We start from the raw sequence: 57,671 nt of genomic DNA on the forward strand, positions 1-57,671 counted from the left end.
GATACATTTGATATTTGACCCCGGTTTCAAAACTATGGTGTTGTTCAGGAGTCAGTCTCTTTTTAAGTGCATGCGCGCCAAAAGCTCCAAAAATTACGGCAAGTAATCCATAAACGGCTCCAAAAATTTGTACAAGGGTTGTCGTTTCCAAGATGTAGTGATTCTTTCTTTTAGAAGTAAACGTCCACTTTGGTGTCCTTTTCCACTAGAAAGGCACACTCTTTATATTTCGGCGGACCAAAGGTCTTCATTTTAGATTTGGAAAAAGCCACCTTCTCTTTGGGTATGCCCAACCAATTGGTATCCAACTCATTGTTTCCATTTTCATCATGAAAAATGGCCAATGCGTATTCTCCTTCAGGAATTTCCTCAATTTCAAGGGTGACCACGCCCTTTTTCGCCTTAGTGCTTCCTGATTTCACGACCCCTTCGAATTTAAGGAAGGTCTCATCAGAATTGTAAACCGCGACATTCACAGCTCCTTCGGAGGAAGCAACATTATGTATTTTGACAGACAAGGTTGTTTGCGCTAACAAGCCCATTGGGAAAAGCAATAAAACAAAGATGAATTTTTTCATAGATCAAGCAGGAATTGAAGCCAACACTACATATACGGTGCCAAAGTTACTTTAGCTTTTCTTGATTTGCCAACAGTGCTTCATTCAATTCTTCAAACAAGTGTTGTGTTTTTAAACTATCGGTAAAATTGATGAATAATTTGAGTGAATCATCATGAACCAACCGGATTTTTTGTTGCCTCAAATCATCAACAAAAACATATACTTTGGTATCGGTGAGTGAATCTTTGAAAACTCCTTTTTCCCTAGCCAACCATGAAAACCCATGGGCACGCTCCATTTCTGGGATCTTTTTGACCATCATCACACTGTCAATATTATCCAGAGGCAATCGTTGATAGTATGCACCTGACAAAATCTTGAGTTCACCATTCTCGATTTCATCCCAATTTTTATAATGAAGCACAAATGCGGAAATACAAAAAGACACCGTCAGGAAAATCAGGAAATTCCAAAACCAGTGTCTTTTTTTTCTACTCATTCTCTTTGTCTGTTCTGAATTTATCAAACCATGCCACGGTATGTGCTATTTTGGTAATCAAATTACTCGGCTTGCTGGCAATGCCATGACTCGCCCCGGGAATTTCGACCAACACCGTTTCAATTTTTCGCAACTTAAGTGCATGATACAGTTGTTTGGCCTCGCTGGGAGGCGTTCTTAAATCGTTCATGCCCACCATAACCATAGTCGGGGTCTCTACATTACCAACGAGTGAAATGGGTGAAAATTTCCAATATCCTTCAAAATTTTCCCAAGGTTGTCCGGGATATCGGTGCTCCGCATAGTAAAAGTAGTTGTCGGCCACCAAGGTTTTACTGATCCAATTCATCACGGGCTTGGCCACAACTGCAGCTTCAAAACGCTTGTTCTTTCCTATCATCCAAGCAGACATGATTCCACCTGCACTTCCCCCGGTAACAAAAAGTTGGTCTTCATGGGCAATTCCCATTTGTATGCAATGGTCCACACCGTCCATTACATCATTATAATCCTCCCCGGGATAATTGTTGTAAAGCAGGTTTCCAAATTCCTCTCCATAGCTTGTACTGCCCCTAGGATTGGGATAAAAAACGACATATCCTGCTGAGGCGTACAACTGCATTTCCGTAGAAAATCGGTCGCCATAGTTCAAAATGGGACCCCCGTGATTTTCAACCATAAAGGGATATTTTTTGCTTTCGTCATAGTTCGGGGGGTAGACCACCCAGCCTTGAATATCTCGACCATCAACGGAAGATTTGTACCAAACTTCCTCAACCCTGCCCAAGTTTCTGTAGTCCAAAAGGGCCTTGTTCAGAGAGGTGATCTTGAGCGGATTTTTGTCCTTTGCTCCTTGGATGGCCAGTTCTGCCGGATAATCTGGCCGGGAATGTGTAAAAGCGATAGTGCCGTTTTTTGATATGGAATATGAACCGCTGGCGTAGGGCCTGCCCAAAGTAGTGCCCCCTACATTATCGGCCAGCTTGGTTACCTTTCCAGACAAAGAAATATGTCCAATCTTCCCATTGCCTTTGTCGTCATAAGAAACATAAAGTCCCGCACCTTTGGCATCCCATTGGATATTGGAAAGCGTGCGGTCCAAGGTTTCTGATACGACCTTTTTGTTACTGCCGTCCAAATTCATCACGTGCAGCTTCCGGATTTGATAGGCTTGAACTTGGTCTTCAAATCCAAGGTAAGCAATCTTGGTGCCATCGGGCGAGACTTTTGGGCTATAGTCAGGTCCGTTTCTATCGGTCAACTGACTAAACGCACCAGTTTGCACATCCACCGAATAGATTTCGCTGTTTCTGAAATCGTATTCCCAATTATCATTTCGATTTGCAGAAAAGTATATTTTAGAACCGTTCTTGCTCCATGACAATGTGCCTCGATGGTGGTAGTCTCCAGAGCTTATTTGTCGTGGAGCCCCTCCTTCTGATGGAATGACAAAAATGTGATTGAACCCAGGTTTTATGTATCCCCTTCCGTCTGCTTCATGATATACACGATTTGTAATCCTTGGAGCTTCTGCCCATTTAGCGCCTTTGGGTTTTTTAGGAATTTTGGCAATAACCGGAGGAGCCTTGGGCACATTCATGGAGAATGCAATGTTTTTGCCATTAGGCGACCAGGTCAAAGAACTTGGGCTAAAAGGTAATTGGGTGAGCTTGGCCAACTTCCCGGTGGAAACCCAGTACATATAAATCTCAGAACCTTCATCCGTACTGCTCGAAAACACAATTCTATCTCCACTCGGCGACCATTTAGGGCTGCTCTCGGAGGTTTCCCGGGCCGTTAATTTTTGATGGCCGGTACCATCCGCTTTAATCAGCCAAAGGTTTCCCATCGAACGGTCCTTCATAATGTCAAAACCCATTCTTCGATATACTACCGAGGTCCCATTTGGAGAAATCTGCGGGTCAGAGACATACTGCAAATCGAAAACATCCAAATATGAAAAATCTTGTTTTTGGGCGTTTGATACTTGAAGTGCCGATAGGGCTAAAAAGAAATATAAAAATTTACGCATAACTTGAATTTTTGAAGTTTTTAAAGGTAGCGGAAACTCGGGATTTCGGCAACTCCTTGACAAAGTGTTCAGCCTTGGTTTTTAAGTTGTTATATTTATGGAAATAACCAACTTTCAATGATCAAATTCTTCCGTCGCATTCGCCAACAACTGCTTGCTGAAGGGAAGTTCAGTAATTATTTGTTGTATGCCGTTGGCGAAATCATCCTGGTGGTGATAGGAATTCTAATTGCGCTACAAATCAACGACTACAGTGAGGTCCAGAAAGAGCGCAAAAAAGAGATGATTCTCCTTTCAAATCTTTCCAAAGAAGTTGAGTTGGATATCCTTCAGATTGAAAACAACACTAAAATATCCATGGAAAGACTGGGCAGACTTGATAGTCTAGTCGGACTTTTAAGTGCCCCGAATAGTATTGATAAATCGAGTTTCGTACTGCAATCCTTTGAATTTGTTATGGACCAGTATTTCAAAAGCAATAGCGGCATTTTTGATGAGGCAGTCTCCTCCGGAAAAATGAGTTATGTGCAAAATGATTCCCTAAGGCAAAAAATCTTCAACTATTACCGCAACGCCAAGGAGACCTATACCGATGGCACAACACGACAAATTACCGATGAGTTTATCACTCCCCTCCTGGTAGAAAACATCTATCTCAATCTTGAAGGGTTTTCCATGCTTGGAATCAACCTAGACAAAATTTCGAATCTTAGGGCACTGGATCTAGGGCAACTTTCACAAAACCGGGATTTTTGGAAAATGGTATTGCTGAAATTCGGGGGCAATCGGGAACAAATCCTACGATGGGAAGCCATTAAAAAAAGAGCCGAAGGGCTAAAAAATCAAATAGATCAAGAATTGGAAAAGTTGCATACCTATTAGATTCTTCCAAAAAATTTCTTGAAGTAATTGATACTAAACCTGTATCTTATTGAACTAAAAAAACCGGAACACCATGAATGCAATCTCCTTCCAAAGAGCCCTACTGGCTTCATCCATTTTTCTATTTCAAGTCGCTGTGGTTTTCGCCCAAATGGAAACCAAACTCATGCAACAACCTGCACTGAGTGATACGCACATTGTCTTTGTATATGCCGAAGATCTGTGGATTGCCAACAAGGATGGTTCCAATCCAAAACGTTTGACCATTGATGAAGGCATTGAATCCGGTCCCATATTTTCACCCGATGGTAGCATGATTGCCTTTAATGCAGAATACGACGGTAATACCGACGTATATGTTGTGCCTGCTAAAGGTGGAATTCCAAAAAGATTGACCTGGCATCCCTACAACGATTGGGTACGCGACTTTTCACCCGATGGCCAGAGTGTGCTGTTTGCCTCACGAAGGAACTCCCATACCAATCGATACTTCCAACTCTACACAGTTTCCATAAATGGTGGTGCAATAACACAATTGGATATTCCCAATGCCTTTTGGGCTACTTATTCCGATGATGGCAAATACATTGCCTATACCCCTATTTTTGATGCCTTTCGACAATGGAAACACTACCGCGGGGGACGTGTTTCGAGAATCTGGGTTTATAGTACCGAAGACCATAAGGTTGTGGAAATTCCAAAACCCGCAGGGGGAAGCAATGACACCCAGCCCCAATGGATTGGGAATGATGTTTTCTTCAGAAGTGACCGGGATGGCGAGTTCAATCTCTTTAGTTATAACATCAATAGTAAGGAGATAGAAAAGCATACGGACTATAAAAATTTTCCGGTCACCAACGCCAAAGCCCACAACAACTCGATAATCTACGAACATGCGGGAACGCTTCATCTTTATGATGCAACCTCAGGAGATGAAAAAAAACTGACGCTTAATATCACTACGGATTTATTGGAGTTTCGCGAGCGCTATGTCTCTGGTCAACAATATGTTCGCTCAGGCAACATTTCACCTTCTGGAGCTCGGGTGGTCTTGGATTTTAGAGGGGATATTGTCACCCTTCCGGCCAACAAAGGAGATGTAAAAAACTTGACTCAAACTACCGGAGTTCATGAAAAATTTCCTGCATGGTCCCCTGATGGGAAGTCGATAGCCTATTTTTCTGATGCCTCGGGGGAATATGCCATGCATGTTCAAAATACTGCCAACAGCAATGTTAAGAAAATTGAATTGGCAGGTACGGGTTTTTATGGTAACATTCATTGGTCTCCAGATAGCAAAAAAGTGAGTTACGTGGATAATGGACGTAATCTTTACATAACCAATGTCACTACATCAAAAACAACGAAAATTGACCAGGATGAAATGTTCTTTCCTGGGGATTTAAGGGAATTGTTCAGCGATTGGTCATTTGATTCCAATTGGATAGCCTACACCAAAATTATCGACACCAATTTTGAAAAAGCATTTTTGTACTCCCTTGCCGAAAACAAGTCCTATGAACTCACTGATGGACTGTCGAACGTCACAAGTCCCGTTTTTGATCCCAGTGGAAAATACCTCTATTTACTCGCATCCACCGACGCTGGTCCATTGGTAAACTGGTTTGATCAATCCAGTATTGATAAAGAACTGACAACTTCAATCTATCTGATAACCCTACAAAGTGATGTGGACTCCCCATTAAAAAAAGAGAATGATGAAGAAAAAGGGGATGCCAATCAAGAAGAGAATGAAGACGAGACTTCCTCCAAAAAAGGAAAAAAGGAAGAATCGCCCACCAAGCGTTTAAGAATAGATTGGAATGGCATTCAAAATAGAATGTTGACCTTACCAGTGGAGGCAGGGCTTTATAGTGATTTGAACGCTGTAAAAGAGGGAGAACTCTACTATCTGTCTTCGGCCTTTCACGGTTCAGATTCACATTTATACAAATTTACCTTTAAGGAAAGGGAAGCAGAAGAACTTGTTCCCCTCAACTACTTTGAAGTAGCCAGTGGCGGCAAAAAAATGTTCTACAACAGCAATGGGGCCTGGTTTATTTCCGATTTGGGTAAAAAATCTGAAAATGGTCCACTTAAGCTCGGTAGTATTTCCATCAAAATTGATCCAAAAAAAGAGTGGAAAAACATATTCAACGAAGCATGGCGTGTAAACCGCGATTATTTTTATGACCCAGGTATGCACGGAGCAGATTGGAATGCCATGAAGGCCAAATACGAACCCTTCATTGAACATGCTTCCTGCAAATCTGATCTATATCGCGTGATGCGTTGGATGTTCAGTGAATTGGCTGTAGGGCATCACCGTTTTGGAAGCAATGGTGACGACCTAAACGACCCCGATGAGGTCCCGGGTGGGCTTTTGGGAGCAGATTATACAGTAAAGAACAATCGCTATCAAATTGCAAAGATTTATGGTGGTCTTAATTGGACGCCTGATTTAAGATCTCCGCTCACGGAACCCGGAGTGCAGGTATCCGAAGGAGATTATATCATCGCGGTAAATGGCAAAGCTGTTACGGGTGCTGATAATTTGTACAGCTTTTTTGAGAACACGGCAAACACCTTGGTTGACCTTACGGTGAGTTCAAATGCTGATGGAAGCGGTTCCAAAACCTTTCAGGTTACCCCCCTGCCCACCGAATGGGCCATACGAAATAGGGACTGGGTGGAAGGCAACATGAAAAAGGTGCATGAAGCCACCAAGGGCGATGTGGCCTATGTGTATGTACCTAACACCGCGGTTGCTGGCTTTGATTATTTCAAAAGGTACTTTTTTCCGCAAGCCAATAAAAAAGCCATCATTATAGATGAGCGCTATAACGGCGGAGGTTATTTGGCGGACTACTATATCGATATCCTAAAAAGGCCTGTGCAAGCCTATTGGAATTTTCGATACGGGAAGGACCTAAAAACCCCTAGTGCCTCTATTCAAGGGCCGAAAGTGATGATTATTGATGAAACTGCCGGCTCCGGCGGGGATTACCTGCCATGGATGTTCCGAAAGTTCGAGATGGGTACCTTAGTGGGTAAACGTACTTGGGGTGGATTGGTAGGAGTTTTGGGCTATCCCGAATTTATAGATGGCGGGGTAGTAACAGCACCCAATGTAGCCTTTTATTCGGAAAGAGGTTTTAGAGTGGAGAACGAAGGGATTGCCCCTGATGTTGAGGTTGAGCAACTGCCAGAATTAGTGGTCAAAGGTCACGACCCTCAATTGGAAAAGGCCATTGAAATTGTGTTAAAGCAATTGAATGAAAATCCACCCAAAAAAATGGTGAGACCATCCTATCCGGTTAGAACAAAATCATAACAACAAACTATTTATATCATTTCTTCTTTTGGATTTTAGCAACAAGAATGTATTGATCACTGGCGCCTCCCGAGGCATTGGAAAAGCCACGGCCCTAGCCTTTGCAGAAAAAGGGGCAATGGTGGGCCTTAATTTTCGCTCCAATGTAACAGATGCTGAAAAAACGCTTGCCGAACTGACCGGGGAAGGCCACCAACTCTTTCAAAAAGACATCAGTAAAAAAGAAAACACAAAGCAACTCGTTGATGATTTTATCACCGCTTATGGTCGCCTGGATATATTGGTCAACAATGCGGGTATTTCCATTTTCCATGAAGTGGACAAGGTTGATTTCGACCATTGGACGCACGCATGGGAAGATACCTTCAAAACCAACCTATTTGCGGCTGCCAATTTAAGCTATTGGGCAGCGAAGGCCATGATGAAAACAGGAGGTGGACGCATTGTGAATGTCTCTTCCAGAGGTTCCTTCCGAGGAGAGCCTACCAAGCCTGCCTATGGTGCAAGTAAAGCCGCTTTGAACGCCATGAGTCAATCTTTGGCCAAAAAACTGGCACCCCATAATATCTATATCGGTGTTGTCGCCCCAGGGTTTACAGAGACTGAAATGGCTGCTGAAACCCTTACCCCCGTGGAACGTGAAAATTTATTGCGGGAGTCTCCATTTAAGCGTATGGCCCAACCTAAAGAGGTCGCCCATGCCGTTCTCTTTTTGGCTTCGGAAGGTGCGGAATACTGTTCGGGAACCATTATAGATGTCAACGGAGCCTCCTATTTAAGAAGTTAATTTTCCAATGAGAGCAGCCACGATAGCACAATTAAAAAAAGAACTTCAACACCGTTCTGGGGATGAAATTCTTGGGTTATGCCTCAGATTGGCCCGATTCAAAAAGGAAAACAAGGAATTACTCACCTATTTGCTTTTTGAAGCTGGCCATGAGGAAGGTTACATTGAAGCGGTAAAACAGGAAATGGACCAACAATTTAATGAAATCAATACAGACAGTTTTTATTACATCAAAAAAAGTGTTCGAAAAATCCTCCGCGCCGTAAAAAAGTACATTCGATATTCTGGAAACAAGGAAACTGAAATACAATTGCTGCTTTATTTCTGTGAGAAGCTCAAGGCCTTTAAACCTTCCATCAAGAATAATACGGCTTTGATCAACCTTTATCAAAGGCAAGTTGATTTCATTAAAAAAAGAATTCCCCTTCTTCATGAAGATTTACAATATGATTATGGCGTAATTTTGGAAGAACTCACGCCGTAGCCCAACAAATCCATGGACCATTATGCTACCCTGAAAGACTATTGCGAGGCCATTAACATCCCCTCTTCGAAGTGGGAGGATTTTGATATACGGACCTTTGAGGAAAACATGAAAACCGTTCATCAAAAAATGCCTCCTTTTAAGCATGAGTTTTATGCAATAGCTTTAAAGTTAGATGGTAGTGGTTACGCGAAAACCGGAAACTACTCCACCGAAGACCTAAAAGCGACCCTCTTTTTCAATTCCCCTTATCAAATTTTGCGGTGGGACATTGCTCCCGATTGGGATGGATTTTACATCATTTTCTCTGAAGAATTTTATCGTAGGGAGGAATCCAAAAAGCAAATAAGTGCTGATTTTCCTTTCCTCTTGGTCGATAACACCATTCCTTTAACCTTAAACAGCGAAGAAGCCGTCACCTTTATCAAAATCTTTGAGGACATGCTGATGGAACATAAAAAGAATGATGCCCTATCCAAAACCATCTGCCACCTGAACACCTTGGTATTATTGCACAAGGTGGGACGCCTTTTTGATAAAAAAGTACCAGCTTCAGAAAGATCGTTCGACCATCGCAACCAAGACTTGAATCTAGTAAGCCGGTTCAAAACAATGCTGGAGACCAGTTTTTATCCTAATCAAACTTTTGAAAATGGAGAGCCACATAAGGTTCGGTATTATGCTGATCAATTGAACATCCATCCAAATCATTTGAATGCCGTCATCAAGAGAATTACCAATAGCCCTGCCTCCGAACATATTCAGAACCATATTCTTACCCTCGCCAAATCCAAATTGAGCAATACCTCCCTTTCCATTAAGGAAATTGCCTTTGACCTCTATTACAACTACCCCAATCATTTTGCGAACTTCTTCAAAAAGCAAATGGGTGTAACGCCAAATACCTTTCGAAAAGGCATAAAATAAAAAGAGGAACATCCTTTTGTTTTAACTCAGTTCTTTGTTATAGTGCATAATGGTTAAATTTAATGCTAGGTGAGAGCCAGGTGCATACCTAGGGATTAGACTTTCCATTATTTTACTTTCAGCTCACTTGGCAACAGATAGTATCATTGAAGATACTTAACTTATACAACACTCCTGTATGGATCAAACAGCGACATTAGCTAAATCGATTACCAAAAAAGCCAGTAAACAAACTTACTACACGGCTCGTTATATGGTGGATAGAAATCTTGTAGATGATTTTTTCAGAGCGTATGCCTATTTCCGTTGGGTGGATGATATGATTGACGAAACCCTTGAATCTCAGAAGGAACGAATTTCATTTATAAAGAGACAAAAAGAATTAATTGATACACTTTATCAAAAGAAAACTCCAAATTCACTCAATAACTACGAAGAAATCATAGCGGTCCTTATTAAACACGACCAAAAAAATAACAGCAAACTTCAGTCTTTTATAAGAAATATGTTCGCTATTGTCGAATTCGATGCTTATCGTAAATGGCAAATCATTACTGTAAAACAGTTGGAATGGTATACACATTGTGTGGCAAAGTCTACCACTGACGGTCTTCAATATTTTATTGGAAACAAGCACCAATATCCGGTTGCTAAAAACCAATATTCTGCTGCTAAAGCTGCTCACATTGTTCATTTGTTGAGGGATACGGTTGAAGATTTACAAAATGGATTTATCAATATACCGAAAGAATATATTGAACTTTATGGCATTAACATATCCCAACTAGAAAGCCCTGCTTTCAGGGCCTGGGTACGCGAACGCACCGCCAAAGCACGAGAATATTTTATAGAGGGAAAGCATTATCTGGAAACTTTGAACATATTTCGATGTAAAACCGTCGGACTTTGGTATTGTGCGCGATTTGAGCCAATCTTGGATAAAATAGAAAACGAGAATTACTTGCTTAAAAGAACCTACGAGGAAAACGGTACAAGCTCTAGATTATTCAAAATTGCCCGACTTACCTTGGTTGCCCCATTTAAGTATCTGAATAGTTTTTAAACACTTTTTGGACTGGATATTATCCTCTATTTGAATTCTGTACTTTCTTCTTTGAACTGCGTAGTATCCATATAGGTGTGTGCCAATACCTTTGTGATGTAATTAAAATTAGCATCATGAAAAAAATTATGTCAACGATAGTATCAGCAATAATCAGCCTGACTTTACAGGGACAAAAATTAAGTCAAAAACAAAAAATAGCAGCTATGGAAAAAGTAACATTTCAAAGAGAAAATCTAAAATTAGTAGGGAACTTATACTTCCCGAAAAACTTTAATCCCGAAGAAAAATATCCTGCAGTCATCGTTGGAGGGTCTTTGACTTCCGTAAAGGAGCAAATGGCAGCAACCTATGCGGCTAAAATGGCACTAAAAGGTATCGTAGCTCTAGCTTTTGACTATAGCCATTATGGAGAAAGTGAAGGGCTTCCACGGCAATTTGAAGATCCTCAAAATAAGTTAAGGGATATGAAGGCTGCAGTGAGCTTTTTAGAATCACTTCCGTACGTGGAAGGAATTGGAGCTCTTGGTATCTGCACTTCAGGTGGAAATGTTGCCTATTTGGCCGAAAATGATTCTAGGGTAAAAGCTATTGCCACCGTTGCCGCATGGTTGCCCAATGAAGCCACATTGCCATTGCTATATGGGGGAGAAGATAATCTAGAGGAACTGAGAGAGACAGGGAAAAAGGCCAAGGAAGTATATCTCGAGATGGGAGACAACCAAATGGTTTTGGCATACAGTAATACAGATAAAACGGCTTCCCATTTTGGTCCAATGGAATATTATATGGATAATAACCGCGGAGGTGGGATTTCAGCATGGAAAAATAGTTTTTCCCTAATGAGCTGGGAACCTTGGTTGGGTTTTGATCCCACGTCCAAAGCCAAAAATATTAAAGCACCTACCATGATAATTCATTCTGATGGGAGTGCACTACCGGATAATGCAAAGCAGTTTTATGCCGATTTGGGCGGGGAAAAAGAATTGGTTTGGCTAGAAGGATATCACTTTGACTTCTATGACCAAGAAAAAAAGGTTAACGAAGCAGCCAATAATGCTGGAAGGTTCTTTAAAGCGCACATAAATTAATTGCAAAAAAAACATTCATGGGAAAAATAATTCCAATCACAATAGTACTACTGGGCATACTTGCCTGTAAAAAGGAAAAAAAGTCGGAACCTATAAATGAAACCGTTATGACCAAAGAAATCACAATTGCAATAGAAAACGGCAAAAAGGAAATCCAGTCCCTTATGGAAACTTTGTTTAGTGAAACGGACAATAGAAACTGGGAAGCTGTAATGAACACTATGGCCGATTCTGTCTACACGGACTATACCGCTCTTGGTGGTGATTCGGGATTCAAAACCCCAAAGATTATAGTCGACGGATGGCAACAACTTCTACCAGGTTTTGAAAGAACAGTGCACAACCCTCATAACTTCGCCATTTGGGTTGCTGGAGACAGGGCAACCGCTACCTTGGATGCCATTGCAACACATTATCTCGAGGGGGAACATTGGACGGTATTCGTAGGTTATGATACAGAGTATGTCAAAGAAAATGGTCAATGGAAGTTGGCGCGCATCGATTTGAGCCTCTATGACCAAAGCGGGAACCAAAGCCTCCCCTTGAAGGCCTTGGAAAATGTAAAAAATGGGAATATTCCCAGTTTAATTGAAGCAAAAAATACAGAGGCCGTTGAGCAATTCTATACGGCTCTCGAAAATCGAGACTTAAGTCAAATTCTAAATTCTTTTACAGAAGATGTGATTCAGGAAATGCCTTTCGCCCCGTCCAATTTTCCAAAATCCTTGAACGGTATTGAAGCCATGAGAAATCAATATACAGAAGTTATGGATTATGTCCAGCAATACGAAAGAACTTATTTCGGCTCGGAAGACCCGAATGTGGTCATTGTAAAATTTTCTGGTACAATCACCACTGGTGAGGGCAAACCCTATAACAATTCGTATGTTGGAATCTATACTCTCACCGAAGAAGGGAAAATTAAAAATTTCGTTGAGCACTTTAATCCAAATATTCTTTTGAGCAGCTGGCCAGGGCTGCAGCCCGAAACCTATTCCATGCATGGGGCCGGAGCCAAACGGAACAGTGGCGTGAAGATGGAGGAAGTTACGTTTAATAACAATGGAATTTTGTTGAAGGGACATCTGTTCCTACCTCCTAATTTTGATGCTTCCCATCAATACACCGCAGCAATCGTTACTGGAAGCTGGACCAGTATCAAGGAACAAATGCCTGATGAATATGCAAGCCTTTTGGCCCAAGAGGGATTCATCACTATGACTTTCGACTTTACTGGATTTGGGGAAAGTGAAGGGCAACCTCGACAGGTGGAAGATTACAATTTGAAAATCGCAGATATCAAAGCAGCGGTCGACTTTCTTTCCTCCCATACCAATGTAGACACGGAGAACCTCTCAGGTTTGGGCGTTTGTGCCAGCTCAGGGTATATGGCCCATGCCACTGCCCGAGATTCACGAATCAAAAATCTGATTTTAGTGGCACCTTGGCTGCACAATGCTGAGATTGCCAAGGGGATTTATGCTTTGAGACCAGGGGGAACTGAAGGACTTTTAGAGGCCGCCCGAATAGCAAAACAACAATACGCGGAAACTGGTCAAATGGAATATGTGCTTGCCGCAAGCGAACTTGACCCATTGAGTGCAATGTATGTGCCCGAAAATGCGTTCGATTATTACTTGAATCCTTCAAAGGCCGCTGGTCCAAAATACGACAATCGGTTTGCGGTAAGTAGCTGGGAGCCTTGGCTGACCTTTGATGGTATTTCCGTAGGAAAGGACATTTCGCAACCTGTTTTTATCTTACATAGCGAAAGCGGTGCTGTACCCCAAGGAGCACAACAGTTTTACGAACTATTGCCAGGAGATAAGGAAATTAAGTGGCTCAACGATTACAATCAACAACAGCTTTATTTCGAGAAAGAGGCTGTTACCGCTGCCATGGCGGAAGTCGTGGGTTTTCTAAAACGCTAATTCCCATATGTGAATGTTCAAAGGGGTAGTTTGCACTGCCTTTTTTGTGTTCATCATCAAAAAATTTCGTATCCCATCAGTAAAATCTTTAGCTTGCATAAACCCTAAATAACCCAATGATGTCACAAAAACACCAAGAAGATGTTCTTCACGGCAAAAGCGGATTTTTCAAACGTTTTGAAAATTACCTGGGTGAATTTGTGTATGGCGGTATCGATGGCTGCGTGACCACCTTTGCGGTTGTTGCAGGCTCGGTGGGAGCAGGCTTGGAAAGTGCTGTCATCATCATCCTAGGTTTTGCCAATCTATTGGCGGATGGCTTCGCTATGTCAGTAGGGGCTTATTTGTCCACCAAATCAGAAAAAGACAATTACCAAAAACACAAGCAGGTTGAATATTGGGAAGTGGACAACCTCCCCGATATGGAACGGGAAGAAATCGTAGAGATTTATCAAGCCAAAGGATTTGAAGGTGAACTTCTTGAAAAGGTTGTAGATGTAATAACGAGCAATAAAGAGGTTTGGGTGAATACCATGATGAAGGAAGAACTCGAAATGCAGGATGAGGAACGTTCGCCTTTCTGGATAGGAGCCGTGACCTATATATCATTTTTATCCATCGGGATTATTCCGCTTTTGATATATGTTCTGGACTACATTTCCCCTTTGGGCTATAACTTATTTCTTATTGCCTCTATTTTAACAGCGCTAGGTTTCATTGTTATTGGATGGCTGAAAACCTATGTCAATCAAACTTCGGTTATTAAGGGCATTTTTGAAACACTTGCTTTAGGCGGTATCGCAGCAGTGGTTGCCTACTTCGTTGGGGACTTCTTGGAACGACTTATCATGGGTTGAGAAATCAGCCTAATCCCACATCCAAGGTCATCATAATAATGAAACCACCGATAAAGCCCAAAGTAGCAATATCTGTATACTTGTCACGCTGTGTTTCCGGAATCACCTCCTCCACTACAACAAAGATCATGGCTCCAGCGGCAAAGGAGAGCGCATAAGGTAAAATAGGTTCAAAGGTAAGGACGGCCCATGCGCCTAACACCCCAGCTATGGGTTCAACAATGGCAGATGCTTGTCCGTAGGACCAACTTTTAAATCGACTTAACCCATGTCTTTTCATGGGTACTGCCACGGCAAAGCCTTCTGGAAAATTCTGTAGTCCAATACCCAAAGCCAGAGCAACTGCACCACCAATGGTCGCTCCTTCAAAACCAGAAGCTACCCCACCAAACAAAACTCCAACAGCCAATCCTTCCGGAATGTTGTGCAAGGTTATGGCCAGAACCAACAAGGTTGTTCGGTGCCATGGGGTTTTGACCCCTTCTGCCTCACTCGCTTTAAAATTGATATGGATATGGGGAAGTACCTTGTCCAAGCCAAAAATGAAAAAAGCACCCAGTAGAAATCCCACAGCCGCGGGAATTACCTTAACAAATCCTTCACCTTGACTCATTTCGATTCCCGGCGCAAGAAGGCTCCAAAAACTAGCCGCTACCATGACCCCTCCTGTAAAGCCTAGCATGCCATCCAACCAAGCCCTGCTCGGATTTTTAAACAAAAAAACCAATCCAGCGCCTGCAGCGGTCAGGCCCCATGTAAACAGTGTGGCATAGAGCGCTGCCAAAATGGGGTCGATGCTTTCAAAATAATGAATTACTTGTTCCATTAGTAGTTTATTTTAACGTAAAGATTTGATGCGATTTGATGCGATATGCTAAGCTCATGATTCGCCAACTTAATGAGAAGGGAATGGTCAAATTCCTCTTTCTCCAAAACTTCGATGGTATCTCCCAATGCGATTTTGTTTTTGTCCAAAAACTTCAAGAAGGTAGGGGAAGTATCTTTCACTCCCACGCAAACGGCCACTTTGTTCAAAGGTACCTCACTAAGCAACTGTTTGTCTTGCTTTAAAAAGGTTCCGTCCTTTCCTGGAATAGGGTCTCCATGGGGGTCATATTTGGGAAACTCCAACAATGCATCAATCCTGTCAATAAGCTTTTCGCTTTTTATATGCTCTAACTGCTCGGCAACCTCATGTACTTCATCCCAAGTGAAATCAAGTTTTTCAACCAAAAAAACTTCCCAAAGCCGGTGTTTTCTAATAATCGAAAGTGCCTTTTTAACCCCTATATCCGTTAAACAGACCCCTTGATATTTCTTGTAATACACAATACCCTTATCCGCTAGTTTTTTGGCCATATCGGTTACAGAAGATGGTTTGGTCTCCATCTGCTCGGCTATGGCATTTGTAGCAATGAGTGTGGAACTGCTGCCACCTAAGTGAAAAATGGTTTTGATATAATTTTCCTCCGATCGGGTCACCAAGAACAATTTTGGCAAAAATACATTTTATTTATAAAAACTAATTTTTAGATTTGTCTAAATTTTAATTTAAAGGATTGAAAAAAATTCTATTGCTTTTCCTTTTTGGTTCTTTTGGCTATGGTTGGTCCCAAACTGCATCCCTTAATGGTCATGTATCAGAAGGGGAAACACCTATAGCATTCGCCAATATTTATTTGAAGGGAACCGAAAAAGGAACCGCTTCGGATGAGCATGGTGATTATGTACTTACCGAATTGGGTCCGGGAAAATATGTGTTGATTGCCTCAGCTATTGGCTACCAAACAAAACGGGTTCCCTTTCTAATTGGGAAAAACGAAAGTGTTGAGCTGAACATAACTCTGGAAACCTCTGCCGAAAGTTTGGATGAAACCGTGGTTACCGGCACCCTAAAGCCCGTTAGTAGATTGGAAAGTCCAGTTCCTGTGGAGGTGTACAAGCCTTCTTTTCTAAAAAAGAACCCGACACCAAGTATTTTTGAGGCCCTGCAGAATGTGAATGGGGTGCGCCCACAGATCAATTGCAATGTTTGTAATACGGGGGATATCCATATTAATGGTCTTGAAGGCCCCTATACCCTGGTGCTTATTGATGGTATGCCCATTGTAAGCGGTCTGGGAACGGTATACGGGCTCAGCGGAATTCCCAATTCCCTGATAGAACAAATTGAAATTGTAAAAGGACCAGCGTCTACCTTGTACGGCAGTGAAGCTGTTGGTGGTTTGATTAACATAATTACCAAACATGCACCGAACGCTCCCGAATTTTTTGCTGATGGTTTTGTTACGGGGTGGGGAGAATACAACCTTGATGTGGGCACAAAAATCGAAGTAGGCAAAAAGGCTGACCTACTACTGGGGGTTAACTATTTCAATTACGATATCCCAATTGACAACAACGGGGACAACTTTACAGATGTTACACTTCAAGACCGGGTTTCCATATTTCAAAAGTGGAATTTTAAGAGAAAGGATTCACGCATATTTTCTGTAGCGGGAAGGTTCTTTTATGAAGATAGATGGGGTGGTGAACTTCAGTGGACACCCGAATTCAGGGGTGGAGATGAAATTTATGGCGAAAGCATATTCACCCGCAGGTGGGAAATGTTAGCTAAATATCAGCTCCCAATAAAAGAAAAAATGCTGCTGTCGGTTTCGTATAATGATCATAACCAAAACTCGGCTTATGGTAACGAACTCTATTTGGCCGACCAGCGTATTGGTTTTGGTCAGTTGACCTGGGACAAATCAACAAAAAATCATGATTTGTTATTTGGGGCAGCTGTTCGCTACAATTATTATGACGATAACACCTCGGCCACATTTGCTTCAAACCAAAATGCTCCTGACCAAGTTTGGATTCCAAGCTTATTTGTACAGGACGAAATCACCATTGCAAAGAAGCATTCAGTTTTAACTGGATTACGCTATGATTATGATAACCGACATGGTAATATTTTCACACCTCGAGCTGCATACAAGTGGAAAATAACCGGCAATGATATTTTCAGGGTAAACGCCGGGACTGGATTTCGGGTGGTCAATTTGTTTACGGAAGACCATGCGGCTCTAACGGGCGCCAGAGAAGTTGTTATTGCCGAAGAATTACAACCAGAGCGTTCCATAAACGTCAATCTTAACTATCTAAAGAAAATCTACAGCGATAATGGAACATTTATTGGGTTTGACGCTTCTGCATTTTATACACATTTCTCCAATGTGATTCTCCCGGACTATGATACCAATCCCAATCAAATTATCTACGACAATCTTGATGGAAAGTCTGTCTCACAAGGTTTGAGTGCCAATCTTGACCTTGTATTTGCCAGTGGATTAAGAGTTCTACTGGGAGCAACTTGGCAAGACGTAAGCAATACCGAGAATGGCAGTAAAGAAAGACAAATTTTGACCGAAAGTTTTACAGGAACATGGAATGTCTCTTATATCCTTCGTTCATTGGATTTGACAGTGGACTATACTGGAAATCTATATGGCCCAATGCGTCTACCGCTTGTGGGTGATTTGGACCCCAGAGATGAGTTCTCCCCTACCTGGAGCATTCAAAACATACAATTTACCTACAAGGGCCTCAAAGATTTTGAGGTCTATGGTGGGATTAAAAATCTTCTGGATTGGACTCCAAACCGAGGCAATCCCTTTATCATTGCAAGGGCCAACGACCCATTTGACCAAAATGTAACCTTCGATGGCAATGGCAATGCAGTGGCCACGGCAGATAACCCTTTTGCCCTTACGTTCGATCCAAACTACGTATATGGTCCCAATCAAGGAATCAGGGGGTTTTTTGGACTTCGATATACCATCAACTAATCGGCTTGGGTCAATATTCGTATTTTTAGCCAATGTCACACTACGACTTCATCATCATCGGTGCAGGTGCTTCCGGTTTGTTATTGGCCGATGCGTTGGGGTCGGATGACTTTTTCAAGTCCAAGTCCATTTTACTTATTGATAAGGAGGATAAAACCAAAAATGACCGCACATGGTGTTTTTGGGAAGTTGGTGAAGGAAAGTTTGACCATCTGGTACATAAAAAGTGGCCCAAAATCTATTTTGCAGGGGAGAAATTAAAACTTTCCACAGATATCAATCCCTACTCCTATAAAATGGTTCGGGGCATTGATTTCTATCAACATTATAGAGAGAAAATTCAAAACCATTCCAATATCACTTGGTTACGGGATAGTGTCACCCATATTGTTCAACAATCCAGCAAGGCCCAAGTAAACACTGAGCTCGGCAGCTATAGAGCCGATTTGGTTTTCAATAGCATTTTTAGCTATGACTCCATCCACCAACAAAAGAAGTATCCTGTTTTGCAACAACATTTTGTAGGATGGTTCGTAAAAACCGAAAAACCGGTTTTTAACTCGGAAGAAGCCACCTTTATGGACTTTTCCATTCCACAGAAGGGGAATACCAGATTTATGTATGTGCTCCCTTTTTCCGAAACTGAGGCCCTTTTTGAATACACCCTATTTTCGGAAAAATTGTTGGATCGCAAAGCATACGAAAGAGCCATTCAAGAATATCTTAACGAGAACTATAAGGACATTTCTTATTCCATAATCGACACAGAGCAGGGAAGCATTCCCATGACCTGTTATCCCTTTAATGAAAACAATACTTCCTCGATAATTAGCATCGGCATCGCGGGCGGTTGGGCAAAACCCAGCACAGGTTTTACTTTTTATGCCACGAATAAGAGAGTGGGTGAGTTGGTAGACCGATTAAAGCAAGGCAGATCCCGGTTGAGCTTAAACAAGAAGGACAAATTTTGGTTTTATGATTTGATCATGCTTGACGTATTGGCCCATGATAATCATTTGGGACAATCCATTTTTGAATCCTTGTTTCGTAAACGGAAGGTTCCTCTAATCTTAAAATTTTTGGACAATGAGACCAATTTTTGGGAGGATATTCTCATCATGTCAGCCCCTAAGCCAATTCCGTTTATAAAAGCTCTTTTTCGAAGAATTTTCTAAATACTACGATACATCAGTTGTTCGCCAAATTGTCTCAGAAGCTTCTTTGAAGATTCCTCAACCGTAATTTCCTTAAGAGTAAGAAATGCTTTGTCGGTATATTCCTGAATCGCTGCTTTCGTAAACTTGACAGCACCACTATTTATAAATATGTTTTTCACTGCTTCCACTTTTTTGGACGTCTCTTGGGTTTCTTCCATAAAAAGTTTTAACAATTCTTCCTTCTCATTCTGTGATGAGAATTCCATGGCCTTCAAATAGAGGAAGGTCTTTTTGTTTTCAATAATATCTCCTCCTACTTGCTTGCCAAATGTTTCGGGGTCTCCAAAAGCATCTAGATAATCATCTTGAAGCTGGAAGGCAATCCCCAAATTTCTTCCGAATCCATAAATGGCTTCAGCATCCTCATCGCTGGCTCCTGCCACCACCGCTCCCATTTTCATGGCTGCTCCCACCAAAACCGCAGTTTTGAATTCAATCATTCTCAAATACTCTGGGATGGTCACATCGTTTCTGGTTTCAAAGTCTACATCGTATTGCTGGCCTTCACAAACTTCCATGGCGGTTTGGCTAAAAAGGGCAACCAGCCTTTTAAAAACCTCTGGCGGATATTCTTCAAAGAATTGATAGGCTTTAATGAGCATGGCGTCGCCCGAAAGTATGCCCGTATTGATATCCCATTTTTCATGAACCGTGGTTTTCCCCCTGCGCAAGGGTGCATCATCCATAATATCGTCATGTACGAGGGAAAAGTTATGGAACATTTCAATGGCCAAAGCAGCATCCAAAGCAGCTTCAGGTTTACCGCCGAACACCTCGCAGGCCATTAAAGTAAGAACCGGTCGTAGCCTTTTTCCACCAAGATTCAAAATATAATCTATGGGCTCGTAAAGGTTTTTTGGTTCCTTCACCGCAAAACGGGTTTTCATATAAGAAAGCACACTTTCTTTGTATTGCTCAAGGGATTCCAGCTTCGTCATAGCTTCAAAAATACGCTCTTAAATGGAAAAACTCATCCCTTGTGGAAGGGCTTTTAGCAAGATTCGAAAAAAATTTCCATCGAAAACGCAATAGTTTTGAAAATCTTCGTCTTTTAAATCGAAAGACCGTCAACAACCCGCGAATGGTAAGCAGTAACGAGAGTAATGATAGCAGACTCACCTCATTTTTTTCTGAGGAGTACCTTTCGCTTCAGCGGTATGTAAGGTCAAAAATTGAGGATACCACAGAACGTGAAGCCGAGGATATAGTTCAAGACGTGGCGCTTCGTATTTTTTCAAGATCGAATGATGCCGCCCAAATAAACAACGTGGCCGGTTTTGTGTACAACGCCATTCGCAACCGCATCATCGATTTAATGCGCAGCAAAAAAGAACGGAATTACGCTAGTGATGATATTGATGGGAAATGGCAGGAGTTTGCGGATCTCTTTTACGGTGAAGCCGATAACTCTTATGGAACTGGACTCCAAAACGCGTTGAAAGAGGCCATCGAAAAGCTGAAACCAGAGTACCGAAATATCATATTGGCGGTCGATTTTGAAGGATACACCTACAGGGAAATTTCTCAAGAGACCGGCATTGCCCAAGGAACCTTAATGTCAAGAAGGCATAGAGCGTTGTCGATTTTGGCAAAAAACTTAGAACAAAAAAGAAAAAACATTTAATAGAATAAAAAATGGAACAACACAAAAAATACGAAAGGGGAATAGAAAGATTTGTAACCACAGGGTTCAAGGTGTTTTTTATGATCTTGATTGTAATTGTCTTTACCCTATTGGCGGGTTATGTGACCATGTTACTTTGGAATTGGTTGATGCCCGACATTTTTGGATTGACCTCGATTGGTTACTGGCAAGCCCTTGGAATCCTGGTACTGGCCAAATTGCTTTTTGGCTTAGGCAACCATTCTTCCAAAAGCAGCAAGAGCAAAGCAAAAAGAAAGGAAAAAATGGAAAGGTTCTGTAAACCTAAAACCCCTTTCTCGGAATGGAAGCACTATGATCAATTCTGGAAAGAGGAAGGAGAGGAAGCTTACAGGGCTTATTTAAACCGAATTGAAAATCAAAAAGAAGATGGAAACACCTAAAAAGACAAACATTGTTAGGAAAAGATACGGCCATCAGTACAGGGCCATTTTCTGGAGTTCAAAATCAAAAAATACAGTCCAGTCCAAAAAAGGTTTCAGTTTTCGTCATTATATCGTTGGTTGGTCCCGCTGAAGTTGCTTAATCAACGACACGTTAAAAAAATGTAAAACCTAGGAAACTATTTTTGTTTATAAAGTTTCCAAGATTACATTTGCCCTTCGATGCGGGAAAAAATTTTACATAAGGCGACGGAGTTGTTTTTGACCCTAGGGTTTAAAAGTGTGACGATGGATGATCTGGCCCAAGACATGGGCATATCAAAAAAGACCATTTACTCGCACTTTGAAAACAAAACGCAATTGGTGGAAGAAAGTACAATGAATTTGTTCTGGTACATTTCAAATGGTATCGATGAAATCATTGCACTTGATAAAAATCCGATTGAGGAGCTTTATGAAATCAAAAAGTTTGTGATGCTACATCTCAAAGATGAAAAATCTTCCCCCCAGTACCAGTTGCAGAAGTATTACCCAGCTGTACATGAAAGGCTGCGACAAAATCAGTTTGATGTTATGCAGAAGTGCGTGCTGGACAATATTAAAAGAGGAGTAGCGATGGGCATCTATCGGAACAATATCAATATGGAATTTGTTTCAAGAATCTATTTTTCGGGTGTAACCAGCATTAAGGACAATAGCCTGTTTCCGTTGAGTATTTTCTCAACCTACGAATTAATGGACAACTATTTGGAATATCATTTACGGGGAATTGTAACCCCAAAAGGAAGAAATATATTAAACTCAATCATCAACTCAAATCAAGAATAAATGCGAACAATCATTATTGGCCTCCTGCTTTTGGGGCCATGTTTAATTAATGCACAGGAAGATTCATATCAGTTTAGTCTGGATGAGGCCATTGCGCATGCACTGGAAAACAATTACAGCGCTATAAACGCCAGTAGGGATATGGACGACGCCCAAAAACAGAAATGGGAGACCATTGCGGATGGGCTTCCCCAAATTTCTGGCGCAATCAGCTATCAAAATCAGTTGATCCAGCCGGTAGCGCAAATTCCAGCGGAGTTCTTTGGAGGAGAGCCCGGTACTTTTGAAGAAGTAGTTTTCGGCCAGCCCCAATCTGCCACGGCAACAGCAACCCTAAAGCAGCAAATTTTTGATGGCTCCTACATTGTTGGGGTGCAAGCCACCAAGGCATTTTTGAGCTATAGCCGAAACAACAAAGAGAAAACAGATCTCGATGTTCGAAAGTCGGTGGTGGAAGCCTATGGCAATGTGCTTCTTGCTCAAGAAAGCGTGCTCATTTCAGAGAAAAACAAAGCCACTCTCGAGAAAAACCTTTATGAGACCAAACGTATTTTCGAAAACGGCCTTGGTGATGAAGAAAGCGTGGATCAATTGCAGATTACCTTATCGTCAGTTGATAATCAATTGAAAAATGCCAAGCGACTGGAAAAAATCACTTTGCAAATGCTCAACTTGATGATGGGTCTACCCATTGCAACCCCTACTGTTTTGACCGAAACCTTGGAAGATTTAACACAAAAGCAGATTAATCCAGGCCTCTTGGATGCTGAATTCAACATCGAAAACAACGTGGATTACAAATTGGTCACCAATTTAAATGAACAACGGTACTTTGAACTCAAATTGGCAAAAAGTCGGGCATTACCCACTTTGAACGCTTTTGTAAACTACGGGGGAAATTCCTTTAGTGACCGATTTAACTTTTTGAGCAGCGGTCAGCAATGGTTTGAGTCTTCGGTACTGGGCTTTGATCTTAATATTCCCATTTTTAGTTCCTTGGGAAGAAGTGCCAGTACCCAAAGGGCCAAAATTGCCTTTGAAAAGGCGAAAACAGAATTGACAGAGGCAGAGGAGCAAATCCGACTGCAATTGGAGAGCGCTAAGAGCAACTATACCTTGTCCATTGAGGAATATGACACCTCCAAACAAAACCTTGAGCTTGCCGAACGCATCGAGAACAAAAACCAGATCAAATATTCTGAAGGCTTGGCAACCAGTTTTGAACTGCGACAGGCCCAAACTCAGCTCTACTCGACCCAACAAGAATTCTTACAGTCCATGGTGGACGTAATCAATCGAAAAACAGAACTGGAAACCATATTAAATCAATAATCAAAAGACAAAACCATATCATGAAAAAGATACTATTGCCCTTCGTAACCATTCTTCTCTACGCTTGTGGAGGAGGAGGGTCAACCAGTGTGGAAAGCGTTCTGGAAGAACAGAATCTGGAGACTATCCGCGCCAAAAGAACAGAAATCTCAGAGCAGCAAAAGGCGCTTGAAGCCGAAATCCATAAGTTGGACTCAGCAATTGCAACTTTGGATGCAAGTGCCAAGTTGCCTTTGGTTACGACCATTGAGGCCAAAGCTGAGAAATTTGACCATTATCTGGAATTGCAAGGTGATGTGATGACCAAACAGAACGTTCTCATCTATCCAGAAATGTCTGGAACTCTCAACCGAGTTTATGTGAAGGAGGGTCAAAAAGTCTCCAAAGGACAGTTGTTGGCTTCCATTGACGATGGCGGTCTTTCAAGTCAATTGGTGCAAATGAAAACCCAGGCTGCCTTGGCAAAGACCACATTCGACCGTCAAAAAAGGTTGTGGGACCAAAATATTGGATCAGAGATCCAATATTTGGAAGCTAAAACCGCATACGAAGCACAGGAAAGTGCTGTAAAACAAATGCAAAGTCAGTTGGCAAAGTCTTCCATTCGGGCTCCTTTTTCCGGAATAATTGATGATGTGATCAAAGATCAGGGAACCGTTGTAGGCCCTGGTCAAGGTTCGGAAGTATTTCGAATCGTAAACCTTTCTAATATGTATGTTGAGGTAGAAGTGCCCGAAAGCCATCTGTCCAACGTAACTCCAGGTCGAAATGTTCGTGTCTATTTTCCTGTGCTAGGCGATAGTGTTACCACAAAGGTGAGACAGACCGGGAATTTCATTAATCCCAGCAATCGTTCCTTTACTGTAGAGATTCCTGTCCCTAGCGAAAGTGGAAAAATAAAGCCCAACCTTACGGCCAAAGTAATGATTAATGACTATACCAACGAGAGTGCCATTTTAATACCGCAAAGCATCGTTTCAGAAAATGCGGAAGGGGAACAATATGTGTATTTAGTTGGGGCTGATTCCATCTCTTCCGAAGCCGTTGCAAAAAAAGCAGTGATCATCACTGGAAAGACCCAAGGAGACTATGTAGAGGTGCTTTCAGGAATTGCCCAAGGCGATGGAATTATTGACGAGGGAGCCCGCAGCGTTAAGGATGGACAGAAAGTACGTATAATGGACAACATATAGCCCAATACCACAATCATCATGGAAAAGCAAAAGAAAAAAGTAGATAAAGAATTTAGGCTGTCCTCTTGGGCTATCGACAACAAAACGACCATGTATGTTTTGATCGCGGTAATCCTATTCTTGGGTGCATCGGCCTATTTCAGTATGCCCAGGGAAAACTTCCCTGAAATCAAGGAGACCAAAATTTACATCAGCTCGCTCTATCCCGGAAATACTGCGGAAGATATCGAGAAGCTCATTACCGACCCTTTGGAAGATGAGCTAAAAACGGTGAGCAACGTTATTGAAATTACATCGACATCCCAAGAGGATTACTCTATGATCATTGTGGAATTCGATGAAAATATTAGTGTTGAGGCTGCCAAACAAAAGGTGAAAGATGAGGTGGATTCTCAAACCGCTGGAGAGGACTGGCCAACTTTTAACAATGCGAAAGTTGAACCCAATGTATTTGATCTAAGTATGTCGGAAGAAATTCCCATCCTGAATATTAATATTTCAGGGGATTATCCGGTAGACAAACTCAAAGAATATGGGGAATATTTGGAAGACGAGATTGAAAGCTTACAAGAAATAAAGCAAGTAGATATTCGTGGTGCACAAGAAAAGGAAGTTGAAGTAGCCGTTGATATTTACAAAATGATGGCCGCTCAAGTCAGTTTTGACGATGTCATCAATACCATCAGCCGTGAAAACATGACCACCTCCGCAGGAAATTTGATTACCAGTGGTCAGCGTAGAACTATTCGTATTGTTGGTGAAATCGATGAGCCTAGTGAGTTGGAAAACTTTGTGGTGAAATCGGAAAATAACAACCCCATTTATTTGAAGGACATTGCAGAAGTTTCGTTCAAGGAAGAGGATAAAACCACCTATGCCCGAGAATTTGGACACCCTGTTGTAATGCTGGATGTAAAGAAACGTGCCGGAAAAAACATGGTGGCCGCGGCTGAGCAGATTCAGGTCATGGTTGAAGACGCAAGGAACAATGTATTCCCACAAGATCTTCAGGTGAGCATCGCAAACGACCAATCGTCCAAGACTATTGGTCAGGTAGATGATTTGGTAAACAACATCATCTTTGGAATCATTTTGGTGGTCACCGTATTGATGTTCTTTTTAGGATTCAAAAATGCACTATTTGTTGGGTTCGCGATTCCGATGTCCATGTTCATGTCGCTTATGATATTGAACACCTTGGGCTATACGATGAACACCATGATCCTATTTGGACTGATTATGGGATTGGGGATGTTGGTCGATAACGGTATCGTGGTTGTCGAAAATGTTTATCGCCTTATTGATAAGGAAGGGATGTCCCGAATAGAGGCCGCCAAAAAAGGGATTGGGGAGATTGCGTTCCCCATTATTATCTCAACGCTTACCACGGTTGCCGCTTTTGTACCCCTTGGTTTATGGCCCGGAGTGATGGGGCAGTTTATGATCTATTTCCCCGTAACCCTATCGGTGGTATTGGGCTCTTCACTATTTGTGGCCATCTTTTTCAACTCCGTGCTGGTTTCAAGGTACATGACCACTGAGGACAAGGAAATGCCTTTAAAGCAAATTATTCGAACTACCTCCATAGTTTCGGCTATAGGAATTTTGATTATCATTTTTGGAGGTGAATATAGAGCATTGGGAACCTTGATGGTGGTAACCTCCATTTTGTTATGGGGATATCGACTATTCTTGAGGGGATGGGCCAATGGATTCCAAAACAAAATTCTCCCAAGATGGGAAAAGTTTTATGAGCGTACCTTGCGTGTTGCTTTGAACGGAAGAAAACCAATCTTCATTGCAATTGGCACCTTTGTATTGTTGTTTATTGCATTTATGGGCTTTGGGGCTTCAGTGGGAAGTCAACGTACTAAAGTTGAATTCTTCCCCGATAACACCCCGAACCAGATTATTGTATATATCGAATACCCCGAAGGAACGGATATCGAAAAAACAAATCAAATTACCAACGATGTTGAAAGGCGGGTGTACGAAATCATTAATGAAGATGCTTATCTGCATGGGGACTACAACTTTTTAACGGAAAGTGCGGTCTCGCAGGTTGGTGAAGGAGCAGGTAATCCCCAGACTGATGGTGGCTCCGCGGCTGAAATGCCACATCGAGGAAAGATTACAGCTACCATGCGGGAATACAAGTTTAGGGAAGGGGCCGATAGTAACGACTTGCTCAAAAAAGTTCAGGAAGCCCTTAAAGATGTATACCCCGGTGTAGCGATTTCTGTTGAAAAAGATGCTGTTGGACCCCCCGCGGGATATCCTATCAACATCGAGTTGGAAGGGGACGATTATTCAGAGTTGATCGCATCAGCCGAAAAAATGCGGAACTATATCAATTCCAAGAACATTCCTGGTATTGATGAGCTCAAAATTGATGTGAACAAATCCAAACCTTCTATGGTGGTTGAAGTTGACCGCAAAAAAGCAGGTGAACTGGGTGTTGCCACCGGACAGGTAGGTCAGCAACTGCGAAATTCCATCTTCGGAGCAAAGGCAGGAATCTACAAAGAGGATGGCGAGGACTACGACATCTACGTTCGTTTTAATGAAGAGAACCGATATAATACCAGTGCCATTTTCAATCAGAAAATTACGTTTAGGGATCAATCTTCTGGTCAAATCAAGGAGGTGCCGGTTTCTGCGGTGGCAAATCAGGTAAACAGTTCTGGGTTTAGTGCCATTAAGCATCGAGATGTAAGAAGGGTGGTGACCGTTTATTCGGCCTTGGCACCTGGGTTTACCGATGCAGGAGCCATTGTCAGCAAAGTTCAGGATGAAATGCAAAGCTTTAACGAACTGCCGCCGAATATCAAAATTGATTACACGGGTCAAATTGAAGAACAGAACAAGCAAATGGCCTTTTTGATGGGAGCCTTCTTTACGGGATTAGGTCTGATTTTCTTCATCTTGATTTTCCAGTTCAATTCGGTTTCAAAACCGGGAATTATTATGTTGGCCATCTTCTTGAGTTTGATTGGCGTTTTCGGAGGAATTGTGGCCACAGGAAGCGCTTTTGTTATCATGATGACCATGATGGGTATTATTTCCCTGGCCGGAATTGTGGTGAACAATGGGGTGGTGCTTTTGGACTATACCCAATTGCTCATCGACCGTAAAAAAGTGGAATTGGAGTTGGATGATGACGAGCTTTTGAATCAAGAAGACTTTCTTGAAGCTGTGGTTAAAGGTGGAAAGGCAAGGCTAAGACCCGTTCTTTTAACTGCCATTACCACAATTTTGGGACTTATTCCGCTAGCAACCGGGTTCAACATCAATTTCTTTACCCTGTTCAGTGAGTTCAATCCGAATATTTATTTTGGTGGGGACAATGTAATTTTCTGGGGACCTTTGGCATGGACCGTAATTTATGGATTATTGGTGGCTACCTTCCTAACGTTGATTGTTGTTCCTATTCTTTTCAGCTTGGTGTATCGCGTAAAAGTGAGAATGAAAAAGAACCGCGTACGAAAAGAAGTGACCAAAAAAGAGGTTTTGGATATAGCAGCTTAAGTAAACTTAAAGCATAAAAAAAGCCGCGGCGAATTCGCCGCGGCTTTTTTGTACACCAATTTTTTATCAGTCTACGGAAACAATTTCCGAATTGTTCCAGTTTTTCACATTCACAATACGATTATCTGCATAATCTACTTCTTTCAAAACTTCTTTTTCCCAGAAGAACCATTTACCAGATTTTTTGCCTTCATCATATTTACCTGAAGCGATTTTTCTTCCATCTTGATTATACATGAACCATTGTCCATGTAATTTTCCTTTTAACATATACCCTACTTGGGCAATGTTGCCATTTTCGTGAAAATATGTAGCTTTTACCATTTTCCCCACTTTTTCCAAAGTCGGTTCAGTACCTTGTGAATACATATAAACCGAAAACACCATCGCTAAAAAAAATACTGCTTTCTTCATAATATATATGGGTTTTTTAAATTCGTTTCTTTACTATAACATTACAAATGTACCATTTATTTTACGTAAAATAAATATTTGCCTAACTATTTATTTACATTAAATTAACTTTAATTGTTTAATAGTTTAATAATCAGGTATTTAAGTTTCAACACTTTTGAAGGTTTCTTAAACAAATCCAGCTTTATACCGAAGTTTCCTGTCTATTATCTAACGTTAATTCTTAATGTAAATTTTGTGTAAACCTTAAGTTTCTATAATGTTACCCTAAATTTCCTTATTTCTTTTATCACCTAATTTGCATAATTATACTACTAGCAAGAAACTCTTTATATCTTGCCCGTAATCTTGACTTTACTTTTAAATTTGCGCCTCACAATTAAGTTATGTACAGAAATGTTACTTGTGGTGCTTTGCGCTCCACCGATATTCAAAAAGAAGTTATACTCAGTGGTTGGGTCCATAAAGTAAGGGACAAGGGTTTTGTGATCTGGGTAGATCTTCGAGATCGGTATGGCATCACCCAACTTGTTTTTGATGAGGAACGTTCAGATAAAAGCTTATTGGAAAAAGCCAAAGAACTGGGGCGTGAAACCGTTGTTCAAATTGAGGGGACAGTCATTGAAAGAGCTTCCAAAAATCCGAACATCCCTACAGGCGATGTAGAGGTTTTGGTGTCTTCCCTCCAAATTTTGAATCCTTCTGCCCTGCCTCCATTTACCATTGAAGATGATACCGATGGTGGCGATGATCTGCGGATGAAATACAGATATCTAGACATTCGAAGAAATCCCGTTAAGAACAACCTCATCTTTCGCCATAAAGTGACCATGGAGGTTCGTAAGTATCTTTCAGACCAAGGATTTATTGAGGTTGAAACTCCTTACTTAATAAAGTCCACCCCCGAAGGAGCCCGTGACTTCTTGGTGCCCAGTCGCATGAATGAGGGTCAATTTTATGCACTTCCCCAATCTCCCCAAACCTTTAAACAATTATTGATGGTGGGAGGAATGGATAAGTATTTTCAGATTGTCAAATGCTTCAGGGATGAAGATTTACGCGCTGACCGTCAACCCGAATTCACGCAAATCGATTGTGAAATGGCCTTTGTAGAACAAGAAGATATACTAAATACCTTCGAGGGTCTGACCAAGTACTTGCTGAAGCAAATCCATAATATTGATTCGGGAGATTTTCCTCGGATTACCTATGATGAGGCTATGCGGACTTACGGTAATGACAAGCCCGACATTCGTTTCGGAATGAAGTTTGGGGAGTTGAATGACCTCGCCCAACATAAAGAGTTCAGCGTATTCAATTCGGCAGAACTGATCGTGGGGATTGCTGTTCCCGGAGCGGCTTCCTACACCCGAAAGGAAATTGACAAACTCATTGACTGGGTGAAACGACCGCAAGTGGGCGCCAAAGGAATGGTATATGTCAAGTACAACGAGGATGGCACCTTTAAATCCTCTGTAGATAAATTTTATGACACTTCAGACTTTGCCCAATGGGCGGAACGCACCCAAGCCAAGCCTGGCGATTTAATTTGTGTTCTCTCTGGAAATGGAAACGAGACCCGGTCTCAATTAAGTGCATTGCGTATGGAAATGGCGGAACGTCTAGGCCTTAGAAAGCCTGACGAATTTGCTCCGCTTTGGGTTGTGGATTTTCCGTTATTGGAACTTGATGAGGAAACAGGAAACTATCATGCCATGCACCATCCTTTCACATCTCCAAAACCTGGACAAATGGAGTTGTTGGAATCCGACCCTGGAGCAGTTCGGGCCAATGCTTACGATTTGGTTTTGAATGGCAACGAAATTGGAGGTGGATCTATCAGAATTCATGATAAGGACATTCAAGCGACCATGTTCAAACACTTGGGCTTTACCCCAGAAGAAGCTAGAGCACAGTTTGGCTTTTTGATGGATGCCTTTCAATACGGCGCGCCTCCCCATGGAGGTATTGCCTTCGGGTTAGACCGTTTAGTCGCCATTTTAGGCGGACAGGAAACCATTCGCGATTTTATCGCTTTCCCAAAAAACAATAGTGGGCGCGACGTTATGATCGATGCTCCGGCCACTATTGATGAAGAGCAACTGAAAGAGCTTCATTTGAAGCTCGATCTTTAAGAAAGTACAAATCCCGCTTTACCGCGGGATTTTTTAATACTTTTAAACATAGCATACCTCGATGCGGAGCAAAACCAAGCGACTTTTGACAAAGTTCCTTAAATGGAGATACAGAAATATCTCCAACAAGACCTTTGTGCATATCATGAGCTTATTGGTTGGCTTTGCCGCTGGATTGGTGGCCGTGACCCTGAAAAACCTCACCTATCTCATCCAATCTGTTTTAAAGGCTGGTATCATCTTTTCAGAGAACCAGCTCTATTTCATTTTGCCCATTGTTGGACTGGCCTTGGTGTTTCTTTATGTAAAGTTTGTACATAAAAAGCCACTTCAGCACGCTGTATCGTCCATAATTTTTTCCTTATCCAAAAAAAGAGGGCTGCTTTCCATCAAAGACATGTACACCCCGCTTATCGCCGCACCCTTGACAGTTGGTTTTGGTGGATCCGTCGGTTTGTTGGGCCCTGCGGTTCAATCTGGCGCCGCAGTAAGCTCGAATCTCAGCAAGTTGTTCCATATTGATGCAAAAACGCGTTCCTTGCTAGTGGCTTGTGCCTCCTCAGGAGCTATTGCATCCATTTTTCAATCTCCCATTGCAGCAGTGATTTTTGCCATGGAAGTATTTACCCTGGATATGACCATGTCCTCTCTTCTTCCCTTGTTGTTGGCATCAATTTCAGGGGTTCTTACCTCCTATTTCTTTTTGGGCAATGAGGTTCTCTTTAGTTTTTCACTAAGCGAAGGTTTTCAACTTAAAGACACTTTATTTTATATCATTTTGGGATTGGGAACCGCCGTGGCCTCCATCTATTTTACCAAAATGTACTTCCGAATTCTACAGTGGTTTAAGCCCTTTAAAAGTCCAAAATACCGACTGCTGATTGGGGGAATAGCCATTGGAATTATGCTATATGCCATTCCCCCATTGTACGGGGAGGGTTTTGGTTTCATCAACAATTTATTGGATGGTAACCATATTGCGGCACTCGGCAAAACCCCATTTGATGCCTACACCGAGAATATTTGGGTGGTTATTGCCCTATTGTTTGGCATAACCCTATTTAAGGCCATCGCCATGACCACGACCTTTGCCGCTGGTGGGGCCGGGGGAGTTTTCATTCCCACCTTGGTCATGGGGAGCGCCCTAGGTAATGTAATGGCCAAAATCATTAATAATATCGGACTTGGTTTTCAGGTATCTGAGAGTAATTTTACCCTAATCGGTATGGCTGGGCTTATAGCAGGGGTTATTCATGCTCCACTCACGGCCATATTCTTGATCGCTGAAATCACAGGTGGTTATCAACTTTTTGTTCCTTTGATGATTACTGCGTCCATATCCTATTTGGTGACCAAAAATGCCCTCGATTATACTATCTACACTAAGGAATTGGCCAAAATTGGAGCGCTTTTAAGCCATAATAAAGATCAAATGGTGCTCAATCTTATGGAAATGGACGATGTCATTGAAAAGAATTTCAAAGCGGTCCATCCCGAAATGTCTCTAGGCGAAATGCTTCACGAATCTGTTTCGAAATCAAAAAGAAATCTTTTCCCTGTTTTAGACCAAGAAAAGAAGCTCATAGGAATCATAGTTTTGGATGACATCAGGGAATTTATGTTTCAGACGGAGCTCTATGACACCGTTTTCGTAAAAGACCTAATGCACGCACCCCCAGAGCATATTTTTCAGAATACTGATAACATGAAAGCGGTTATGAAGAAATTTCAAGATAGTGGAGCCTGGAATCTGCCCGTAATTAAAGACGGAAAATATGTAGGTTTCATTTCCAAATCAAAACTTTTGACGGCCTATCGCAGAAAACTCATTAACTTCTCTCCATGAAATTGAAGTTCAAACATCTTGTTGTATTTGTTGTATTGGCTTCCTTTGCCTCCATCATCTATGGATTCACCATTAAAGATGAAACCCCTAGTGCGGCCCATAAATTTATAGGTTTTGGCACCATTGGACTCTTTTTGGTGGCGATGCCCCTTTTTCTTGTCAAAGAAAGTAGAGGAAAAAAAATGAAAGATTATATGTTGACCCACGAGAACATTAAAAAAATGCAGGAAAGGGAGTCCAAAAAGAAGGATGAGCAGTAATTTTCCAAAGATTTAAAATAGAATCGTTAAAAGTCAAAACAGAAAAATTTAACTTAGCAATTCAATACATATTTTTTTTTAATGACTGGTACAGTAAAATTCTTTAATGAATCCAAAGGTTTTGGATTTATTACGAACGACGAAACAGGTAGAGACATCTTTGTTCATGTCACAGCACTGAACGGAGTAGAGCTCAAAGATGGAGACAAGGTAGAATATTCAGAAGAAGAAGGAAGAAAAGGTGTGGTTGCCGCACAAGTGCAGGTAATCGGATAACAATATTTTATTTTGAATTGAATTTAAAAACCCCGACTTAAGTTGGGGTTTTTTGTTCTTGGTGCTGTCTAATTAATTCAAGTTCCTTCGTTGTATGAAAAACCGCTTGAGCATTTCTGAAGCCTCATTTTCAAGCACTCCCCCATGTATTTCGGTTTTGGGATGAAGCTGGGTCCCCATCACATTAAAACCACGTTCTAAATCCGCTGCGCCATAGACCACTCTCGAAATTTGGCTCCAATACAGTGCACCGGCACACATTTGGCAAGGTTCCAAGGTTACATAAAGGGTACAGCCATGCAAGTATTTTCCCCCTAAAAAATTAGAGGCCGCCGTTATGGCCTGCATCTCGGCATGGGCTGTAACGTCCATTAATCGCTCCGTTAAATTATGCGCCCTGCCAATAATCCGGTTTTTGACAACCACAACAGCGCCCACAGGGACTTCCCCACTTTCGAAAGCGAGTTCTGCTTCTTGAAGCGCTTTTTTCATAAAATAGGTATCGTCGAAAGGATTCTCCAAAACTGCCAATGCTATTTTTTCTGGGAGCTAATCTAAAACAAAACATTTTTATATAGAATAGGTATTTTTGTTCTTTAACCCATTGGAAAAGCTGTTACCACATATAAACTCCCCAAAAGACCTCAAAAAGCTGAGCAAAGAACAGCTTCCGCAACTTGCTCAGGAGTTAAGGGATTTCATTATTCACATCGTAGCAACAAAGGAGGGCCATTTAGGAGCAAGTCTGGGAGTGGTGGAGCTGACCATAGCCCTGCACTACGTTTTTGACACCCCGAACGACAAACTTATCTGGGATGTAGGACATCAGGCCTATGGCCACAAAATACTCACTGGGAGAAAAGAAATATTCGATACGAACCGTCAGCTTGGCGGCATAAGCGGTTTTCCCAAAAGAAGCGAAAGCGAATACGACGACTTTGGTACGGGTCATAGTTCAACGGCTATTTCGGCCATATTGGGTATGGCTCTTGCATCCAAACTTCAAGGAGAAACCTCAAAACAGCATGTGGCCGTGGTGGGAGATGCATCCATTGCCTGCGGAATGGCTTTTGAAGGTTTGAATCATTTAGGCGTTACCGATGTCAATGCATTGATTGTGCTTAACGACAATGCCATTGGTATCGACCCCAGCGTGGGGGCCTTAAAAAAATACCTGACCAACGTTAAAAAAGGTGCGGCCAAAGATGAAAACATTTTTGAATGCTTGAATCTGAACTATTCCGGGCCTATTGACGGTCATAATCTCAATGCACTTATTTTAGAGCTTCAACGCTTGAAAAGCGTTGCGGGACCAAAACTTCTCCATATCATAACCAAAAAAGGAAAAGGACTCCAACAGGCAGAGGAAAATCAAGTGGTGTATCATGCCCCTGGAAAGTTCGACGCCTCTACCGGTGAACGATTGAAAAAAAATGACAACGGCATCCCTCCCAAGTACCAGGATGTTTTTGGTCATACCTTGGTAGAGCTAGCAAGTCAAAATGAAAAAATCGTTGGAATTACTCCGGCCATGCCCACGGGCAGCTCCCTAAAGTTTATGATGGAGAAAATACCGGAAAGGGCATTTGATGTGGGCATTGCCGAACAACACGCCGTTACCTTGGCGGCAGGAATGGCCACCCAAGGGCTTGTGCCATTTTGCAACATATACTCTACTTTTTTGCAAAGGGCCTACGATCAGGTCATACATGATGTGGCTCTTCAGAACCTGCCGGTAGTTTTCTGTCTTGATCGGGCTGGACTTGTGGGGCAGGATGGGCCAACCCACCATGGGGTTTTCGACTTCGCCTATTTGCGATGCATTCCTAACCTGACCATATTTGCCCCGATGAATGAGACGGAGCTAAGAAATATGATGTACACTGCGCAAAAGGGCTTGGAAAGCCCCATTGCCATTCGTTATCCACGAGGTCGAGGAGTCATGTTAAACTGGCAAGCGCCGTTTAAAACTATTGAAATTGGAAGAGCGAAGTGCTTGCAAGAAGGAAGCAAATTGGCCATTTTGTCCATTGGACATATTGGAAACACCGTCTCCAGAGTTCTTAAGGAATTGAATCAACCTAGGAGTGTGGGGCATTACGATATGCGTTTTGTAAAGCCTTTGGATAAGAAATTATTGCGGCAAATCTTTAAAAAGTACGATAGCATTCTGACTATTGAGGATGGATGTAAAAAAGGCGGTTTTGGTACGGCGATATTGGAATTTGCTAATGAAGAAAAAGTGTCCCTTCCTATCGCTATTTTCGGAATTCCAGATAATTTTGTTGAGCATGGTACCGTGAAGGAAACCCATTTAATGGCCGGAATTGATAGCACCTCACTGAAAACCTACATAAATTCAATGCTGTGATGCGTTTACAACTTTCAATTGTTGTATTTATTTGTTCCCTTGTATCATTGACTGCTCAAGTAAACACCTTGAGGGTTTTTGAAAGGGATAGTACCGAACCCGGTTTTCAAGCGGTTCGCATCAAAGATGTAAAACTTCTCTATGTTCCCCGAAGTGCAAAATTGACCAATTCCAGGACCCTACTGAACCGCACCAAACCCTTATTAAAAAAATACAAGCGTTTTGTTGCCCAATCTTTCTGGACCAAAACCCATGAGTTTGGTTTGAACATCAATGAAGTTGCTTTTGTGAATTGGAATGCCGGGGGTGACAATTCGGTTTCAGCCTTGGCCAATATGAGATTTGAACGCAATTATAAGTTCAGGTATTTGAACTGGGACAACGAACTTAGGCTGAGATACGGACTCAACGCACAAGAGGGAAGAGCTTTGCGAAAAACAGATGATCAAATACGCCTTACCTCCACCTTTGGCTTCAGAAAAGATACCATCACCAATTGGTATTACTCGGTAAAAATGAATTTCAATACCCAGTTTTCCAATGGTTTCAAATATCCTGACAGATCCAATCCAATATCCCGATTTATGTCCCCGGGCTATCTTTTTTTAGGTGCGGGAACCTCATACATATTGACAGAAGATAAGTTCAATCTGTACATCTCACCCATCACTATGAAAGCCACTTTTGTACTCGATGAGGCCCTCTCTAATCAAGGAGCTTTTGGAGTGGAAGAAGGTGAACAGGTTTTTATGGAGCTTGGTTTTTTGGTGACCCATACTTGGGAAAAAGAGGTAATCAAAAATGTGCTGATGAATCACCGAATAAGCCTTTACACTGACTATCTGAGGAGTTTCGGAAACATAGATGTCGATTGGGAGGTCAACTTTAATTTAAAGGTAAACAAGTATATCAATGCCAATATTGGCACTCACCTCATCTTCGATGATGATATTAAATTCGACGAGGAAATTGCCGAGGACGGCACGGTCATCAATCCCGGTGAGCCAAGAATTCAATTTAAACAGTTGTTGGGAATTGGGATGACCTATTCCTTCTAGATCTGCCTTCCCGCTATCTTATTGTGCAAATGAACCGCTGCACTATCAGAAAGGCTGGCGACAAAACAGCTTAGGTTCAAAAAGGTTTTATAAAGCGATTTTTCGCTGTTTTGAAAACTTTCAGGTAGGCTTTTGATTAGTAAGGCGTCATAGTTTGAAGCCGTTCCTTTCATCTTGTGTACCAAAGCCTGGGAATAAATTTCCAAAAGATCATTTATAATTTTATAGCCGGCTAACTCTTTATCCAAAACTTCGGCGGATTGGTAGATTTTTTTAATGCTTAGCTGGATGATGTCATCGATTTGTGCCTTGTAATTTCCTTTATCCAATAAAGAGGTCGCAAAAGTTCCGTCCAGAATTTCTTTTTCATACTGTTTAAAGACGGACACGGCGTCTGAAATAAGCGTGCTTATCGCCAAGGCCCGTAAATAGCTCAATCGGTCACTTGAATTGGTCAGGGTATTATACTTTTTGGTGCTAATCTTATCCTTGACAAGCTTGATCAAATACTCCAAGGCATAATCTTCCGGAATCAGTCCTAAGTTGATACCATCCTCAAAATCAATAATGGTGTAGCAAATATCATCTGCAGCTTCAACCAAATAGGTCAACGGATGTCTGAAAAAACCTATTTCGGGATTGTTCGGATTACTGGCAAGTCCCAATTCAGTGACAACATCCAGAAATGAATCCTTGTCCGACTGGAAAAAACCAAATTTCTTATCCACTATGTGTTTAGAAGGCTTTTTGGGAAGCGAGCCTTTCGGGTATTTCATAAAAGCCCCCAAGGTGGCGTAACTTAAACGCAGACCTCCAGAAACCCCCTCCCTCGATTCCGTCAGTAATTTGAAACCATTGGCATTACCTTCGAAATCGACTAAATCTTGAAACTCTTCATCCGTAAGTTGTTCTCGATATTTTGCTCCACTGCCGCGTTCAAAATAACTACCGATGGCCTTCTCGCCACTATGGCCAAAAGGAGGATTTCCAATATCATGGGCCAGGGCCGCCGCGGCCACAATAGCTCCGAAATCATTGAAATGATAACCATGGACATCCTTGAGATGAGGGTGTTTTTCTAGAATCCCTTTACCTGCAACTCTTCCAAGGCTTCTGCCCACTACGGAAACTTCAAGGCTATGCGTCAATCGCGTGTGTACAAACTCTTTTTTGGCCCCAACGCTGATGGGCATGGGAACTACTTGGGTTTTATCTTGAAGACTTCTAAACGGTGAGGAAAAAATAACCCGGTCGTAATCCACTTCGAAACCCAATCGTGTTTCGTCCTGTTCCTTTCTTAGTCTCTTATAGGTATCTCCATGTCGTTTCAATGAGAGTAAACGCTCCCATTCCATAGGCTAGCTTGTTTTCCGCTAAGATATGTCAAATGCCAAATCTTCGCTTTAATCTTTCAAAAGAAATGGGCCAAGAGCACTATATTTCGTAACATTTTATTAACCTTGATGCAAATTTATAATGGCATTTTTGCCATATTTTAATTTTGAATGGGCGAGAACATCTACATTTTCATGGTTGTTGCACTGGGTATCTTGGCAATAACCGATTTAGTGGTTGGCGTAAGTAATGATGCGGTTAATTTTTTAAATTCTGCCATTGGTTCTAAAGCCATATCGTTCCGTACCATAATGATTGTAGCCAGTGTTGGAATCGCTTTTGGTGCCATTTCTTCGAGTGGTATGATGGAAGTTGCCCGGAAAGGAATTTTCAATCCCGGCGAATTTGTTTTCGCAGAGATCATGTTCATTTTTATGGCGGTCATGATCACGGATATCCTGCTGTTGGATTTCTTCAATACTTTGGGAATGCCAACCTCCACAACAGTATCAATCGTGTTTGAACTTCTTGGAGCTTCGGTGGCCATTTCACTGGTAAAAATCTACAATACCGATGGTGGCTTTTCCGATTTGGGTGCTTACATCAATACCGATAAAGCCGGCCAAATTATTTTTGGCATCTTGCTCTCTGTCTTCATTGCCTTTACGATAGGGGCCATAGTTCAATATGTATCGCGACTGTTAATTTCATTCGATTATAAAAGTAAATCCAAGTGGGTTGAATCCATTTTTGGTGGGATTGCCACAACGGCCATTGTATATTTCATTTTGGTCAAAGGTCTTAAAAGTACTGACTTGTTCAATGGAACCCTTACCGAGTTTGTGGCGACCCAAACCGAGCTGTTCACGCTGTTAAATTTTGTTTTTTGGACCCTGTTTTCTTGGATACTGGCCAACTTCTTCAACCGTAATATTTATCGATTGGTCATTGCATTTGGCACGTTCGCCCTGGCCATGGCTTTCGCCGGAAACGACTTGGTGAATTTTATTGGTGTACCAATTGCTGCCTTGCAGTCTTTTCAAGATTGGCAGGCTTCTGGTATAGCACCATCTGATTTTGATATGAGCGGATTATCAGCTGCTGTGCGCACTCCAACCCTTCTTCTCTTATTTTCTGGTGGTATTATGGTCATAACACTTTGGTTCTCATCCAAAGCAAAGAGTGTGGTCAAAACTAGTGTAGATTTATCACGACAAGATGAGGGTGAAGAACGTTTTCAACCCAATTATCTTTCCAGGCAAATTGTGAAATTTAGCATTGTGGCCTTCGAAAATTTGTCAAAGGTCATTCCACCATCCATCAAAAGAAGTGCCGATAAACAGTTTACCGTTCCCTATGTATACGTTCCCAAAAGCAAAGTGCAAGATATGCCTGCTTTTGATATGGTGCGAGCCTCGGTAAACCTTATGGTAGCCAGCGTATTGATTTCTATAGCCACCTCTATGAAATTACCACTGTCCACCACCTATGTTACTTTCATGGTGGCGATGGGAACTTCCTTGGCCGATAGGGCATGGGGTGCTGAAAGTGCCGTCTACCGTGTAGCTGGGGTATTGAATGTTATTGGCGGGTGGTTCTTTACTGCGTTCTGCGCGTTTACCGCGGCCGCCATCATTGCTTACTTGTTGCATCTTGGTAAGTTCATAGCGCTTCTGTTACTTTTGGTAGCCGCTGCCACAATTTTATTGCGTAACTACATGTCCCACAACAAAAAGAGCAAGGTTATAAAAGCAGAAGACAGTCTTAGAAGGGCAGAAAGCAGCTCCATTCAAGGGGTCATCGAGGAAAGCGCGGACAACATCGGAAATATGATCAAAAGAAGCAATCGTATTTATACGAACTCCGTCAACGGTTTGGCCCGACATGATATTGAAATGCTCAAAAAGAACCGTAAGGGGGTTGGAAAAATGTCCAGTGAAATTGAAGATTTAAAAAATAACGTCTTCTATTTTATTAAAAACTTGGACGAGTCGAGTGTTGGAGGGGCCAGTAATTTTTACATCAATCTTCTTGGGCTTTTGCAAGACATTTCCCAGTCCTTGGAATATATTTCCACTTTGGCCCACAAGCATGTTCACAACAATCACAAAAAACTGAAGTATACCCAAATCAAAGAGTTGAAAGAACTGGATATCACTTTGGATGATTTGTTTAGCAATACCCAAAACATATTCCAAACCAGAAATTTTGAAAGGATAGAGTCGATTTTGACCCAAAGGGACAATCTCTTTACCATGGTCTCAGATAAGATTGAAAAGCAAGTAGCACGCACCCGAACAGAGGAATCAAGTCCAAAAAACACAACCCTCTATTTTTCGTTGCTTACGGAAAGTAAGGATTTGATAAAATCCACTTTGAAGCTTTTGGAGCTCTATTATACCGAACATGATAGCACCATTGAGCCGGCAAAAATTGAAAAACATGCACAGGAATAAAAGAGTTTATTTTCAGTCTTGCCTACCTTTTCTCCTAGTCATTTTTTTGACCGCCCAAAACGCCATAGCCCAAAAAGAGCTAAGTGCAAACGAACTTTTGAATAGATCGATTTCTTTTCATGACCCGAACGGAGCATGGAGCGCATTTAATGATACGCTTGAAATAGAGTTGACCATACCAAATTCAAGTAAGCGACATAGTAGTGTATACATTAACATTCCTGAAGAGCATTTCACTTTGGAAGTGAAAAAAGACAGTGATGCCTATGTCTATGAATTGGATAAGGGTACCTGTAAAATCCTGTTCAACGGATCCACAGAAATCTCTGAGGAAGATAAGAAGACTCATCGCCTGAGTTGCGAAAGAGGGAATATGATGAAGGATTATTACACCTACCTCTACGGTCTTCCCATGAAACTCAAGGACCCAGGTGCCATTCTGAGTCCTGAGGTATCAAAAAGAGTTTTCCAAGGCAAGGAATACCTTGTTTTAAAGGTCTCATATCAAGAAGAGGTGGGCTCTGATGTTTGGTACTTCTACTTTGATCCTAAAAGTTATGCCATGGAAGTATATCAATTTTACCATGATGAGGCCAAAAATGACGGAGAGTATATTCTTCTTACCGATTTGGTGGAAATTGGGGGCATTAAAATGCCCAAAACCCGCAAATGGTATTATAACTCCGATCAAAAGTATCTAGGAACAGACAAATTGGTAAACTAGACTTCTTACCGATAAAAGTTCATCTCATCCATATACTTCCAAACTCGCTCAGGAAGCATGGGCCTCACGTTTTTTCCCAAATGGTGTTGCTTGCGGATAAAGGTTGAAGAAATCTCCATGCTAGGCGCGTCCACATGATGGATTTTTGGATGGTTCTTAAACTGATGTTCCAAATCCCCATTTGATATTCTCGGGTAAACATAAATAGAATAGTTTTCCAAAATAGCTTCATAGTTTTTCCATTTATGGAAACCTTTCAAATTGTCTTCCCCCATAATCAATGAAAACTTATGCTCGTACCGATATTTTTCATCTAAATGGGCTAATGTATGTATCGTGTAATTGGGTTGCTGGAGATTGAATTCAATCTTGCTAGGTTTTAATTTGGGGTAGTCGTGAACCGCCTCAAAAACCATCTGGTAACGGTGATGATTATCCAAAAGTGATTGCTTGGTTTTGAACGGACTTTGCGGAGTGATCACAAACCAAACCTCATCAAGTTCGGAAAACTCCACCATATGGTTTGCAATGACCAGATGACCAATATGAATGGGGTTGAAAGTGCCAAAATATAGCCCGGTCTTTTTCATTCATTACTCCTCTTCCGATTTTGCAATTTCGGCTCCAACAAATTCAGCCACCAATTGATGGGATTCTTTCAAAGCGATATCCAAATCGTAGTTCTTGATAATCTTGTCGAACTGGGGAGCTGTGGCCAACTCCACAGAAGCTTTTGCCACCCTCATGTTGATTTTGTCTTCACTTTCGGTGCTCCTTTTTTTGAGTCGGATTTTTAGTTCGTCGACACTGGGAGGTTTAACAAATACGGCCAAGGTCTGCTCAGGAAATTTCTTTTTGATTCGAAGGCCACCGACCACGTCAATATCAAAAATTACATTTTTGCCCTCACTCCAAAGTCGTTCAACCTCACTCTTCAAAGTTCCGTAAAAATTGTCGCGATATACCTCTTCCCACTCTATAAAATCATCTTTTTTGATGTGCTTTTTAAATTCGGATATCGACATAAAATAATAATTGACCCCTTCCTTTTCTTTTCCCCTTCTAGGCCGTGAGGTCGCAGAAACCGAAAAAGCCAAATTGAGCTCCGGTTGATCCAACAAGTAGCGAACAATCGTGGTTTTACCACTTCCGGAAGGAGCCGAAAAAATAATAAGCTTCCCTCCTCTGCTCATAACACATTCAACATTTGTTCTTTGATCTTTTCCAACTCGTCCTTCATCTGAACCACCACTTGTTGCATGGGAGCATAATTTGCCTTGGAACCGATGGTATTGATCTCCCGACCAATTTCTTGGCTTATAAAACCCAATTTCTTTCCGTTGGAATCATTGGAATGTAGCGTAGTTTCAAAGTAATTTAAGTGGTTGGCCAAACGTACTTTTTCTTCGGTGATATCGTACTTTTCCAAATAATAAATAAGTTCTTGTTCAAAACGGTTGGCATCAACTTCCACTTTCAATTCTGAAACTGCTTTTTCCAAACGTTCTCGAATGGTATCAATGCGCTCAACATCCAACAATTTTACTTTTTCCAATAGGTCATCCAAAGCTTTTAAACGCATTTCAAAATCCTTTTCAAGAACCCGGCCCTCCGCTTCTCGGAAATTGGTGATTTCCACCAAAGCTTCTTGCATAGCCTTTTTGATAGCGTCGTATTCGGCCTTGTCAATATCGTTTTTGTCACTCTTCAGGGTGTCCGGCATACGCAAGGCCAGTTCCATTAGCTTTAGAGAATCTCCATCCACGATTTGAGACAGTTGCTCCATATACTTCTTCACTACACCATGATTCACCTCCGATGTGGTTTCCTCACCAGTGATTTCAACATAAAGCCCTAGATCAACTTTCCCTCTCACCAAACCATCGGCGATCATCTTTCGAAGCTCCAATTCCTTCTCCCGATAAGCTTGGGGAATTCGAGCATTGATGTCGAGATTTTTGCTGTTGAGTGATTTTATTTCGACGGTAATCTTTTTGGAAGGAAGTTGCACTACGTGCTTTCCAAAACCGGTCATGGATTGAATCATGCGGAATACTAAATTTTAACAAAGGTAACCAAATTAGCCTATGCCCTTATCGCATAAGCCACTTAAGGAAAGGGTGCTAATCCAGTTCCCTGACCCAAATATTGCGATAACTCACCCTGCTGTTATCCCTATGGTCTTGTAACTCTAAGGGTGCTTTCCCATGGGGTTCGTATTTGGGCCAACCGATGTACTCCGAAGGGCCTTCAATCTCAAAATGGTCTTGAATCAAAACCCCGTTGTGCAAAACGGTAATGGTGGCCGGCTCTTCAAGGTTTCCTCCTTTACTAAATTTCGGAGCATGGAAAATGATATCATAGCTGTTCCATTCCCCCGAAGGCACGGAGGCCATAGCCATCGGAACCGATTGTTTGTACAAAGACCCGACCTGCCCGTTCACGTAGGTAGAATTATTGTTGTTGTCCAAAACCTGAATTTCATAGCGCTTTTGCATAAATACACCACTATTGGCCCTACTCTGCCCTTCTCCTTGGGTTTCGGCTGGAGAGCTCCATTCAATATGAAGTTGAAAACTGCCAAAATTGCGTTTGGTCTGAATGTTTCCTGTTTTGTCCTTAACGGTCATACTACCATCTTTATTCAAGTGCCATTTCACAGCTGTACTGTCACCACTGCTTATCCATTCATCAAAATCGGACCCGTCAAAAAGCACCAGGGCATCACTGGGAGGTGCCCCATTTTTCCCTGGCACCACCTTGGGCGGAACAGGTTTATATGTTTCAGTGGCTTCCGGTTTGGTGGGTTCTCCTTCTTGTGCAAATACACTTGAGGAAAAAACGAGTAGAAAGATCAAAAGAGTTGATTTGTAAAGTTTCATTGTAGTTTTTGATTAGGTTGTCTATTATATTCCCAAAATGCGTTTCAATTTGTCTTTGTCCAAATCCCCGCCAGCAAAATCATCAAAGGTCTTGGTCGTTGCCTCAATGATATGATCTTGAATGAACTTGGCCCCTTCCCTCGCCCCTTGCTCGGGACTTTTTATGCAACACTCCCATTCCATGACCGCCCAAACATCGCATCCGTATTGGGTAAGTTTTGAAAAAATGGTTTTAAAGTCAATTTGGCCATCACCCAAGGAACGATACCTTCCAGCACGATCGCCCCAATCATTATAACCTCCAAAAGCCCCTTTTTTCCCTGTGGGATTGAATTCAGAATCCTTCACATGAAACGACTTGATGAATTCGTGGTAATGGTCGATATACGTGATATAATCCAATTGCTGTAGTACAAAATGGCTGGGGTCGTACAGAATATTGACCCTTTTGTGGTTACCGGTTGCCTCTAAAAATCGTTCGAAGGTGTCACCATCATGAAGATCTTCTCCGGGATGGATTTCATAACAAACATCAACACCTTCTTTATCAAAATGATCTAGTATGGGCAGCCAACGATTGGCCAATTCCTCAAACCCCATTTCTACCAATCCCGGGGGTCGTTGTGGCCAGGGATGAGCCGTATGCCATAGCAGTGCCCCAGAAAACGTCGCATGCGCCTTGATTCCCAAACGTCGGCTGGCCGTTGCCGCTTTCTTGACCGTTTCTATGGCCCATTGGGTTCGCTCTTTGGGTTTGCCCTTAAGGGCATCCGGTGCAAAATTGTCAAACATGATATCATATGCTGGGTGTACCGCAACCAATTGTCCTTGTAAATGGGTAGACAATTCGGTGATCTCCAACCCGTAGGAATTGATTTTCCCTTTGAGTTCATCACAGTAATCCTGACTTTCGGCCGCTTTGTCCAAGTCAATTAAAAAAGATTCCCAAGTAGGAATTTGGATTCCCTTATAGCCTAAACTTGAAGCCCATTGGCAAAGACCTTCGAGTGAATTGAAAGGAGGTTCGCTATCTACAAATTGCGCTAAAAAAACGGCTGGCCCTTTTATTGTTTTCATGGTATTGGCTTTTAAGAATTAGTAAATCCCCAACATTTTAGGATTTATCCCCTATATTTAAAAAATAATGTGAGCGTATTGCTGACTTCTTTATGAGGGGTCATAAATATAGGAATAAGCTCAGAATTTGAACGGTATTATTGTGAACGAAAATACGGTTTATGATGCCATAGTGGTGGGTACAGGAATCAGTGGAGGATGGGCCGCCAAGGAGCTATGTGAAAATGGGCTCAAAACCTTGGTTTTGGATCGTGGTCCCATGGTCAAGCACGTTGAAGATTACAAGACCATGCATGATGATCCGTGGGACTATAAGTTTAAAGGGGAGTTGACCTTAGAAGAAAAAAAGAAATATCCCGTACAATCTCGTTTGGGATGGGCCCCGCGCGACGATGTCAAACACTTTTTCGTCAACGATTTGGAACACCCCTATCAAGAAACCAAACGTTTTGATTGGATTCGGGGATACCATGTAGGTGGAAGAAGCCTGACCTGGGGAAGACAAAGTTACCGTTGGAGCGACATCGATTTTGAAGCCAACAAGAAAGAAGGTATTGGTGTAGACTGGCCTGTCCGATATAAAGACATTGCCCCTTGGTACGACAAGGTAGAATCTTACATCGGTGTAAGCGGGGAAAAATTAGGGCTGAAACAATTACCAGACGGACAATTTCAACCCCCCATGGAATTGAACTGTGCCGAAAAGGAACTTCAAGCTTCCATGAAGAACGATTTTGACGATGGCCGTTTATTGACTATTGGCCGGGTCGCCCATATTACTGAAAATACATCCGATATTGAAGGCAGGGGTCCTTGTCAATATCGAAATCGCTGTTGGCGAGGTTGCCCATTTGGCGGCTACTTTAGCAGCAATTCTTCCACTCTCCCCGCTGCAGAACGTACTGGAAATATGACCATACGGGCCAATTCCATTGTCCATGAGGTGATATATGATGCATCAACCAAAAGGGCAACCGGTGTAAAAGTCATCGATGCCGTGACCCATGAAAAATTTGAATTCAAGGGTAAAATCGTTTTCCTATGTGCATCTGCAATGGCTTCTGTGGGTATCTTGCTCCAGTCCAAATCAAAAAGTTTTCCGAACGGAATGGGTAACAACCATGATCAATTGGGCAGAAATCTCATGGACCATCACTACAAAGTTGGGGCTACGGCCAAAATTGATGGTCATTTGGACAAGTACTACAAAGGGAGAAGGCCCAATGGCTTTTATATTCCCCGTTTTGTGAATCTGGACGATACCACCCAAAGGAATAGCTTTTTACGAGGTTTCGGTTATCAGGGGGGTGCCAGTAGAGGCAATTGGAAAGAAATGGTTGCCGAAATGGGATATGGAAAGAGCCTTAAGGAAAGTATTTTAAAACCCGGTGGTTGGGAAATCGGAATGAGCGGTTTTGGGGAAATGCTACCTCATCCGGATAATCGGGTAACCTTAAGTACTGATAAAAAAGATTCATGGGATTTGCCCCAGCTAAATTTTGATGCAGAATTCAAATCCAATGAACTCAACATGCGGGAAGCCATTAAAGAAGAGGCTGTGGCCATCTTCAAAGCTGCAGGCTTCAAAGAAATTACAACATTTGACGAGTCAACAGGCCCCGGGTTGGGCATCCATGAAATGGGAGGTGCCCGAATGGGGGCCAACCCCAAAACTTCTGTAGTGAACCGTAATAATCAACTACATGACGTTCCAAACGTTTATGTGACAGATGGTGCCTTTATGACCTCTGCTAGCTGCGTAAATCCGTCATTGACCTATATGGCCTTTACGGCCCGAGCAGCCAATCATGCCTCAAAACAATTTCATCAACATAAATTTTCTTGATCATTCATGGAAAATGCTTCTGCCCGAAATCTTTGGGGCGACTTTTTAGACGCCCACCTTGAGTTTGCCTCTGAAGACGCACCCAAGGTTATCCATTTTTGCGATAATGAGAAAGACGCCAATGTCTGTGCCAATTTGGTAAGTAAAGACGTCAAGCGTGCTACCTCGCACTCGCTATTAGGCCTACAATTGCGAAATGAGAAACTTCCTCAACTTGGGGATTTTTCCGTTGTGACCGATTGGTCCGGCAACGCCAAATGTATTATCAGGACCACCGGGGTTCGCCTGATTCCCTATTTTGCCATTCGCGAGGAGCAAGCGCGTTTGGAAGGAGAAGGCGACAAGAGTCTTGAATATTGGCGAAAAGTCCATTGGGACTACTATACCCGGGAACTTGCCGAGTTTGGTAAGGCTCCAAAAGAAAGTATGATTGTTGTCTTTGAGCAATTTGAAAAGCTGTTCACAAAAAAATGACCGCAGTTTTGCGGCCATTTATTGTACTTATTGGGGCTATTTAATCGAGATTCACCCAAACATTCCCTTGTTTGTGTGAAGCCACAGTGCCCTCTATGAAATTCAATCCGCGAACACCATCCAGCATGGTTGGGAATTCGCCATCATTATATTCCTGTCCCCGAATTGCTTTGGAAACCCCTAAATAAATGTTGGCCATGGCATCAAAAATTCCTTCAGGGTGTCCTGGTGGTAATTTTGTGCCATCCAAAGATAATTTGGAATTATAGGCATGCCCTGGTTTTAAAACTTGAAGTGGTTCGGTATCACTTAATTTGTAGAGGTAATTCGGATTTTCCTGCTCCCATTTGAACGCTCCTTTTTCTCCATAAATGGCAATGGACAGTCCATTTTCTTCCCCAGTGGCCACCTGACTGCTCCGGATGACCCCTTTTACATGTTTATCCATCCTAACCAGCACCGTTCCATCTACATCCATCACATTGTCATCATAGAGGTAATTGAAATCACATAGAAGGGATTGGATGCGCAATCCGGTGGTAAACTCAATCATATTGAAGGCATGAACTCCTATATCTCCCATGCACGAACTGATTCCTGCTTTTTTAGGATCCAAGCGCCATACCGACGATCGTTTTTCCTTATCGTGGATTATAGCATTGATCCATCCTTGGTAATATTGCGCGTCGACCTTATGAATTTTCCCGAGCTCCCCTTCCTTTATCCTTTCACGCATTTCACGTACCATGGGATAGCCGGTATAGGTATGGGTAACCGCAAAGACCTTCTTGGCCTTTGTCAAGGTGTCCTGCAAAATTTTGGCCTCCTCGTAGGTGGTGGTCAGGGGTTTTTCACAGATTACATGAAACCCATTTTCCAAGAGTTTTTTGGCCATGGGAAAATGGAGAAAGTTCGGCGTAAGGACCGAGCAAACTTGAATTCGTTCTTCTTCGGGCAATTTTAGCTCCCCTTCAATCAGAGCATCTAAATCTCCATATATTCGGTTCGTGGGAATGTCAATCTCCTCCGCAAATTTTAGGCTTTCTTCATATTGTGCATTGAAAACCCCTCCGGTGATTTGATAGTTGTCATTTATAAAAGAGGCTACGCGGTGCAATACCCCAATAAGGGAGTCTCCACCACCACCAAGAATTCCAAGTCGAATTTTTTTTGGCATAGGTCTATTCTTTGTATTCGATTTTTTCGTTTTTGAACAGTAGTAGGAAAAGTACCAAGACTACAGCAGCAAAAATAGCAGGGAATGTCCAAATGTTCGCCCATTCATGCACATTTTCGGAAACTAAATAGGAATCTGTGATTTTTCCAGCTACCCAAAAACCAATAAGCATACCTACTCCGTAGGTAGCCAAAGTAATCAATCCCTGGGCCGCACTCTTATATCTTTCTCCTGCTTTGGAATCTGTATAAATCTGACCGGATACAAAAAAGAAGTCGTAGCAGATGCCATGCAAAGCGATTCCAATAATCAACATAAATGCAAGTTCTCCGGCATCTCCGTATGCGAACAGCAAGTACCTTATCGTCCAAGCCAACATACCTGCCAATATGGTCATTTTAAAACCAAAACGTTTGAAGAAAAATGGCAACAAAAGCATAAAGAGCACTTCGGAAATTTGTCCAATTGTCATTTTGCCTGCTGGGTTGGCCACTCCAATTTCTCCCAAAAACTGCCCTGCGTGTTGATAGTAGAACGCCAATGGGATACATATCAAAATAGAGGCAATGAAAAAGATCAAGAAGTTTCTGTTGTTGAGCAATTTCAAAGCTTCAAGGCCCAAAATATCGGAGATGGCCACCTTTTCATCTTTGGAGGTTTTAGGTGGTGTTTTGGGTAAGGTAAAACTGAACAGTCCCAAAAGGGCCGAAGCACCTGCCACCATCAAAAAGGTGTTTTTCAATAATCCTTCCTTTACCCCTACTTCGCTATCCCAGCCAAAATAACTGATGGCCAGACCGGCAATGATCCATCCTATCGTGCCGAATACGCGTACAAAGGCAAACTCCTTCGATGGGTCTTTCATTTGATTAAAAGCCACTGAATTCACTAAGGCCAAGGTGGGCATATAAATGATCATATAACCCAAAACAAAGGGATAGAATGCTCCAAAATCGGTTGCATTGGCCAGTTGATACATTAAAATGGCGCCTATTAAGTGGGATACCCCCAAAATACGTTCGGCATTAAAATACCGGTCTGCAATCAATCCAATAATAAATGGAGCAATGATTGCTCCCCAAGATTGTGTAGAATATGCCATGGCAATATCGCTGCCTGAAGCATTCAAGGTATTTGGCAAATAAATGCCCATGGTCACAAACCATCCTCCCCAAATAAAGAACTCAAGAAACATCATAAAGGATAGCTGAAACTTCGTTGTAGTATTCATGTATTTGATTTAGTTGTTAGTTGATTATCGTTTGTAAAAAATATAATCCAAGGGTTGGGGTTCACCCCCTGAATCCCTAAAATCCATCAAGATTTGACCTCTGTGGTGTGTAGAATGATTGACAATGTGAAAAAGGATGTCCTTCAATTCATTGGCATGGGTTCTGCCCTCACTGTTCTCATAGTCTATGCGTTTTGCAAAATCATCGGTGTTCGTGATAATTTCAAAAGACGTCCTTTGGTTTTCATAATGGATATCGTTCCATTGTTCCAATTCATGAAGTTGCCAGACCTTAAACTCAGAAGGCTTTCCTAAAATTCTATGGTTCCAAACATGGTGGGAATTTAAGATATGGCTAAAAAGCTTGCTGCACTTTTCGGGTACTTGATCCAAAGAAGTGCATTGCTCTATCAATTTTTTATTGCAATAGAAGTTATAGTCAAAAAGCTGATGTAAAAATCCTTTCATATCCAGATCTTTTATTCAGCTGAAAGTAATTTTTCCAAAAGGGCCTTGGTAGCTTGGATTCCCTCTTCCTCCCCTAGTTCACTCCCTTCGTATTCCACACCGATATATCCCGAATATCCAGCGTCCTTCACAATTTTAATCATTCGGGCATAGTCCGTATTGATTTCGTTTCCGTTTTCATCAAAATCGTGGGACTTGGCACTTACCGCCTTCGCGTAGGGCATTAATTCCGTAATCCCCTTGTACCTATCATATTCTTCAATACATTCTGATTCAAAGTATGATCCATCCTCCCGTTGTACACAGAAATTTCCAAAATCGGGCAGCGTTCCGCAATTGGGAAGGTTTACCCGTTTGATCACTTCTACTAACATGGCCGCGTTGGAAGAAAGACCTCCATGGTTTTCGACGATTACATTGATGTTTTTATCCTTCGCGTAGTTGGATAGTTGGGTAAGACCATCCACCGAGGCTTCAGTCCATTCATCTGCCACTTTGCTCCCCATAAGATTGACCCTTACGGAATGGCACCCTAAAGCAGCAGCAGCATCTACCCATTTAAAATGACTTTCCACAGCGGCTTTTCGTTCAGTTTCATCCGCCGCAGACAAATCTCCTTCATGGTCTATCATGATGATGAGATTCGTCAACCCATGCTTTTGGCTTTCCGCTAAGGATTTTTGGACAAAATTATCCATAGCTTCCTTGGAAAAATCAGCAGACTTCAATTCATCTTCATACAGTTGGCTCACATATTCCAACCCGGAGAATCCCCACTCTTTTGCTTTGGCGGCAAATTGGTAAGGGTCCAAGCCTTCATCTTGGATCATTCTATGTATGGACCATTGTGCCAGTGAAAGCTTGAAGTCTTCAGACATCATTTCAGTCTCATTTTCTTCGGTTGCCGTTTCTGTGGTTTGTTCTTTCTTCTGTTTGCATGCTTGAAAGCCAAGTATGGAGATTGTAATAAGGGTTAGAAGGCCGTTGCGGGTAAAATATCTTCTCTTCATAAGGTTGGATCATTGAATCTTAAATAGAATAGAAAAACTATAACGTTATAGTACGAAATTCTCAATAAATGCTGGGTTTAAATGTAGAAAATTAATTTAATAATTAATACATTTAGCAGATAAACAATACGTAATACATGAGCAAGTTTTATTACAACGAGGAGCAAGAATCTTATGATGCCATTGTAGTAGGAACAGGCATCAGTGGTGGCTGGGCTGCCAAGGAACTTTGCGAAAAAGGTCTTAAGACCTTGGTTCTCGAGCGTGGAAGAATGGTAAAGCACCGTGAGGACTACCCGACTGCAAATATGGATCCCTGGGATTTTCCCCATAATGGAGAGCCTACAACTGAGGACCTGAAAAAACAAGAAAAACAGGGTAGAACGGGTTATACTGTTAAAGCCGCTTCAAAACATTGGTTTGTTAATGATTTGGAGCATCCTTACAATGAAGTAAAACGTTTCGATTGGATGCGTGGATATCATGTGGGGGGACGTTCGATTATGTGGGGTCGCCATAGTTATCGTTGGAGTGAAATAGATTTTGCCGCCAATGGCAAAGAAGGTGTAGGTGTGGATTGGCCTGTTCGATATAAAGATATTGCGCCTTGGTATGATAAGGTTGAATCTTACATAGGAGTTTCGGGAGAGCTTTTGGGACTTCCTCAATTACCTGATGGTAAGTTTGAGCCCATGATGGAGCTGAACTGCGTTGAAGACCATGTTCGGGGTAAGGTTGCGGAGCACTTTGATGGTAGGGTAATCACAGCCGGTAGAGTCGCACATATAAATAGTGATAAACGTTTTGAAGGTGACGGTAGGGTACGTTGCCAGTACAGAAACCGATGTATCCGTGGCTGTCCTTTTGGGGCCTACTTCAGTAGTGTTTCCTCAACATTGCCTGCCGCCGAAAAAACGGGCAATATGACCCTACGACCTGATTCAATAGTACATGAGATAATGTATGACCCTGATACCAAAAAAGCTACAGGTGTCAAGGTAATTGATAGGGTTACCAAAGAACCTTATGAGTTTAAGGCCAAGGTAATCTTCCTTTGTGCTTCAGCTTTGGCCTCTACTTCTATTTTGATGCAATCCAAATCCGATCGTTTCGAGAATGGTCTTGGCAACGACAGTGGAGAGTTGGGCCATAATATCATGGATCATCATTTTTGGGTAGGTGCCCGAGGTAAGATGGATGGTTATGATGACAAATATTACCAAGGACGAAAACCCAATGGCATTTACATCCCTAGATTTAGAAATTTAGGTGGAGCCAGCGATATGAAAGATTTTACGAGGGGCTACGGTTACCAAGGTGGAGCCTCAAGAGGGGATTACGATGATTTGGTCGCTGAAGCTTCTTATGGCAAAGAGTTTAAAGAAGGGGCTCTGAAGCCGGGAGGCTGGATGATGAACATGTTGGCCTTCGGGGAGATTCTTCCTTATCACGACAACAAAATGACCCTTGATTACGAAAAACTGGACCAATGGGGCTTACCTACGGTCACTTTTGATGCTGAGATTCGCCAAAACGAATTGAACATGCGTAAGGACATGATGGACCAAGCGGCACAAATGTTGGAAAAATCAGGAGCTCGGGATATTGAACCCTACGATTTACCTTATGCGTTGGGCCTTGGTATACACGAAATGGGGACCGCCCGCATGGGACGCGATCCAAAAACTTCTGTTGTAAACGGATTTAACCAGGTGCATGCCTGTAAAAATGTTTATGTTACAGACGGAGCTTTCATGACCTCGGCCAGTTGTGTCAATCCGTCCTTGACCTATATGGCTTTTACGGCCAGAGCGGCAGACCATGCGGTGAAAGAACTTAAAAATGGAAACATCTAATGGAAAGAAGAAAAGCACTTAAAAATATGGGACTGGCCTTCGGCTATACGGTGGCAGCCCCTACGTTGATAAGCTTGGTACAAAGCTGTAGTACTAAAAAAGTATTGGATTGGACCCCAGATTTCTTTTCCAAGGATGAAGGGACCGTGATTCACACCCTTGTGGATATGATTCTCCCCAAGACAGATACTCCTTCAGCGACTGAGGTGAATGTTCATGTCTTCATTGATCAATTTGCGAAAGAGGTGCTTCCTGAAGAGCATCAAAACTTTTTACGATTGGGTATGGGCAAATTTTTTGACAAGGCTCTTGCCGATTCCCAAAAAGAATCCCTTGCTGAGTTGAAAGAGGAAGATTTAGATCCATTGTTGGCCACTTATTTGAAGAAAAGAACAAAAGATGTGGAAGAAGCCCATGAAAAAGCCATAGAGGAATACTTTATGGGGATTGAGCAAAACGGCAGTGCAGTGTTGGATGACGAAATTGCGCTGGTTAGCTTTGCCCATTCTTTGCGGGACATCTCTATATGGTCCTACAAAAATTCAGAATATGTTGGCGAAGAAGTATTGGCTTATTTGCCTATTCCAGGGCAGTACATAGCCTGTGATGATGTTCAGACACTTACCCAGGGTAGAGCGTGGTCTCCTGAAAGATAACAGCATTCCAAATATTTTATTTAAAAAGCCCCTTAAAGGGGCTTTTTTGTACTACCAATTCAAACAAAAATACCTCGGATTTTTGTTCCTGGTGGGGTGAACTTCCGAGGTATCCTAATCAATAAACACTATCACATACTGATAAGTTCAGCACAAACTATGATCCGCACATTAGACAGTCATCATCAGCCTGACCTTCTTTCGCACGGGCAATCATTTCTTTCATCTCCTCCGGTGTCATTGGTTGTATATCGACATCCTGTTGGGTTACTGGGGTAGCTTGAACGTTCATGGCTTCAGCAGCTTTGGGTGCTGCGGCAACTACTTCTGCCTCGGCTGCTACGCTTACAGGAACTTCTTTCTTTTTGGTATTGTCCAAAGTGAATTTAATGGCATCTACAGCCGCTTTAGTTCTCAAATAGTACATTCCAGTCTTCAAGCCGCTTTTCCAAGCATAGAAATGCATTGAAGTTAATTTGGCGTAGTTGGCATTTTCCATAAATAGGTTCAAGGATTGACTTTGGTCAATAAAGTAGCCTCTTTGCCTACTCATATCAATGATGTCCTTCATACTCAACTCCCAAACGGTTTTGTAGAGCTCTTTGATATTTTCCGGAATAACATCAATATGTTGAATGGAACCATTGGCTCGCATCAATTCTTGTTTCAAGCTTTCGTTCCATAGACCCAACTTGACCAAATCTTCCAAAAGATGTTTGTTTACGACAATAAACTCTCCAGAAAGGACACGTCTTGTATAGATATTTGAGGTATAGGGTTCAAAGCATTCGTTGTTCCCTAAGATTTGTGAGGTTGACGCTGTGGGCATGGGTGCCACCAATAGGGAGTTTCGGACACCGTGTTTTTTAACATCCTTGCGAAGCTTGCTCCAATCCCATCTGCCGGATAGTTCTTCATCTTTGATACCCCAAAGATTGTGTTGGAATTCTCCATTGGCAATAGGAGATCCTTCATAGGTGGAGTACGCCCCTTCTTCTTTTGCCGCCTCCATGGAAGCAGTGACTGCCGCAAAATAAAGGGTCTCGAATATTTCTTGGTTCAATTGCTTGGCCTCATCACTGGTGAAAGGCAATCGCAACATGATGAAGGCATCAGCCAAGCCCTGCACCCCAAGACCGATAGGCCTATGCCTCATATTTGAGTTCTCAGCTTCTTTTACCGGGTAGTAATTACGATCAATGACCCTGTTCAAGTTTTTGGTTACCCTCTTGGTTACCTTGAAAAGTTCTTTGTGGTCAAACTTCCCGTTTTTCACAAACATAGGAAGTGCTATGGAGGCCAAGTTACAAACGGCCACCTCATCTGGAGAGGTGTATTCCAAAATCTCTGTACACAAGTTGGAAGACCGGATGGTTCCCAAGTTCTTTTGGTTACTTTTTCTATTGGCCGCGTCCTTGTAGAGCATATAGGGTGTTCCCGTCTCTATTTGCGATTCCAATATTTTTTCCCAAAGTTCTCTGGCCTTTATTTTCTTTCTTCCCTTTCCTTCGGCTTCATATTGCAGGTACAGCGCCTCAAATTCGTCACTGTGGGTATTATATAAACCAGGACATTCGTTCGGACACATGAGGGTCCATTCTGCATCAGCCTCTACTCTCTTCATGAACATATCCGGAATCCACATGGCGTAGAACAAATCGCGGGCTCGCATTTCTTCCTTTCCATGGTTTTTCTTTAAATCAAGAAAGTCAAAAATGTCAGCGTGCCATGGCTCCACATAAATAGCGAAGCTTCCTTTTCTTTTTCCCCCTCCTTGGTCAACATAACGAGCGGTGTCATTGAAAACTCTCAACATGGGAACAATTCCGTTGGAGGTTCCATTAGTACCAGCAATGTATGAGCCTGTAGCCCTAACATTGTGAATAGATAAACCTATTCCTCCTGCAGATTGAGAGATTTTGGCTGTTTGTTTTAGGGTATCGTATATACCGTCAATGCTATCCTCCTTCATGGTCAACAAAAAACAAGAGGACATCTGGGGCTTCGGTGTTCCAGAATTGAACAGTGTAGGGGTAGCGTGGGTAAAATACTTTTTTGACATCAACTCATAGGTCTCTATCGCCGAATCCAAATCATCTAAATGAATCCCTACAGCTACCCTCATTAACATATGTTGGGGTCGTTCTGCAATGTTTCCGTTAAGTTTCAGGAGATAGGAACGCTCCAAAGTCTTAAACCCGAAATAATCGTAGCCAAAATCCCGGTTGTAAATGATGGTGGAGTCCAAGGTTTCCGCATTTTCTGAAATAACCTTGTACACCTCATCGGAAAGCAAGGGTGCTTTTTTTCCTGTTCTTGGGTTGATGTATTCATACAAGTCCTTCATCGTCTCTGAGAAGGACTTTTTAGTGTTCTTATGTAGATTGGAAACGGAGATACGTGCCGCTAGCTTCGCATAGTCGGGATGAGTGGTCGTCATGGTCGCTGCAATCTCAGCAGCCAAATTATCCAACTCCGAGGTGGTCACCCCATCATACAGGCCCTCTATAACCCTCATGGCGACCTTTGTTGGGTCAACAAGATTGTTGAGTCCATAACAAAGTTTTCTTACCCTGGCCGTGATTTTATCGAACATCACCGGCTCTTTTCTTCCATCTCTTTTAACTACATACATGTGCTACGTTTATTTTAGTGTTACTCTTAATTGGTTATACCCAGTTGCATCGACGGTGTTAAAAAAATTAACACTTTTAGGTTAAGTTCTAAAAAACCCTCCAGGGCACGGAGGGCACGTTTTAGTTGGTTATTTAAAAATCGGCATCAAAGCTGATTTTCTGGGAATCGGTGTCCTTTTCTTTGTTCAAGACACCTGCTTTTTGATATTCTGATACTCTCTTCTCAAAGAAATTGGTTTTCCCCTGAAGAGATATCATATCCATAAAATCAAATGGGTTGGTTGCGTTGTATACTTTATCGCATTGCAGTTCTACCAACAATCTGTCGGTAACGAACTCCAAGTATTGTGTCATCAGCTTTGCATTCATTCCGATAAGGCTCACAGGTAAGGATTCGGTAATGAACTCACGCTCTATGTTCAAAGCATCAACAATGATTTCAGTAATTCTCTCTTTTGGAACCTTGTTCACCAAGTGTTTGTTATGCAAATGGACTGCATAGTCGCAGTGCATTCCCTCATCACGTGAAATCAATTCATTGGAAAAGGTGAGTCCTGGCATAAGACCTCTTTTCTTCAACCAGAAGATGGAACAGAAGGCCCCAGAAAAGAAAATCCCCTCAACAGCAGCAAAGGCAATTAAACGTTCAGCAAAGCTCGGGGAATCTATCCATTTCAATGCCCAGTCTGCCTTCTTCTTTATCGCAGGGAAGTTTTCAATAGCCTTGAAAAGAATATTTTTCTCTTTTTCATCTTTCACATAGGTGTCGATGAGCAGGGAATAGGTTTCTGAATGGATATTTTCCATCATTATCTGAAAACCATAAAAGAACTTGGCTTCTGAATATTGGACTTCATTTACAAAGTTTTCGGCCAAATTTTCGTTTACAATTCCATCCGAAGCAGCAAAAAAGGCTAAAATATGTTTAACAAAATAGCGCTCATCGTCATTTAGTTTGTTGTTCCAATCGGCCAAATCTTGATGAAGATCAATTTCCTCAGCAGTCCAAAAACAAGCTTCGCATTTCTTGTACCAATCCCATAAATCGTGATGTTGAAT

50 protein-coding genes (2 of these 50 only partly in view) are annotated in these 57,671 nt (G+C 42.0%); 29 read left to right on the forward strand and 21 right to left on the reverse strand.

Annotated features, from left to right (window positions below):
* The 4 genes in view from EW142_RS11795 to EW142_RS11810 are tightly spaced (at most 46 nt apart) and all read right to left on the reverse strand, a layout consistent with a single transcriptional unit that may run on beyond the window.
* Nucleotides 1–151, reverse strand: partial view of a DUF423 domain-containing protein gene (locus tag EW142_RS11795; protein WP_130614086.1) — the start only. Its footprint begins 239 nt before the window's first position; 151 of the gene's 390 nt are visible here — the first part of the coding sequence; it begins with the start codon at nucleotides 149–151; the stop codon falls past the left edge of the window.
* Nucleotides 152–170: 19 nt separating this feature from the next.
* Nucleotides 171–578: a DUF2141 domain-containing protein gene (locus EW142_RS11800; RefSeq protein WP_130614088.1), complete on the reverse strand. Its 408-nt coding sequence runs from the start codon at nucleotides 576–578 to the stop codon at nucleotides 171–173.
* Nucleotides 579–624: 46 nt separating this feature from the next.
* A complete protein-coding gene (locus EW142_RS11805) occupies nucleotides 625–1,059 on the reverse strand; it encodes a hypothetical protein (RefSeq protein WP_130614089.1) in 435 nt (144 codons plus the stop codon).
* The gene (locus tag EW142_RS11810; protein WP_130614091.1) at nucleotides 1,052–3,091 is read right to left on the reverse strand and encodes a S9 family peptidase; all 2,040 of its coding nucleotides are present in this window, start codon (nucleotides 3,089–3,091) and stop codon (nucleotides 1,052–1,054) included. The genes EW142_RS11805 and EW142_RS11810 overlap by 8 nt, the downstream gene beginning before the upstream one ends.
* A gap of 117 nt (nucleotides 3,092–3,208) precedes the next feature.
* Here EW142_RS11810 and EW142_RS11815 point away from each other — a divergent pair, with 117 nt between their 5' ends.
* The 9 genes from EW142_RS11815 (at nucleotide 3,209) to EW142_RS11855 (ending at nucleotide 14,447) form a co-directional block, all read left to right on the forward strand.
* On the forward strand, nucleotides 3,209–3,973 hold the full coding sequence (locus EW142_RS11815) for a DUF6090 family protein (protein WP_130614093.1): 765 nt from the start codon (nucleotides 3,209–3,211) through the stop codon (nucleotides 3,971–3,973).
* A gap of 73 nt (nucleotides 3,974–4,046) precedes the next feature.
* Complete coding sequence (locus EW142_RS11820) at nucleotides 4,047–7,307, forward strand: S41 family peptidase (RefSeq protein WP_130614095.1); 3,261 nt, start codon at nucleotides 4,047–4,049, stop codon at nucleotides 7,305–7,307.
* A gap of 28 nt (nucleotides 7,308–7,335) precedes the next feature.
* Nucleotides 7,336–8,094, forward strand: coding sequence for an SDR family NAD(P)-dependent oxidoreductase (locus tag EW142_RS11825; protein ID WP_130614097.1), 759 nt, complete (start codon nucleotides 7,336–7,338; stop codon nucleotides 8,092–8,094).
* A 7-nt stretch (nucleotides 8,095–8,101) separates the two neighbouring features.
* Complete coding sequence (locus tag EW142_RS11830) at nucleotides 8,102–8,578, forward strand: hypothetical protein (protein WP_130614099.1); 477 nt, start codon at nucleotides 8,102–8,104, stop codon at nucleotides 8,576–8,578.
* A gap of 12 nt (nucleotides 8,579–8,590) precedes the next feature.
* Complete coding sequence (locus tag EW142_RS11835; RefSeq protein ID WP_130614101.1) at nucleotides 8,591–9,505, forward strand: helix-turn-helix domain-containing protein; 915 nt, start codon at nucleotides 8,591–8,593, stop codon at nucleotides 9,503–9,505.
* Between the two features lie 178 nt (nucleotides 9,506–9,683).
* The gene (locus tag EW142_RS11840) at nucleotides 9,684–10,568 is read left to right on the forward strand and encodes a squalene/phytoene synthase family protein (protein WP_130614103.1); all 885 of its coding nucleotides are present in this window, start codon (nucleotides 9,684–9,686) and stop codon (nucleotides 10,566–10,568) included.
* 206 nt (nucleotides 10,569–10,774) lie between these two features.
* A complete protein-coding gene (locus EW142_RS11845; protein ID WP_205783264.1) occupies nucleotides 10,775–11,659 on the forward strand; it encodes an alpha/beta hydrolase in 885 nt (294 codons plus the stop codon).
* A gap of 17 nt (nucleotides 11,660–11,676) precedes the next feature.
* Nucleotides 11,677–13,590, forward strand: coding sequence for an alpha/beta fold hydrolase (locus tag EW142_RS11850; protein WP_130614105.1), 1,914 nt, complete (start codon nucleotides 11,677–11,679; stop codon nucleotides 13,588–13,590).
* Between the two features lie 119 nt (nucleotides 13,591–13,709).
* Entirely contained in the window at nucleotides 13,710–14,447 is a 738-nt protein-coding gene (locus EW142_RS11855; RefSeq protein ID WP_130615695.1) for a VIT1/CCC1 transporter family protein, read from the forward strand.
* 4 nt (nucleotides 14,448–14,451) lie between these two features.
* Here the strand turns inward: EW142_RS11855 and EW142_RS11860 are convergent, their stop codons facing one another.
* Both EW142_RS11860 and EW142_RS11865 read right to left on the reverse strand, forming a co-directional pair.
* Nucleotides 14,452–15,273, reverse strand: a complete 822-nt coding sequence (locus tag EW142_RS11860; protein WP_130614107.1) for a ZIP family metal transporter — start codon at nucleotides 15,271–15,273, stop codon at nucleotides 14,452–14,454.
* Nucleotides 15,273–15,929, reverse strand: a complete 657-nt coding sequence (locus EW142_RS11865; RefSeq protein WP_130615697.1) for a metal-dependent transcriptional regulator — start codon at nucleotides 15,927–15,929, stop codon at nucleotides 15,273–15,275. The genes EW142_RS11860 and EW142_RS11865 overlap by 1 nt, the downstream gene beginning before the upstream one ends.
* A gap of 77 nt (nucleotides 15,930–16,006) precedes the next feature.
* Here EW142_RS11865 and EW142_RS11870 point away from each other — a divergent pair, with 77 nt between their 5' ends.
* Both EW142_RS11870 and EW142_RS11875 read left to right on the forward strand, forming a co-directional pair.
* Entirely contained in the window at nucleotides 16,007–18,280 is a 2,274-nt protein-coding gene (locus EW142_RS11870; protein WP_130614109.1) for a TonB-dependent receptor, read from the forward strand.
* Nucleotides 18,281–18,312: 32 nt separating this feature from the next.
* On the forward strand, nucleotides 18,313–19,455 hold the full coding sequence (locus tag EW142_RS11875) for a lycopene cyclase family protein (protein WP_130614111.1): 1,143 nt from the start codon (nucleotides 18,313–18,315) through the stop codon (nucleotides 19,453–19,455).
* Here the strand turns inward: EW142_RS11875 and EW142_RS11880 are convergent.
* Nucleotides 19,452–20,426, reverse strand: coding sequence for a polyprenyl synthetase family protein (locus tag EW142_RS11880; protein ID WP_417935792.1), 975 nt, complete (start codon nucleotides 20,424–20,426; stop codon nucleotides 19,452–19,454). The genes EW142_RS11875 and EW142_RS11880 overlap by 4 nt on opposite strands.
* Before the next feature lie 50 nt (nucleotides 20,427–20,476).
* Between EW142_RS11880 and EW142_RS11885 the strand changes: the two genes are divergently transcribed.
* The 6 genes from EW142_RS11885 to EW142_RS11910 all read left to right on the forward strand — a co-directional run bounded on the left by EW142_RS11885 (nucleotide 20,477) and on the right by EW142_RS11910 (nucleotide 28,424).
* On the forward strand, nucleotides 20,477–21,121 hold the full coding sequence (locus EW142_RS11885) for an RNA polymerase sigma factor (protein ID WP_240740207.1): 645 nt from the start codon (nucleotides 20,477–20,479) through the stop codon (nucleotides 21,119–21,121).
* 11 nt (nucleotides 21,122–21,132) lie between these two features.
* On the forward strand, nucleotides 21,133–21,543 hold the full coding sequence (locus tag EW142_RS11890; protein WP_130614115.1) for a hypothetical protein: 411 nt from the start codon (nucleotides 21,133–21,135) through the stop codon (nucleotides 21,541–21,543).
* Nucleotides 21,544–21,765: 222 nt separating this feature from the next.
* Nucleotides 21,766–22,371 carry a TetR/AcrR family transcriptional regulator gene (locus EW142_RS11895; protein WP_130614117.1) on the forward strand — a complete coding sequence of 202 codons (606 nt, stop codon included), beginning with the start codon at nucleotides 21,766–21,768 and terminating at the stop codon, nucleotides 22,369–22,371.
* On the forward strand, nucleotides 22,372–23,703 hold the full coding sequence (locus tag EW142_RS11900; RefSeq protein ID WP_130614119.1) for a TolC family protein: 1,332 nt from the start codon (nucleotides 22,372–22,374) through the stop codon (nucleotides 23,701–23,703).
* A gap of 20 nt (nucleotides 23,704–23,723) precedes the next feature.
* Entirely contained in the window at nucleotides 23,724–24,896 is a 1,173-nt protein-coding gene (locus EW142_RS11905; RefSeq protein ID WP_130614121.1) for an efflux RND transporter periplasmic adaptor subunit, read from the forward strand.
* An 18-nt stretch (nucleotides 24,897–24,914) separates the two neighbouring features.
* Nucleotides 24,915–28,424, forward strand: coding sequence for an efflux RND transporter permease subunit (locus EW142_RS11910; protein ID WP_130614123.1), 3,510 nt, complete (start codon nucleotides 24,915–24,917; stop codon nucleotides 28,422–28,424).
* A 66-nt stretch (nucleotides 28,425–28,490) separates the two neighbouring features.
* On the opposite strand, the gene EW142_RS11915 is transcribed toward EW142_RS11910, so the two are convergent.
* Nucleotides 28,491–28,838, reverse strand: a complete 348-nt coding sequence (locus tag EW142_RS11915; RefSeq protein ID WP_130614125.1) for a toxin-antitoxin system YwqK family antitoxin — start codon at nucleotides 28,836–28,838, stop codon at nucleotides 28,491–28,493.
* A gap of 386 nt (nucleotides 28,839–29,224) precedes the next feature.
* Between EW142_RS11915 and aspS the strand changes: the two genes are divergently transcribed.
* The 4 genes from aspS (at nucleotide 29,225) to EW142_RS11935 (ending at nucleotide 33,355) form a co-directional block, all read left to right on the forward strand.
* On the forward strand, nucleotides 29,225–30,973 hold the full coding sequence (aspS, locus tag EW142_RS11920) for an aspartate--tRNA ligase (protein ID WP_130614126.1): 1,749 nt from the start codon (nucleotides 29,225–29,227) through the stop codon (nucleotides 30,971–30,973).
* Nucleotides 30,974–31,034: 61 nt separating this feature from the next.
* Nucleotides 31,035–32,819 carry a chloride channel protein gene (locus EW142_RS11925; RefSeq protein WP_130614128.1) on the forward strand — a complete coding sequence of 595 codons (1,785 nt, stop codon included), beginning with the start codon at nucleotides 31,035–31,037 and terminating at the stop codon, nucleotides 32,817–32,819.
* Nucleotides 32,816–33,079 (forward strand): hypothetical protein, encoded by a 264-nt coding sequence (locus EW142_RS11930; protein ID WP_130614130.1) that lies wholly within the window; start codon nucleotides 32,816–32,818, stop codon nucleotides 33,077–33,079. Before EW142_RS11925 ends, EW142_RS11930 begins: the two co-directional genes overlap by 4 nt.
* Before the next feature lie 81 nt (nucleotides 33,080–33,160).
* On the forward strand, nucleotides 33,161–33,355 hold the full coding sequence (locus EW142_RS11935; RefSeq protein WP_130614132.1) for a cold-shock protein: 195 nt from the start codon (nucleotides 33,161–33,163) through the stop codon (nucleotides 33,353–33,355).
* Between the two features lie 72 nt (nucleotides 33,356–33,427).
* Here the strand turns inward: EW142_RS11935 and EW142_RS11940 are convergent, their stop codons facing one another.
* Nucleotides 33,428–33,877: a nucleoside deaminase gene (locus EW142_RS11940; protein ID WP_130615700.1), complete on the reverse strand. Its 450-nt coding sequence runs from the start codon at nucleotides 33,875–33,877 to the stop codon at nucleotides 33,428–33,430.
* An 82-nt stretch (nucleotides 33,878–33,959) separates the two neighbouring features.
* On the opposite strand from EW142_RS11940, the gene dxs reads away from it, so the two are divergent.
* Nucleotides 33,960–35,726 (forward strand): 1-deoxy-D-xylulose-5-phosphate synthase, encoded by a 1,767-nt coding sequence (gene dxs / locus EW142_RS11945; RefSeq protein ID WP_130614134.1) that lies wholly within the window; start codon nucleotides 33,960–33,962, stop codon nucleotides 35,724–35,726.
* The gene (locus EW142_RS11950) at nucleotides 35,726–36,784 is read left to right on the forward strand and encodes a DUF3078 domain-containing protein (protein WP_130615702.1); all 1,059 of its coding nucleotides are present in this window, start codon (nucleotides 35,726–35,728) and stop codon (nucleotides 36,782–36,784) included. Before dxs ends, EW142_RS11950 begins: the two co-directional genes overlap by 1 nt.
* On the opposite strand, the gene dgt is transcribed toward EW142_RS11950, so the two are convergent.
* The gene (gene dgt / locus EW142_RS11955; protein WP_130614136.1) at nucleotides 36,781–38,139 is read right to left on the reverse strand and encodes a dGTP triphosphohydrolase; all 1,359 of its coding nucleotides are present in this window, start codon (nucleotides 38,137–38,139) and stop codon (nucleotides 36,781–36,783) included. The genes EW142_RS11950 and dgt overlap by 4 nt on opposite strands.
* Before the next feature lie 150 nt (nucleotides 38,140–38,289).
* On the opposite strand from dgt, the gene EW142_RS11960 reads away from it, so the two are divergent.
* Both EW142_RS11960 and EW142_RS11965 read left to right on the forward strand, forming a co-directional pair.
* Nucleotides 38,290–40,575 (forward strand): inorganic phosphate transporter, encoded by a 2,286-nt coding sequence (locus tag EW142_RS11960; protein WP_130614138.1) that lies wholly within the window; start codon nucleotides 38,290–38,292, stop codon nucleotides 40,573–40,575.
* Nucleotides 40,562–41,299 (forward strand): DUF6503 family protein, encoded by a 738-nt coding sequence (locus EW142_RS11965; RefSeq protein ID WP_165395272.1) that lies wholly within the window; start codon nucleotides 40,562–40,564, stop codon nucleotides 41,297–41,299. Before EW142_RS11960 ends, EW142_RS11965 begins: the two co-directional genes overlap by 14 nt.
* A gap of 5 nt (nucleotides 41,300–41,304) precedes the next feature.
* Here the strand turns inward: EW142_RS11965 and nadD are convergent, their stop codons facing one another.
* From nadD to EW142_RS11990, 5 genes are all read right to left on the reverse strand, one after another.
* Entirely contained in the window at nucleotides 41,305–41,889 is a 585-nt protein-coding gene (gene nadD / locus EW142_RS11970; RefSeq protein WP_130614140.1) for a nicotinate (nicotinamide) nucleotide adenylyltransferase, read from the reverse strand.
* 3 nt (nucleotides 41,890–41,892) lie between these two features.
* Nucleotides 41,893–42,492 (reverse strand): guanylate kinase, encoded by a 600-nt coding sequence (gmk, locus tag EW142_RS11975; protein WP_130614142.1) that lies wholly within the window; start codon nucleotides 42,490–42,492, stop codon nucleotides 41,893–41,895.
* Complete coding sequence (locus tag EW142_RS11980) at nucleotides 42,489–43,346, reverse strand: YicC/YloC family endoribonuclease (protein WP_130614143.1); 858 nt, start codon at nucleotides 43,344–43,346, stop codon at nucleotides 42,489–42,491. The genes gmk and EW142_RS11980 overlap by 4 nt, the downstream gene beginning before the upstream one ends.
* Nucleotides 43,347–43,422: 76 nt before the next feature.
* A complete protein-coding gene (locus EW142_RS11985; protein WP_130614145.1) occupies nucleotides 43,423–44,181 on the reverse strand; it encodes a 3-keto-disaccharide hydrolase in 759 nt (252 codons plus the stop codon).
* 24 nt (nucleotides 44,182–44,205) lie between these two features.
* Entirely contained in the window at nucleotides 44,206–45,258 is a 1,053-nt protein-coding gene (locus tag EW142_RS11990) for a sugar phosphate isomerase/epimerase family protein (protein ID WP_130614147.1), read from the reverse strand.
* 142 nt (nucleotides 45,259–45,400) lie between these two features.
* Here EW142_RS11990 and EW142_RS11995 point away from each other — a divergent pair, with 142 nt between their 5' ends.
* A complete protein-coding gene (locus tag EW142_RS11995; RefSeq protein ID WP_130615706.1) occupies nucleotides 45,401–47,104 on the forward strand; it encodes a GMC oxidoreductase in 1,704 nt (567 codons plus the stop codon).
* A gap of 6 nt (nucleotides 47,105–47,110) precedes the next feature.
* A complete protein-coding gene (locus tag EW142_RS12000; protein WP_130614149.1) occupies nucleotides 47,111–47,578 on the forward strand; it encodes an ASCH domain-containing protein in 468 nt (155 codons plus the stop codon).
* A 40-nt stretch (nucleotides 47,579–47,618) separates the two neighbouring features.
* On the opposite strand, the gene EW142_RS12005 is transcribed toward EW142_RS12000, so the two are convergent.
* Genes EW142_RS12005 through EW142_RS12020 form a run of 4 tightly spaced genes read right to left on the reverse strand, consistent with a single transcriptional unit; the run spans nucleotide 47,619 to nucleotide 51,464 of the window.
* Complete coding sequence (locus EW142_RS12005; protein ID WP_130614151.1) at nucleotides 47,619–48,755, reverse strand: Gfo/Idh/MocA family protein; 1,137 nt, start codon at nucleotides 48,753–48,755, stop codon at nucleotides 47,619–47,621.
* A 4-nt stretch (nucleotides 48,756–48,759) separates the two neighbouring features.
* On the reverse strand, nucleotides 48,760–49,986 hold the full coding sequence (locus tag EW142_RS12010; RefSeq protein WP_130614153.1) for a nucleoside permease: 1,227 nt from the start codon (nucleotides 49,984–49,986) through the stop codon (nucleotides 48,760–48,762).
* A gap of 24 nt (nucleotides 49,987–50,010) precedes the next feature.
* Nucleotides 50,011–50,454 carry a DinB family protein gene (locus tag EW142_RS12015; protein WP_130614155.1) on the reverse strand — a complete coding sequence of 148 codons (444 nt, stop codon included), beginning with the start codon at nucleotides 50,452–50,454 and terminating at the stop codon, nucleotides 50,011–50,013.
* Between the two features lie 11 nt (nucleotides 50,455–50,465).
* A complete protein-coding gene (locus EW142_RS12020) occupies nucleotides 50,466–51,464 on the reverse strand; it encodes a sugar phosphate isomerase/epimerase family protein (protein ID WP_130614157.1) in 999 nt (332 codons plus the stop codon).
* 137 nt (nucleotides 51,465–51,601) lie between these two features.
* Between EW142_RS12020 and EW142_RS12025 the strand changes: the two genes are divergently transcribed.
* Nucleotides 51,602–53,320, forward strand: a complete 1,719-nt coding sequence (locus EW142_RS12025) for a GMC oxidoreductase (protein ID WP_130614159.1) — start codon at nucleotides 51,602–51,604, stop codon at nucleotides 53,318–53,320.
* Nucleotides 53,320–53,976, forward strand: coding sequence for a gluconate 2-dehydrogenase subunit 3 family protein (locus EW142_RS12030; RefSeq protein WP_130614160.1), 657 nt, complete (start codon nucleotides 53,320–53,322; stop codon nucleotides 53,974–53,976). Before EW142_RS12025 ends, EW142_RS12030 begins: the two co-directional genes overlap by 1 nt.
* Nucleotides 53,977–54,133: 157 nt before the next feature.
* Here the strand turns inward: EW142_RS12030 and EW142_RS12035 are convergent, their stop codons facing one another.
* Together EW142_RS12035 and EW142_RS12040 are read right to left on the reverse strand one after the other, a co-directional pair.
* Nucleotides 54,134–56,611: a ribonucleoside-diphosphate reductase subunit alpha gene (locus tag EW142_RS12035; protein ID WP_130614162.1), complete on the reverse strand. Its 2,478-nt coding sequence runs from the start codon at nucleotides 56,609–56,611 to the stop codon at nucleotides 54,134–54,136.
* A gap of 133 nt (nucleotides 56,612–56,744) precedes the next feature.
* Nucleotides 56,745–57,671, reverse strand: the 3' portion of a protein-coding gene (locus tag EW142_RS12040; protein WP_130614164.1) for a ribonucleotide-diphosphate reductase subunit beta. Its footprint extends 60 nt past the window's final position; 927 of the gene's 987 nt are visible here — the last part of the coding sequence; the start codon falls outside the window, past its right edge; its stop codon occupies nucleotides 56,745–56,747.

The sequence above is a fragment of the Flagellimonas allohymeniacidonis genome, from assembly GCF_004296335.1.
Lineage (GTDB): Bacteria > Bacteroidota > Bacteroidia > Flavobacteriales > Flavobacteriaceae > Flagellimonas > Flagellimonas allohymeniacidonis.

Bases quoted from the DNA above. Each gene is read 5' to 3' on its own strand.
- EW142_RS11855 (WP_130615695.1), top strand. From the start codon at position 13,710: ATGTCACAAAAACACCAAGAAGATGTTCTTCACGGCAAAAGCGGATTT.
- EW142_RS11845 (WP_205783264.1), top strand. From the start codon at position 10,775: ATGGAAAAAGTAACATTTCAAAGAGAAAATCTAAAATTAGTAGGGAAC.
- EW142_RS12035 (WP_130614162.1), bottom strand. From the start codon at position 56,611: ATGTATGTAGTTAAAAGAGATGGAAGAAAAGAGCCGGTGATGTTCGAT.
- EW142_RS11815 (WP_130614093.1), top strand. From the start codon at position 3,209: ATGATCAAATTCTTCCGTCGCATTCGCCAACAACTGCTTGCTGAAGGG.
- EW142_RS11900 (WP_130614119.1), top strand. From the start codon at position 22,372: ATGCGAACAATCATTATTGGCCTCCTGCTTTTGGGGCCATGTTTAATT.
- EW142_RS11925 (WP_130614128.1), top strand. From the start codon at position 31,035: ATGCGGAGCAAAACCAAGCGACTTTTGACAAAGTTCCTTAAATGGAGA.
- nadD (WP_130614140.1), bottom strand. From the start codon at position 41,889: ATGAAAAAGACCGGGCTATATTTTGGCACTTTCAACCCCATTCATATT.
- EW142_RS12005 (WP_130614151.1), bottom strand. From the start codon at position 48,755: ATGCCAAAAAAAATTCGACTTGGAATTCTTGGTGGTGGTGGAGACTCC.
- EW142_RS11965 (WP_165395272.1), top strand. From the start codon at position 40,562: ATGCACAGGAATAAAAGAGTTTATTTTCAGTCTTGCCTACCTTTTCTC.
- EW142_RS11895 (WP_130614117.1), top strand. From the start codon at position 21,766: ATGCGGGAAAAAATTTTACATAAGGCGACGGAGTTGTTTTTGACCCTA.
- EW142_RS11810 (WP_130614091.1), bottom strand. From the start codon at position 3,091: ATGCGTAAATTTTTATATTTCTTTTTAGCCCTATCGGCACTTCAAGTA.
- EW142_RS11830 (WP_130614099.1), top strand. From the start codon at position 8,102: ATGAGAGCAGCCACGATAGCACAATTAAAAAAAGAACTTCAACACCGT.
- EW142_RS12015 (WP_130614155.1), bottom strand. From the start codon at position 50,454: ATGAAAGGATTTTTACATCAGCTTTTTGACTATAACTTCTATTGCAAT.
- EW142_RS11985 (WP_130614145.1), bottom strand. From the start codon at position 44,181: ATGAAACTTTACAAATCAACTCTTTTGATCTTTCTACTCGTTTTTTCC.
- EW142_RS11990 (WP_130614147.1), bottom strand. From the start codon at position 45,258: ATGAAAACAATAAAAGGGCCAGCCGTTTTTTTAGCGCAATTTGTAGAT.
- EW142_RS11930 (WP_130614130.1), top strand. From the start codon at position 32,816: ATGAAATTGAAGTTCAAACATCTTGTTGTATTTGTTGTATTGGCTTCC.
- aspS (WP_130614126.1), top strand. From the start codon at position 29,225: ATGTACAGAAATGTTACTTGTGGTGCTTTGCGCTCCACCGATATTCAA.
- EW142_RS12030 (WP_130614160.1), top strand. From the start codon at position 53,320: ATGGAAAGAAGAAAAGCACTTAAAAATATGGGACTGGCCTTCGGCTAT.
- gmk (WP_130614142.1), bottom strand. From the start codon at position 42,492: ATGAGCAGAGGAGGGAAGCTTATTATTTTTTCGGCTCCTTCCGGAAGT.
- EW142_RS11805 (WP_130614089.1), bottom strand. From the start codon at position 1,059: ATGAGTAGAAAAAAAAGACACTGGTTTTGGAATTTCCTGATTTTCCTG.
- EW142_RS11890 (WP_130614115.1), top strand. From the start codon at position 21,133: ATGGAACAACACAAAAAATACGAAAGGGGAATAGAAAGATTTGTAACC.
- EW142_RS11850 (WP_130614105.1), top strand. From the start codon at position 11,677: ATGGGAAAAATAATTCCAATCACAATAGTACTACTGGGCATACTTGCC.
- EW142_RS12025 (WP_130614159.1), top strand. From the start codon at position 51,602: ATGAGCAAGTTTTATTACAACGAGGAGCAAGAATCTTATGATGCCATT.
- EW142_RS12010 (WP_130614153.1), bottom strand. From the start codon at position 49,986: ATGAATACTACAACGAAGTTTCAGCTATCCTTTATGATGTTTCTTGAG.
- EW142_RS11840 (WP_130614103.1), top strand. From the start codon at position 9,684: ATGGATCAAACAGCGACATTAGCTAAATCGATTACCAAAAAAGCCAGT.
- EW142_RS12020 (WP_130614157.1), bottom strand. From the start codon at position 51,464: ATGAAGAGAAGATATTTTACCCGCAACGGCCTTCTAACCCTTATTACA.
- EW142_RS11905 (WP_130614121.1), top strand. From the start codon at position 23,724: ATGAAAAAGATACTATTGCCCTTCGTAACCATTCTTCTCTACGCTTGT.
- EW142_RS11980 (WP_130614143.1), bottom strand. From the start codon at position 43,346: ATGATTCAATCCATGACCGGTTTTGGAAAGCACGTAGTGCAACTTCCT.
- EW142_RS11950 (WP_130615702.1), top strand. From the start codon at position 35,726: ATGCGTTTACAACTTTCAATTGTTGTATTTATTTGTTCCCTTGTATCA.
- EW142_RS11835 (WP_130614101.1), top strand. From the start codon at position 8,591: ATGGACCATTATGCTACCCTGAAAGACTATTGCGAGGCCATTAACATC.
- EW142_RS11800 (WP_130614088.1), bottom strand. From the start codon at position 578: ATGAAAAAATTCATCTTTGTTTTATTGCTTTTCCCAATGGGCTTGTTA.
- EW142_RS11860 (WP_130614107.1), bottom strand. From the start codon at position 15,273: ATGGAACAAGTAATTCATTATTTTGAAAGCATCGACCCCATTTTGGCA.
- dgt (WP_130614136.1), bottom strand. From the start codon at position 38,139: ATGGAATGGGAGCGTTTACTCTCATTGAAACGACATGGAGATACCTAT.
- EW142_RS11935 (WP_130614132.1), top strand. From the start codon at position 33,161: ATGACTGGTACAGTAAAATTCTTTAATGAATCCAAAGGTTTTGGATTT.
- EW142_RS12000 (WP_130614149.1), top strand. From the start codon at position 47,111: ATGGAAAATGCTTCTGCCCGAAATCTTTGGGGCGACTTTTTAGACGCC.
- EW142_RS11820 (WP_130614095.1), top strand. From the start codon at position 4,047: ATGAATGCAATCTCCTTCCAAAGAGCCCTACTGGCTTCATCCATTTTT.
- EW142_RS11960 (WP_130614138.1), top strand. From the start codon at position 38,290: ATGGGCGAGAACATCTACATTTTCATGGTTGTTGCACTGGGTATCTTG.
- EW142_RS11910 (WP_130614123.1), top strand. From the start codon at position 24,915: ATGGAAAAGCAAAAGAAAAAAGTAGATAAAGAATTTAGGCTGTCCTCT.
- EW142_RS11915 (WP_130614125.1), bottom strand. From the start codon at position 28,838: ATGAAGAAAGCAGTATTTTTTTTAGCGATGGTGTTTTCGGTTTATATG.
- EW142_RS11875 (WP_130614111.1), top strand. From the start codon at position 18,313: ATGTCACACTACGACTTCATCATCATCGGTGCAGGTGCTTCCGGTTTG.